Consider the following 57671-nt stretch of genomic DNA (forward strand, 5'->3'; position numbering starts at 1 on the left):
AGAACCAGCAGAGCTAAGGTTTTGGTTTGTGTTATTGATGAGTTGTTGAATTTTGTTTCTGCTCTTCCATTTTTTGATTTGCTTTTCCCTGGCCAGGGCCTCTTTTTTGGAGGGGAAAGTTTCATGATAAACGATAATCCAGTCATTGGAATTTCCGGTAAATCCTTTATGATTGGCATTGTGTTTTTTTAGTCTTTCAAGGAGATTAGATGTTACGCCGATATAGAATTTATCGGCTATTTCGGAGTATAATATGTAACAGAAAAACGGCATTGATAGAAACAAAACAGCCTCCTGAAAGAGAGGCTGTTTTAGTTGTGGGCCCTACTGGGTTCGAACCAGTGACCCCCTGCTTGTAAGGCAGGTGCTCTGAACCAGCTGAGCTAAGAGCCCGGAAAATAATAGATCAAATTTAAAATGTGGGCCCTACTGGGTTCGAACCAGTGACCCCCTGCTTGTAAGGCAGGTGCTCTGAACCAGCTGAGCTAAGAGCCCTCACATATTACGATCTGTCAATAAAGTGAACTTCTGAAGAAGCAGTACCATAAGTGACTGCCCTTGTTGTAAATCGCGGATGCAAAAATACGATTGTTTTTTACACGTGCAAAATATTTATTATATTTTTCTATAATATTTCAGCGACTACAAAGGTGCTTCCGCCGACGTATATGAAATCGTTTTTTTCCGCCCGGGAAAGGGCATTTTCATATGCTTGTATTACAGAAGGATACGCTTCTCCTTCCAATCCGTACTCCCGGGCCTGTTCCCGTAACTCTTCTGCCGGAAGCCCCCTGGAAATACCCGGTGCGGCAAAATAGTATATTGCGTTTTGCGGGAAAAGCGGTAAAATACGTTTGAGGTCTTTGTCGCGTACCACGCCCAGGACAATATGTAACCTTTCGAATTGCTCGCTTTTCACCTGGCGCAGGACGAGTTCCAGTCCTTCGGCATTGTGCGCGGTATCGCATATGACTTTGGGATTGGTTTGCAATTGTTGCCATCTTCCTTTGAGGCCGGTGTTCTGCACCACCCGGGACAGCCCGGAAATGACATTGTCGCGGCTGATATTATATTTTTTCAGTTGTTGCACTGTTGCTATGACGGCACGGATATTTTTTTCCTGGTATATGCCTGTGAGGTCACTTCTCATATTTTCCAGGGAAAGATTTTCCGCAAGAGATAGTTCGGAGTGATTTTCTTCAGCCACTTTTTGAAATACGGAAAATGTCTCCGGATGGTATTCGCTGATAACCACAGGGACTCCAGGTTTTATGATCCCCGCCTTTTCCCCGGCTATTTTTTCGAGAGTATCCCCGAGAATATCCGTATGGTCGTAACCGATATTGGTTATTACCGATACCTCCGGGGTAATGATATTGGTAGAGTCCAGCCGTCCGCCCAGCCCGACTTCTATTACCGCTATATCTGTTTTTTCACGGGCAAAGAAATCGAGCGCCATACCAACGGTCATTTCAAAAAAAGAAAGGTCATGGGCCTCGAGAAACGGCTTATTATCTGTTATGAATGTCACAACGAAATCTTCGGGAACATCCATGCCGTTTATTTTTATCCGTTCCCGGAAATCCTTAAGATGAGGGGAGGTGTATAGCCCGGTCTTATAACCCGCTTCCTGTAGTATGGATGCCAGCATATGACTTACGGAACCTTTTCCGTTGGTTCCGGCGACGTGAATGGTTTTTATTTTTTTCTCCGGATTTCCGAGATGGTCACAAAAATCCCGGATATTGTCCAGTTTGTGTTTCAGGGCTGTCTTTCCTTGCTGCTGATACATGGGAAGTCTGTTGAACATCCATTGCAGCACTTGCTGGTACATCATGAAAATGGGAATGATTTAGAATTAAAGACAAACTTGTTACTCTCCGAGTTTAAAGTTAACCACCACAAATCCGATCTGCCGGGAAGGAGCATCCGAGTCCTGGTTCCATTTGAACATCAATGCGGTTTTTTTTGCGGGTTCTAACAGGCAGGGGTGGTTGTTGGTAGTTCCTTTTACACCGGGGACCGCATCGATAACATTACCGTTTTTGTCTACTTCGATCTTTACGACAACGCGTCCTTCTTCGTTACAGTCCTGCTGTACTTTTCCCCGGGACAGTAAAGACCGTCCGCTCAGTCCGTAGCCTACTCCCCCGGATCCGGAGCCGGGTGTGCCGTAATAGCTGCTGGCATAAGGATCTCCATCCGGGTTTCCCTTATCTCCTGCTTTGTTGTCATCTCCCTCTCCCTTGCTTTCCGTTCCGTCCGATTTGGGCCCGTTCAGTATGTTGGACACAGCATCCGAGGTAGATTTGGAAGGTTTTTTAGGCTCTTCTTTAGGTTTTTCTTCGGCAGGTTTCGGTGTTTCCTTTACTACAGGTTTCTTCTCTTCCTTTTTAGGAGGAATAACGGGAGCGTCCTCGGTTTTGTCGTCAGTAAGTACCTCTTCCTGTGGTTTTTCCACTTCCGTGGGAATTTCGTCCGCTGTAGTTTCTTCCGGCTGTTCTTCCTCGACTTTCTCTTCGGGAGCAGATTTTATTTTTTCGAGCGGTTGTACGTTGCCCGATCCGTATTCTGTCATTCCGAAATTCACCGTAATGCCGGTTTCGAGGGGTGGTTCCATGTATTGCAGTCCCAGGAAAAAGAGGAGTGCCACGAGGATTGCCAGCAACACCGTGGTTAGCGTAAACGATTTCTTTTTATGTTTTGTGTCTAAGAATGACATAGTTTTATTTTGGTCTTACCGCCAGGATCACTTTATAATTGTTCCTGTTGGCAATATCCATAACGTCAACTGCTTTTTCAATGGGAACACCTTCTTCAGCCCGGAGTATGATAGTAGGGTTTTCCTGACCTTTCAGTTTTCTTTTGAGCTCGGTTTCCAGGAATTCCGGGTTGACTTTCTGGTCATCCATGTAATACTCCAGTTTTTTGTTAATGCTCACGGATATGTTCTGCACATTGGTCGATTTTCCTTTGGCCTTAGGAAGCAGCAGATCGAGGGCATTCGGAACACTGGAAGTAAGCATAAAGAATACCAGCAACAGGAATACGATATCCGTCATGGAGGACATGCTGAATTCCGGCGATACCTTATTTCTTCCTTTTAATTTCATGTGCTTATTTTATTGTTTTTCAGCGGTTACATGCAACCTTTGATGTTTAAAATGATCATCCTCTGTATGTTGAATGACTTTTTTTAACACGCCGGTTTCATTGTAATGATGTTATTAGTACATGACAAAAATCGGTTTTGCACAATTTGATCGGAAAATCAGTTTAACCCCTCCCGATAATTATCGGGACTAAAGGGAGCCTGATTTTCCTCGTCCCGATATTTATCGGGATGCTCCCTTTAGGGTCGGGGTAACAATCCCGATCCCGATAATTATCGGGACTTTCGGGAGAGGGATTATCGAAATTCGATTTTTGTCATATCCCCTAAAATAATCTTTTAAAATCAATTAACTCAGCCGATTTTGTATTTCTGCCTTCGTTTATATCTAAGCCGGTTCGTCCAGTAAGTCCAGGAATTCTACAGCGTTGGCTTCCATTTGATGCACAACCTTGTCGGTCCGTACTACCAGGTGATTATAGCCGATATAAGCGATAATACCAACTATGAGGCCCGCTACCGTTGTGGTCATGGCAGTGTATATACCCGATGCCAGGGCTCCGATCTCCGCTTGTCCGCCACTGGTAGCCATTTCGTGAAAGGCAATAATCATCCCTATTACCGTGCCCAGGAAGCCGATCATGGGCGCCGCACCGGATACGGTGGCAAGAATACTGACGTTTTTTTCGAGCTTGTAGACCTCCAGAGTACCGGCATTTTCTATAGCCTTATTGATGTCTTCCAGGGGTTTGCCTATTCGCGAGATGCCTTTTTCTATAAGCCGGGCCACCGGGGCATCCGTTTGGGCACAGAGATTCTTTCCTGCCTCAAGTTTACCGTTGCTTACGTGGTCTCTTATCTGGTTCATGAAATTTTTATCGATCTGGGAAGCTGCTTTAATGGCAAATATCCGCTCGAAGTAAATATAAAGAGCCACAAAAAGCAGTATAAAAAGAATCAACACGATTATAATACTCCCCGGGCCGCCACTGACAATAAGATCTGCAATAGAGAGGGTTTTTTCCTCAGAGAGAGCTTCTTCGGCCACATTCTGAGCAACGTCTTGAAATAGCATCATATGATAAAATGTTTTTGATATTAAAACGATTAAGCGAACATAAAATTATATTTCCCGTAATATCGAAGTTGTCCGGAAGGTTATTTGTTCCTTTAGATTGTTCCCGTGATGTCCGGAGAATGCCCGTTCCGGCTCTTGTATTTATCCCGGTTCCCTTTGAAAACAACAGCTTTATTTTTTTGATCCCGACTACTTCTCTGCACCAAAGATAATTAAAAAGAAGAACCCCCTGATAGGTACGGGGGCAATTCTTTCTACAGTTTCTAAGTTGTCTTTTGAAAATGGTTACACCAACTGGCGCAATGCTATTTCAAATGCGGTACTGCTTATATTGGTTTTTGCACCACTTTGTTTGAAAGTTTGTAATAATGCCCTTTTTACGGTATTTGAAGTGTCTTCAAAAATGGCCTTGTCGCTCATGGACACCCTTCGTTCCATAAAATATGCAAAAACCCTTGCCATACCGCAGTTGGATATGAAATCCGGTATAAGGCTTACCTGCTTGTCGGTATATTCCATAATGGGACCGAAGAAGATTTCTTTGTCGGCAAAAGGAACATTGGCGCCACAGGAAATAACTTCCAGTCCGGCGTCTATGAGTTGTGTGATCTGATCTTTGGTGATAAGCCTGGATGCTGCGCACGGAGCAAATATTTCGGCATGTAATCCCCATATTCTTTCATTCATTTCCTCGAACGAAATAGCATTTTTGTATACCAGGTTGTTGCTGCTTTTTTCGAGGAACATTGCTTTTATTTCTTCAAAAGAAAAGCCTTCTTCATGGATAACCCCACCGGAAACATCCATGATACCTACGATTTTAGCACCCATTTGCGCAAGATAAAAGGCAGCGGCAGCTCCTACATTACCAAATCCCTGTACGATGGCTTTTTTACCTTTGACAGTGCCGCCGTATATGTTGTAATAGTGCCGTACGGCTTCGGCTACCCCATAACCGGTGATCATGTCTGCTACGGTATACTTTCTGCGTATATCCGGAGAATACGTATCGCTCTCGATCACTTTAATGACTCCCTGGCGTAACTGTCCTATCCGGTTTATTTTATCGGCTTCGGAAGGTTTGAAATGACCGTTAAATACGCCTTCCTGCGGATGCCATACGCCACAGTCTTCGGTGATGGGTATAACTTCGTGGATTTCATCTACATTGAGATCGCCACCGGTTCCGTAGTAATTTTTCAGTAACGGAGAGACGGCTTTATACCATCGTTCGAGAACTCCTTTTTTTCGCGGATCTTTCGGGTCGAAATTGATACCGGATTTGGCTCCGCCAATCGCCGGTCCGGATACGGTGAATTTCACTTCCATGGTCTTTGCAAGGGAAAGTACCTCGTTTACATCCAATCCTTTTCGCATACGGGTTCCACCGCCGGCGGCACCTCCCCTGAGCGAGTTGATGACTGTCCAGCCTTCTGCCTCTGTTTCCTGGTCCTGCCAGTGGAATACGATTTCCGGTGCTTTGTCTTCGTATTGTTTAAGTAATTCTTTCATCTGTTTTTTGTGTAGTTTAATGTTTGAATATAGTGTGAAGCATGAAGCACGAAGCATGAAGTGCGAAGTATTTTAACTTCATGCTTCGTGCTTCGTGCTTCCGGCTTTATACTCTTTCCAGAAATCCGCATTGCGGATTCCCAGTTTTTCCGGATCGAATACCGGGTCCTTTTTGTTTTTTCTTTGTTCCTTGTAGTCTTTCAGGGCTTTCAGGGCCGGTCTCTGGAGTATGAGGATAAAGATAATGTTTATCCAGGCCATCAGGCCAACGCCGATATCTCCCATATCCCAGGCGAGCTGTGCGCTTTTTATAGTGCCGTAAAATACGGCAAACAGTAATACCAGGCGTAAGAGCAACAGTTTGATCGGCGAGCCTTTCTTGTCGAGATAGCTGAGATTGGTTTCGGCGATATAGTAGTACGCCATTATGGTGGTAAATGCAAAAAACATCAGGGATATCGCTACAAAAGCAGCGCCGGCAGCGGGGAAATGATGAGCGATAGCTGCCTGGGTAAAGGCAGGTCCGGCTTCTGTGTTTTTGTCGAGGTTCTGTACAATGAATTCGTTTTCCATATCCGGATGTTTTACATTATACGAATTCGTGAACAATATCATTAAGGCAGTGGCGGTACAGACAAAGAGCGTGTCTATATATACGGAAAAAGCCTGTACCAACCCTTGTTTGGCTGGGTGGCTTACCTCTGCGGCTGCGGCTGCATGAGGGGCTGTTCCCTGTCCTGCTTCGTTGGAGTAGATCCCCCGTTTAACACCCCAGGCAACGGCAGAACCGAAAAGACCGGCAAACATTTCTTCCGCACCGAAAGCGGAACGAAAGATAAGAGAGAACATCTCCGGTACTTTTTCTATATTCATGCCAATGATTATAAGGGCCATCAGAATATAGCTCAGGGCCATAAAAGGGACTACGATCTCGGCCACTTTACTGATTCTTTTTATCCCCCCGAAAATAATGAGGGCAAGCAAAATGGAAATACCTATGCCGGTTGCCCATACCGGGACGTCAAATGCTTCTTTTACGCTCAGAGCAATACTGTTACTTTGTACACCAGGCAGGAAAAAAGCGGTGGATGCTATGGTTACGACAGCGAAGAGCACGGCAAAGACCTTGGTCTGGAGCCCTTTTTCTATATAAAAAGCCGGCCCCCCGCGATACTGTCCGTCTTTCACTTCTTTATATATCTGTCCCAGGGTAGCTTCTACAAAGGCCGAAGCAGCTCCCAGCAAGGCAATGACCCACATCCAGAAAATGGCGCCCGGACCCCCTGAGGCTATTGCTGTTGCCACCCCGGCTATATTACCGGTTCCGACACGCCCCGAAATGGCTATGGCAAAAGCCTGAAATGAGGTGACCCCTTTACTGGAAGATTCTTTGGCAAAAAGCAGTTTCACCATCTCGCGGACATACCGTACCTGTAAAAATCTGGTTGCGACGGAAAAGTAAATTCCTGCACCAAGACATAGGATAACCAGGGCATTGCTCCATACAATGCCATTAATACTTTTGATAATTTCTTCCATTTTAATTTTAAGTTAGTATAGCTAGTTTTTTTACCCGGACTTATACAATACAGGGCTTAATAAAATATTTATGTGTTATTTTTATATGGTATATGCGGAGTTTTGTTTTTTCTCCGGCATAAAATAAAGAAAATTATGGGAGATTACGGAATAAGTTTAAATGAGTTCTGTGTAAAAATTAAAATGATTTTTTGTGAAAAATTAAATTTACACCCCGTAAAAACGATTTTTTATACATATTTTTCATTAATTTGTGTGGTTTGAAACAAAAAAGTACTAGAAGAAAATGGATTTTACATTTACCGAAGAACAACTTATGATCCGCGATGCAGCGAGGGATTTTGCTCGGAATGAGCTGCTGCCTGGTGTCATAGAAAGAGATGAAAAACAAAAGTTCCCGACGGAGCAGGTCCGTAAAATGGGAGAACTGGGATTTTTGGGAATGATGGTCTCTCCCGATTACGGGGGTAGCGGACTGGATACCATATCCTATGTTCTTGCCATGGAAGAAATATCCAAGATAGATGCTTCCGCTTCCGTGGTGATGAGTGTGAACAATTCCCTGGTATGCTGGGGACTGGAGCGCTACGGTACGGAGGAGCAGAAACAAAAATACCTGCCCCGCCTGGCGGGAGGGGAGATCATAGGAGCCTTTTGCCTGTCCGAACCGGAAGCCGGAAGTGATGCCACATCTCAAAAAACCACTGCCATAGACAAGGGAGATCACTATGTTCTGAACGGAACCAAAAACTGGATTACCAACGGAGGGACTGCCAGTGTTTATCTGGTAATAGCGCAAACAGATGCCGGTAAAAAACACCATGGAATTAATGTTCTGATTGTGGAGAAAGGAATGGAGGGTTTTGAGATAGGGCCCAAAGAGCAGAAGCTCGGTATTCGTGGCAGTGATACGCATTCCCTGATATTCAACGATGTAAAGGTGCCCAAAGAAAACCGTATAGGCGAAGACGGTTTCGGGTTTAAATTTGCCATGAGAACTTTGGCCGGCGGACGTATTGGTATTGCCAGCCAGGCACTGGGTATAGCTTCGGGCGCTTATGAACTGGCCAGAGAGTATTCCAAAGTGAGAAAGGCTTTCGGTACCGAAATATGCAATCACCAGGCTATTGCCTTTAAACTGGCGGATATGCATACACAAATAGAAGCGGCACGATACCTTGTGCTGAAAGCTGCCTGGGATAAGGATAACGGAAATGATTATGACCTGTCCGGGGCAATGGCCAAATTATATGCATCGCAGGTAGCTATGGATACCGCAGTAGAAGCAGTACAGGTACACGGGGGTAACGGTTATGTGAAGGAATATCATGTAGAACGGCTGATGCGCGATGCGAAGATCACCCAGATCTATGAAGGGACTTCGGAAATACAGAAAATTGTGATTTCCAGGAGCCTTTTAAGGGATTAAAGACTGCCTGTATCCTTTGTACGGAAATACAAATCAGTGAATAAGATATTGAATTTGGCTGTTATCAGGTTCCGTTTCCATGAAAAGATATCTTTTTATACGTTCCGGAGTGCAATGAATATGTCCGGAACGTATTTTTTTATGCCATACAATGTGAAATTTCAAATTCGGAATCTGAGCGGATAGATCTGGTAGCCTATAAAATGCGCTGGTTACCTGAAAATCTATGTTCCGGAAGTAAAAAGAACACCTGAATTACTGTTGCGGATTACCGGAATAAAAAAAAGAGGCTGCTTTGACAACCTCTTTTTGTTTACTCTAATGAAATACGAATTATTTCTGTATCCATTCTCCGTTTTCATTCGCATAAAGTACACCGGTTTGCTCACCCATGGTAATTTCCAGTTTATACTCTTTTGCTTCGTTCACAGAAGCCTTGTCTATAGTAGCTCCGGCATAATCTTTCTCCAAAGCTTCTGTAATGGCAGAAGGAACTTCATCGGTAGAAATTTCCGTGAATTCTTCCTGGTTAACTGCAATTACTACATTCTCGTTAGCATCTATGGTAGTTGCTGCCTGAGTGGCAAATCCTCCAAAAACTAATGCTGCGGCTAAAAATAACTTTTTCATGACTATTAAGATTTTAAGATTAAACTTTGTTTGTGTCTGATACATTGAAAATTTGATGCCAGCTTTCGGAAGAGCCTTATGTTGTTATGTATTTATTTGTGCGTCAATGATTTAATTTTTTTTGGTGTAAGAGGGGAAAATGAAACATGTGTAGTGGTTCGTGTGTACCGGGTGTGAAAGTGTGTAAAGACTATACATTATTTATTTGATATTAAATAGTATAGGTGTGCCTGATCTGGTATTTGTACTTGAGGTGGTCATGTGTGGTGGGGTCCATTGTGTATTGTGATTTAAAAAGGAAAGATGTCATGTCACCGAACGTCCGTAAATGCTATTGTGATCAAAAAGGACTTTGGCTAATCTTGATCAGGAGTAATCATAAGGTGTATCATAATATAGTGATATGCCGTATCATTTCAATGAATATTGTGTAAACAGATATCGGGCGCTTAATTTTTATGTAACCCGAAACGTCCCGCATAAAGAAATGAATAAATATCCGGGACAGGGCAGAGTATAAAGTGAGTAAAATTTACACAATGCACACTGCTTCTACCCCGCAAATTATACACCTCATTCGCATTGTTAAAAGATATGATGTTGTGTAAATGTTTGTTTTTCAGTAACTTTAAATAAGTTGTGGAATTCTGTAAAGCTTGGCACCTCTATTGATATTTACAACAACTTTAAAATTGCAATCATAAACAAATGAAAAAGAATACTAACACAACGTACAGCACCGGTTTTCTTCTGTTATTGCCTATTCTCCTGCTTGTGGTCTTGTTTACAGGCTGCAAGGAAAAAGAGCAAGAAGATGAAGGTCTGCCTCTTCCTGTTATTGAGTTAAAAGAGGAATCGGCAGCCAAGGTCTTTCGGTATCTGGGCTCCGTAGAAGGAGCGGAAGATGTTGATATCCGGCCGCAGGTAGATGGAATATTGGAAAAGATCTATGTGGATGAGGGAGATTATGTAGAAAAAGGGCAGCCCTTGTTTAAAATAAACCAGCAGCCTTATATGGAGGATCTTAAAAATGCCCAGGCCAATGTAGCACTCGAAAAGGCCAAACTGCGAAAAGCCAAAACTGAACTCGACAGACTTCAACCGCTTATAGACAACGAGGTGATCTCCGAAGTACAGCAAAAGACTGCCCAGGCCGATTATGAAGTGGCTCAGTCCTCTCTCGACAGGGCTCAGGCGCAAGCAGCCAACACAAGGATAAAACTAAACTTTACTATTATTGAAGCTCCGGTAAACGGATTTATTGGCCGTATTCCTAAATCTGTGGGAAATGTGGTGAAACAAACCGACTCCGAACCTATTACCGTGCTTTCTAACGTAAAAGAGATATTCGTATACTTTTCCATGAGTGAATCGGATTACCTGTATTACGAACGTATGAAAAAGGACTCTACTTCGCGCCGGATGAGTAACAGGGTGAAATTGATCCTGGCTGATGGCTCTACCTACGATCTGGAAGGGAACGTAGATGCTGCTTCGGGACAAATTGACCGTTCTACAGGGGCTATCAGTCTTCGTGCCAAGTTCCAGAACCCCGATACGCTTCTTCGTTCAGGGAATACCGGAAAAATAGTTATGGAACAAATTTTCCCCAAAGCGATTCTTATTCCGCAAAGTGCCACGATGTCGGTTCAGGACAAAAGATTTGCTTATACGCTGAAAGATGACAATACTGCCGAACGCCACGAAGTAGAAATAGAAGGCCGGTCAGGACACAATTATATTGTGAAGAAGGGCACCCTGAAAGCTGGTGACCGCATTGTGGTATCGGGAATTAACAAAATAACCGATGGCACTAAAGTAAAACCTGTGCAGCAAGGAAGGTTGTTGTCCGATAATTAATCACCGTTTTTCTGAAAGAACCATACGGCCTGTATTAATGACAAGGCAGAAAGCCGCCATGAACAGAAGGCCCGGTTTGATTTTAAAATAAAGCTATAGATATCCAATGATCAAAAAAATCATAGAACGTCCGGTACTTACCTTTGTTATCTCTATTTTATTGGTACTAGCCGGAGCATTCAGTATTTCGCAACTTCCCGTAGAACGTTTCCCTGAAATTGCTCCGCCCAGTGTGTCTGTTGCGGTATATTACCCGGGAGCCAACTCCGAGACCCTGGCTAAAGCGGTGCTGCTTCCTCTTGAGGAAGCCATTAACGGCGCCGAGAATATGGAATATATCAACTCTACTGCGACTAACTCGGGAAAAGGAAGGGTAACGGTATATTTTAAACCTGGTTCCGATCCCAATTTGGCGGCAGTTGAAGTTCAAAACCGTATATCGGAAGTAACATCCGACCTTCCATTAGAGGTGATAGAAAACGGAATTCAGGTCATGAAGCGTATGAAGGGAACGCTGATGACTATCAATGTTTTTAGTGACGGGACCTATGACGAAACCTTTCTGAGTGCTTATACCCGAAAAAACATCAGGCGGGAGCTCAAACGTATTGAGGGCCTGGCAAGAGCCCAGATCTTGCGTAGGCGTGATTATGCCATGCGTATTTGGCTCAACCCTGAAAAATTGGCCCTGTATAACCTGACACCAAGGGATATCTATAACCAGGTGAACGATCAGAGCTTTGAGGCTGGGCCGGGTAAGTTCGGGGAAAACTCTGAAGAGGTTTTTGAAATTATACTCAAGCACGAAGGCCGTTTTAGCGAGACCGAACAGTATGAGAACATTGTGATAAAAACGGAGAAAGACGGGCTGCAACTTAAGTTGAAAGATATAGCCCGTATTGAGCTTGGTGCCTCCAACTATACCAGTAAAAACCGTCTGAACGGCAAGCCCGCCGTAACCATGGATATAGTACAGCAAAGTGGGGCTAATGCCATGGAAATAGACAAGGCTGTGCGGGAAGTTATGGAAAGCCAGGCTAAAATTTTCCCCGAAGGTATGGACTATCAGATTACGTTCAGTGTGCGTGATGCCATTGATGAGTCTATGCACCACGTACAGCAAACCCTTTTAGAGGCTTTTATCCTGGTGTTCCTCGTGGTGTTTATCTTCCTTCAGGATGTTAAAATTACATTGATTACGGCCCTTACCATCCCCATCTCGTTGGTGGGTACTTTCTTTTTCCTGCAAGCGATAGGTGTGAGTATGAACGTACTCAGTATGTTCTCTATGGTACTCGCCATTGGTATAGTGGTGGACGACGCCATTGTGGTGGTCGAGGCCATTTACGAAAAAATGCAGCATCATAAGATGACGGCGAAGCAGGCGGTTAATTCCGCCTTAAGCGAAATCACGGGAGCGGTTATTTCCATTACCGTCGTTATTGCCGCCGTATTCCTTCCGGTGGGCTTCCTGCAAGGTCCCGTGGGGGTGTTTTATCAGGAATTTGCCTATACCATTGTTATTTCCGTATTGCTTTCTGCAGTGGTAGCACTTACGATGGGGCCTACATTATTCATATTGTTTTATAAAAAGAAGGACAAAAAGAAAAAGAAAAAGCAGTTATCGGCTTTTTACAGTCATTCTCAAAAACTAAAAAAAGTTAATTCGTTAAAAGATAAAGGGCTTAAGAAATTTGATGTACTTTTTGACAAGTTTACGGCCAAATACCTTGCTTTAGTGAAAAAAGCCATTCAATTTAAATGGATAAGTTTGGTGGGGTTAGGGGTTATTGTATTGTTGCTGATTTTTTTGGCTCGCATTACACCCAAGGCCTTTATCCCTACGGAAGACGATAACTTTTTGCTCTGTGCAATATCCATGCCCGAAGGGGCTTCACTGAACCGTACTAACCAGGCTCTGGACCAGATAGCCGAAATTTTGGAAAAGGAAAAGGCCGTGGATGGCGTAAATACAGTTTCGGGGTTCAATATCGTAGATAATTCCGAAACACCTTCTTCCGGATTAACGTATATCAAGCTGAAAGAAAAAAGCAAAAGAGGGAAGATCAAAGACATTCAGGAGCTGGTAATACACCTGAGCGAAAAATTACAGGTCATCACGGATATACGTAGCTTGAATATATATCCACGCCCTACGGTACAGGGGTTTGGTAACTTTGATGGGGTGCAAATAATGCTACAGGACCTCGCCGACAGTGATTTGAGCGAATTTAGCCAGTTGGCTAATGAGTTTATCATCGAATTGAGCCGTCAAAAGGAAATAGAAAGCGCCTTTACTTCCTTTAATCCCAACTTCCCGCAATTAAAACTCGATATCGATTATGAAAAAGCAAAGGCGTTGGGAGTGAGTGTAAAGGATATGATGTTTACCCTGCAATCTAACTTCGGGCGCCAACGCGTCAGCGATTTTAACCGTTTTACCCGCCAGTATACGGTGTATATGCAGGCCGATACCGAATTTAGCGAAAGCCCGGAAGCCTTTAATTCCATTTTTGTGAGAAGTGAAAATGGCGAAAACGTTCCCATAAACACTTTCGTTAGACTGGAACCTTCCTTAGGACCTGAAACCGTTAACCGGTATAATTTGTACAATGCGGCTAAAATCAATATTACCCCGGCTGCGGGATACAGTACAGGGGATGTCATGGCAAAAATTGAAGAATTAGGAGAAAGCAAATTACCGGCCAGTTTAAGTTATGAATGGACCAGTATGAGTCTGGAAGAAAAGAAATCCGGCTCCGATGCTATGATAGTGTTTATCATCAGTATTATACTGGTGTATTTTATCCTGGCGGCGCAGTACGAGAGTTTTTGGTTGCCTCTGGCAGTAATGCTTTCGTTGCCCACGGGTATTCTCGGGGTATTTGTATTTATCAACCTGGCGGGGATAGACAATAACATTTATGTGCAGGTGGGTATTTTAATGCTACTTGGTCTGTTGGCCAAAAATGCTATTTTGATTGTGGAATTTGCTGCTCAAAAACGCAAGGCGGGCTTGAAAATATTAGATGCTGTATTAGAGGCGGGGGCCCTGCGCCTTCGTGCTATCGTAATGACCTCCCTGGCTTTTACCGTCGGATTGATTCCGTTGATGTTTTCCAGTGGTTCTGCAGCTATCGGAAATAAATCGGTGAGTATAGGTACAGCCGGGGGAATGCTGTTTAATGTTACTCTCGGGATTGTTATTATCCCTGTATTGACCTATGTGTTCCTGAAATTACACGACCGATATAATATGGAAACTACCGGGGAAGAGTAGTCCCCTGTTGGGTATTTGACAAAAAAGTTATTGACGATTGAAAATATATGAACCCATGTTGGCAAAAAATATAAAAAGACTCGGTGTAGTGGTGTTTCTCCTGGTAGCCGTAACGGGCTGTAAGGTAGGGGACCCGTATAAAAGACCCGATTTTGATGTACTTCCGGAAGAATATCACGGAAGTATAGGCAGGTTGGATAGTGTTGCTGCGGATAGCCTGGACAGTATTCCTTTGGCGAAGATGAAGTGGATAGAGTTTTTTGGGGATTACGACCTGGTTTCTCTGATCGATACTGCGCTGGTCAATAATATAGATATGCAGCGAACGGTTCAGGTCTTGGAAATGAGTCGGCAAGACCTGTTGCAGGCCAGGGCCAGTTTTTACCCTTCGCTTGGGTTTACTCCTTTCGGGTATAAAAGGGATTACCGTTCTTTGTATCACGATAAGTATGGAAACAGGGCCTCCAGGAGGCATGCTAACGAAAGCGAAACGCCTCCCACAAGTTTATATACACAACAGTTGTCGTACAACCTGGGCGTGAGCTCCAGTTGGGAAATAGGGCTTTGGGGAAAGCTTCGCTGGAAAAAAGATGCCGCCCGGGCGGCTTATATGCAAAGTGAGGAGTTTAAGAAGGCGGTGCAGACAGCATTGGTCGCAGAAGTGGCTTCTACGTATTACGAATTGTTAAAGCTCAAAGCGGAACTGGCAGTGGCAGAGCGAAACCTCAACCTCAATGAAAATACACTGCGAATTGTTGAGTTGCAGTACGAGGCCGGAGAGGCTACCTCGCTGGCTGTACGTCAGACCAAATCACAAAAACTGAGATTTGAAGCGCTTATACCGCAAATAGAACGGGAGTACGCACTTCAGGAAAACAGGCTGAATGCCCTGCTTGGAAGAGAACCACAACCCATAGAGATTCATGGGCATTTAGACAATGCCGGGTTCAAAGGGAACTACAATACAGGGGTGCCTATGGAGCTCTTACAAAACCGTCCTGATGTGGCCGCTTCGGAATACGAATTGATTGCGAGCAATGCACAAGTGGGGATCGCCCAGGCATTGAAATATCCTTCCCTTACTATCGATGCCAGTATGGGGCTTGATTCTTATCAGCCGAATAAGCTGTTCTCAACCCCGGCAGAATCTTTGTTTGCCGTGATTAACGGTGCCATTTTTCAGCCAATATTTCAACAACGAAAACTAAAGACGAATTACAAAAAGGCATTGGCGAGGCGGCAACTAGCCCAGCTGGACTTTAAAGAGACGATCATTGATGCAGTGAGAGAAGTGTCTGATGCCATGATAACCTTAGATAAATTAGAAGAAGAACACGTTCTTACACAAGAACGGTTAAATACTACCCAGAGAGGAGTTACAGATGCTGCCCTCCTCTTTAGAAGTGGTTTTGCTAATTATCTGGAAGTAATCACAGCGCAAAGTGATGCCCTCGATAGCGAACTGGGGCTCATTGATATAAAAATGCAAATACTACTCGCCAATATAGAATTATACCGAAGCCTTGGAGGGGGCTGGCAGTAAAGCCTACGTAAATCAGATGATTTTTCATGTCTTTGTGAGGTTATTCTGCCTTATGCTTTTAGGTTAATAAATGAATTTTTTCAAAGGGATAGTAATCCGGATGGAGAAAAGCATGCTGTAAATTCAGCGCTTTTCTCCCTTTTGTTTTTTTTATACCCTTTTTTTAAAGGGGGTGTTCTTTTGTTTTTTGTATTAATACTACTTAAATATTGTTTCGCGTAGGGGGCGTGTTGTGTTTTTTGTTATTTATAGTGGTATTCAGTTGTGTTTTGAGGGGGTTCCTTTGAAAAAAGCTTTCAAAATAAGATATCTGTAATTTCCTCTGTTCTGAGTAATGTTTTTAGATTATCATCAATGATATTTTAAGAAACACGAATTAATTTGTGTCAATTCTAAAATCGTATGCGTAATTTTATGCATATGTGTTAATTTCGTTGAGGATTTTTTAACACCAATCACTTAGAGATATGAAACTTAAGCAGCAAGGACTTTATTCCCCGGAGTTTGAACATGACAATTGCGGAGCAGGTTTTATTTGTAACCTGAAAGGAAAAAGGACCAATGATATTATTCATAAGGCCCTGGATATCCTGATCCGTTTGGAACATAGAGGAGCTGTTAGTTCGGACGGCAAAACGGGAGATGGTGCAGGTATATTGATCGAGATACCCCATGATTTTTTTAAAAAAGCATGTAGCTTTGAACTCCCGGAGTACAAGGAGTATGCCGTAGGAATGCTTTTTTTGCCCAAATCCGCGAACCAGGTTAAAGTATGTACCAGGATATTTGAAGAGAATATAACCAAACAGGGACTGCATATCATAGGCTGGAGAAAAGTTCCGGTAGATCACGATTGTATCGGGGCAATAGCGGCAGAGTCCGAGCCAACCATCATGCAGGTATTTGTCGGTAAAAACGGAAAAGACCTTTCCGAAAGTGAATTTAATGCCAAACTGTACGCTGCCCGTAAGATTGCGGAACACCAGGTGCTTCAGTCCGGTTTTTCAGAAGCGGACTATTTTTATTTTACCAGCCTGTCTACTACAACTATAATTTACAAAGGTCTGTTGATGCCCCAGGATATCAACAGATACTACAAAGATCTTAACGAACCCGATGTGGTAACCAAACTCGCTTTGGTTCACCAACGGTTCTCTACCAATACGTTCCCCACCTGGGATCTCGCACAACCTTTCCGGTATATGTGCCATAACGGGGAAATCAATACCCTCAAAGGGAACCTGAGCAGGATGAAGGCCCGTGAAGAACTGTTCAAAAGCGAGATCTTCGGAGAAGACCTGAAAGATATCCCCCCGATAGTGTTGGAAGGTAAGTCCGACTCGGCTTCTATGGACATGGTATTGGAATTATTGCTGCAAACCGGGAGGTCCTTACCCGAAGCCATGATGATGATGGTGCCGGAAGCCTGGGAAAAGCACCAGTCTATGGACGATACCAAAAAAGCATTTTACGAATACAACGCCTGTATCATGGAGCCCTGGGACGGCCCGGCCTCTATTCCGTTTACCGACGGGAATTATATCGGGGCCCTGCTGGACAGGAACGGGTTGCGCCCTTCCAGGTATACGGTGACCAAGGACGGATATGTAATAATGTCATCCGAAACCGGGGTTATTGATATAAAACCGGAGAATGTGGAATACCACGGTCGTCTGGAACCTGGCCGGATGTTCCTTGTTGATATGAACGAAGGCCGTATTATAGGGGATGAAGAAGTAAAAAAAGACATCACTTCCCAAAGGCCTTACCGCAAATGGCTGGATGAAAATCTTCTTCCATTGGCCAGTATTCCTTATACGGGAAATAAAACACCTGTGGAAAAAGAGGGCATCCACACCAGGCAAAAACTTTTCGGCTATACCCTGGAAGATATAAAGACCATTATCACCCCGATGGCCACCGAAGCTAAGGAAGCTATCGGCTCCATGGGATTTGATACGCCTCTTGCCGTACTTTCGGAAAAACCACAGTTGCTGTACAACTACTTTAAACAACTTTTTGCCCAGGTAACCAATCCGCCATTGGATGGTATACGGGAGGAGATTGTAACAGATATAAGCCTTTCCATAGGAGGAGACCGAAATATATTTGATGTTATTCCGGAACAGGCGAAAAAACTCCGTATTCAGAATCCCGTAATTTCCAACGAGGACCTGGATAAGATCAAATATATGGAACATCCGGATTTCAAGGCCAGGTCCATCTCCGTACTTTATGAAGTAGAAAAGGGATTGAACGGACTCGAATCCAGGTTGGACACAATGATTTCCGAGATATCCGCAGCAATAGACGAAGGGTCGAATGTTATTATACTATCCGACCGGAATGTGGAAAAAGGATATGCTCCCATCCCCGCGATACTGGCGTGTTCTTTTGTACACCATTCCCTGAAAAAACTCAGGAAACGGTCTTCCGTTGGTATCATCGTAGAATCCGCGGAACCGAGAGAACCGCATCATTTTGCCATGCTGTTCGGTTACGGGGCAAGTGCTATCAATCCGTATCTGGTAAACGAAATTATCGCGGAACTAGTAGCCAACGAAGATATTGTTGCGGAGAGTGCGGAAAAAGCGATTAAGAATTTTAATAAGGCCATCGGAAAAGGGATCGTAAAGATCATGAACAAAATAGGAATATCTACATTGCATTCCTACAGGGGGTCCCAGATATTCGAAGCTTTGGGCCTCAATAAAAAACTTGTGGACAAATACTTCTGCAATACCGCCACGCGGGTAGAAGGTATAGGACTTTACGAAATAGAGAAAGAAATCCGCAAGCGCTATGATACGGCTTTTGAAAAAGAGAAGATATCTGCCGATCTCAACCTGGATATAGGAGGGGATTACCGTTGGCGAAGAAACGGGGAGCGGCATATGTTCAACCCTGCTTCCGTAGCCAAACTGCAGCAAGCAGTGCGCAGCAACAAATACGAGAGTTTCAAAGAGTATTCCGATATTATCAATGAGCAGAGCGAGCGGTTGATGACACTTCGCGGTATGTTTAAGTTCCGGAATCTCAATCCCGTTCCGCTGGAAGAAGTGGAACCCTGGACCGAAATCGTAAAACGTTTTAAGACCGGGGCCATGTCTTTTGGTTCTATCAGCCAGGAAGCCCATGAAAACCTCGCTATCGCGATGAACCGTATCGGGGGGAAAAGTAACTCGGGAGAAGGAGGAGAAGATCCCCTTAGGTTCCATAAGGATATGGACGGAACGTGGAAGAACAGCGCTATCAAACAGGTGGCATCCGGAAGATTTGGTGTATCTATCAATTACCTGACCAATGCTAAGGAAATACAGATAAAAATGGCCCAGGGGGCAAAACCCGGGGAAGGAGGACAGCTTCCCGGCCCTAAAGTATACCCGTGGGTAGCCAAAGTAAGGAATTCTACCCCGTATGTAGGGTTGATCTCTCCGCCCCCGCACCACGATATCTATTCTATCGAAGACCTGGCCCAGCTTATTTACGATCTCAAAAATGCCAATCGCGAAGCCAGGGTCAATGTAAAACTGGTATCTGAAGTGGGGGTAGGTACTATAGCTGCCGGTGTAGCCAAGGCCAAAGCGGATGTTATCCTGGTTTCCGGGTATGACGGAGGTACCGGGGCATCACCTTTGACCTCCCTCCGGCATGCGGGACTTCCCTGGGAACTCGGAATTGCCGAAGCACAGCAAACACTGGTTCTCAATGATCTCAGGAACAGGATAGTGCTGGAGTGTGACGGACAGTTGAAAACCGGTCGCGATGTCGCTATTGCCTGTTTGCTCGGGGCCGAAGAATTCGGTTTTGCCACCGCGCCCCTGGTAGCTTCCGGATGTATTATGATGCGTGCATGCCACCTGAACACCTGTCCGGTAGGTATAGCCACCCAGGATCCGGAACTGCGTAAAAACTTTAAGGGAACCCCGGAGCACGTTATCAATTTCATGTATTTCGTAGCCCAGGAATTGCGTCAGATCATGGCGGATCTCGGTTTCCGTACCATTAACGAAATGGTAGGGAAAAGTGAGAAGCTGGACATGAACCGGGCAGTAGATCATTACAAGGCACAGGGAATAGATTTTTCTAAAATACTCTACAAACCCCAGGTGGGAGATCATGTAGACCTGTATAATACGAAGAAACAAGACCACGAACTGGAAAATGTCCTGGATTTCGATATACTGAGCAAGGCTCACCCGGCAGTGTACAGGAAAGAAAAAATGGAGCAGTGTTTCATTATCAACAATACCAATCGTACTACCGGGGCGATTCTCAGTAATGAGATTTCCAAAATTCACGGGGCCCACGGCCTTCCCGAAGATACGCTTACCCTGAAATTTACCGGGTCTGCCGGGCAGAGTTTCGGAGCGTTCGCCACACACGGACTTACTATGGTGGTGAATGGTAATACCAACGATTATTTTGGGAAAGGCCTTTCCGGGGGTAAACTGGTAGTAAGAGTACCCGAAAAAGCCACCTTTAAACCAGAAGAAAATATCATTATAGGTAACGTGGCATTGTACGGAGCGATTACCGGAGAGGCGTATATCAACGGAATAGCAGGTGAGCGTTTTTGTGTTCGGAATTCCGGGGCAAAAGCCGTAGTGGAAGGTATCGGTGATCACGGTTGTGAATATATGACCGGGGGTATAGCCGTCATACTCGGAAAGACCGGAAGGAACTTTGCTGCCGGAATGAGTGGTGGTACGGCTTATATCTACAACGGTTCCAACGAAATAGACGAACACAATTTCAACCTGGAAATGGTGGAACTGGAAGAACCTTCGTCCGAAGATATGAATGAGGTAAGACAACTGGTGGAAAACCATTATCTCTATACCGAAAGTCCGTTGGCAAAACGACTCCTGGATAACTGGAAGGCGCAGAAAAACAAATTCATCAAGGTAATGCCTGTAGAATACAAAAAAGCGCTGGAAAGACTGGCCAGGGAAAAAGCACTGGACAGTGAGGAATTAATGGCAAATGTAAATAGCTGATAACAGCTGTCTACCGGAATAAATAAGTAAGGGCAATAAAAAGACAACGACCATGGGAAAACTAAGAGGCTTTTTGGAATATGACAGAAAAGTTGAAGACTATATAGAAGTTAAAAAGCGGGTTCAGAATTACGAAGAGTTTACCGTAGATCTTACCGAAAGTGAACTGAACGAGCAAGGGGGGAGATGCATGGACTGCGGAATACCCTTTTGCCACAGCGGTTGCCCGCTCGGAAACCTGATCCCCGATTTTAACGATGCGGTATATCAGAATAACTGGGTCAAGGCGTTGAACATACTTCACGCAACAAATAACTTCCCCGAATTTACGGGCAGGTTATGCCCGGCGCCATGCGAATCCGCTTGTGTTCTCGGGATCATTAATCCTCCTGTTGCTATAGAACTCATTGAAAAATATATTGTAGAACGTGGATTCAAGGAAGGCTGGATAAAAGCCGAGCCGCCAAAAGAACGTACCGGTAAAAAGGTAGCGGTGATTGGTTCCGGACCGGCAGGACTTGCCGCCGCGCAGCAACTGAACCGGGCAGGACATACCGTTACTGTTTTTGAAAGAGATAAAAAAGCCGGGGGACTGCTTCGCTACGGTATCCCGGATTTTAAACTGGAAAAACACATCATAGACCGCAGGCTGACTATACTCGAAGAAGAAGGTATCGAATTTAAGACCGGGGTTCATGTGGGGGTTAATTACGATGTGGAAGAACTGAAGGGATATGATGCCATAGTACTATGTGGTGGTGCTACCGACAGGAGAGGACTACCTATTCCCGGGGCGGATGCCGAAGGAGTGGTACAGGCTATGGAATTCCTCAAGAGAAATAACGAAGTGGTAGACGGAGAGGAAGAACCGGTCAAAGACCTTCACGCTAAAGGAAAACATGTTATTGTGATCGGTGGTGGAGACACCGGGTCGGACTGTGTAGGTACTTCAAATCGTCACGGAGCAGAATCGGTGACCAATTTTGAGATCCTGCCTATGCCATCTGAGGAAAGATCTGCTGAAAACCCGTGGCCTTTCTGGCCGTTTACCCTGAAAAACACTTCATCCCATGAAGAAGGTTGCGACAGGAATTGGAGTATTGCGACAAAGGAATTCATAAAAGATGATAAGGGTAATTTAAAAGCCCTGAAAACCGTAGAGGTGGAATGGGTTAAAGTTCCCGGCGGACGTCCGCAGCTCAAAGAAGTGGAAGGCACCGAAAAAGAATGGCCCTGCGACCTGGCCTTGCTGGCACTCGGGTTTACCGGACCGGAAAAAACGCTCGGACAACAACTGGGACTCAAACTGGATGCCCGGACCAATATTAAAGGTGAAAATTACCAGACCAATGTGCCGAACGTCTTTGTTGCCGGCGATATGCGAAGAGGACAGTCGTTGATTGTATGGGCCATATCCGAAGGCAGGGAAGCAGCACATCATGTAGATAAATTCCTCATGGGAACATCCTCCCTTCCGGTTAAGGAAAAAGGGGATCTCCCTGCCGCATAATCAAGGAGAAGATTTAGATAGAGAACTATTTTTCCTCTATTTTATTTGTGTTAGTGTAAGTGGAAAGAGCCGGATTTTGTGTCCGGCTCTTTTGTGTTTAATGATAAGTGATTTATTGCTGTAAGGAGACTTTTACAACAACAGGCATGTGGTCCGAATAGTCTGTTTTGCGAACGTCGACAGACGAGATTTTCCAGTTGCTGTTTTTGCTCAGCCATATGTAATCTATCCGCGACCGGGGAGCGTCCGCCGGTATAGTAAACTCAGGCGATCCGAACGCTTTGGCCGAATCGGTCCAGTTTGGTTTCAGAACCTCATAAGCAGCGGAATTTTCCCTGAAATTAAGGTCTCCGGCAAGGACCACGGGATGGTCCAGTTTCAAAAGGAAATTGTTGATGGCCTGAGCCTGTGCTACCCTGTTTTCTTCATATTCATGGCAGAGATGGGTAGCGGCAAAAGTGATTTTCTTTCCTTCGTTATAGGTATACGTAGCATATATAAGGGCTCTTCCTTCCCCTCCTTTGGGTGTTGGTAAATGGATAACCCCCGTTTCTGCCGGTTTTGCCGTGAGCAACCCTTCGCCATAACCACCTTCGCTGTAATCAATGGCTTTGCCAAAGGTTCCGTGCATTCCGGTAAGGGTTTCCAGTTCTTTGACAAGGTCTTTTTTCTCCCCGTCATTGAACCCGGCAGTACGTATGGTCATGCTGTCTACTTCCTGTAACGCGACAAAATCAGGGCGGGTTTCCCGGATCACGGAGGCAATACCTGTGATGTTGCTTTCTCCCCGTTTGTAATAGTTCTCTCCGTGGTAAATATTATAGGTCATTAAGGTAAATTCCACCGCTTTGTGGTCGTCTTTACAGGAGAATATGGCTACAAGGGCCATACATAAAAAAATGTTTCTGATATATTTCATGGGCATTCGGATTACGGTATCGTGCGTTAATAACTGTGCGGAATATAAGTATTGGTAAATGTTCCGTCGGCATAGAGCTCCAGAATAGCGTATCCCGGGGGAGTTTCCTGGCAATAACCTTGTGCCGCGGAGCTTTTATCTCCTTTTTCCCACCAGAACCCGCTCATGGCACCGTTGCAGAAATAGGAAACTCCGTTATAGGTAACACTGTCCAGCAGGTGCTGGTGTCCGCTGAGACATATTTTCACCTTGTCCCTGTGTTTGTAAAACAGGGCTTTGAGTTCGGCATAATCAGCATGCATGCCGCCTTCCCAATAAGGGGTTACGCCCAGGATAGGGTAGTGCGACATAAGGAGGACAGGCGTGTTTTCCTTCAGTTGCTCCAGTTCTTTTTCCAGCCATTGGAATTGTTCTTCATCCAGGGATACAGGAGCGTTATTTCCGTCCAGTATAATAAAATGCCATCCTTTTTCTGAAAAACTGTAGAACCGGCCTGGAATGTTCAGGCATTTTACTACGTAATCCTTGCCGTACATAACATCCTTCTTATCCGGGGCAGCCCACCATATATCGTGATTGCCAATACAACTGTATATACGCTCTCCTTCGATTTCCGCTATACAAGCTTTCCAGATATCCCATTGTTCGTTTACCCTTTTGCGGGAAATATGATCGTAATCGGCGGCATAAATGGAATCCCCGCCATTGAGAAAAAAATCTACACCAAGCTTACGGACTTCCTGTAAGCACTGCCTGAAGCGTTGCGGAGCGTCTTCTTCCGGTCGGATATGGACATCGGTAATATGGGCTATCTTCAGCACCGGCTTTTCCTTTCTCGTAGTGATTTTCGCTTCGGGGGCTGCAAGCAATGGTGTGGCGAAAAGGGAAGAGATACCGGCAGTACCTGCGGATACAATTTCTATAAAGTTTCTTCGTTTCATATTTTAAAGTGTCCGGTAACAGGTGAAAATTTAAAAGATCAGGGCGGGAATGTACAAAATATTCCCACGCCTGATCTCAACTCAACACACATATCTTTATCCGAAAAGGGAGTTTATTCCCTGCCAATTTTCATAACACAATTATGTGTTCGTGCACATAAATTATAGCGAATATAGTAAATTTTAGGATATAACAAAATTATATTTTAGAACGGAATACAACCATCCGGTTTAAATAGGTTTGGAACCGGTATGTTATGGATATTTTAAAGAAAATAACATCAGGAAGGGTTGTGAAGGTTTGGGTTTCCCCTTCCCGATGTTATTATCAGGTTTATTTCTCCAGGTTGTATATTTCCATAATATCTTTCAGAAGATTGTCAAAATCGATCTTAAGGTCTATGAGTTTTCCGCTTTGGATATCAAAGACCCAACCGTGCACTTTAAGCCCTCTTTCTTTATACGCTTTCTGGACTGCTGCGGTTTTGATAAGGTTGATACACTGCTCCTGTACGTTTAACTCTACAAGACGGTTATACCTTTCGGTCTCGTCGGCAATGGCGTTAAGCTCTGTCTTATGTAAGCGGAAGACATCTCTTATGTTGCGCAGCCATGGATTGAGTATACCGAGGTCTTCGGATTGCATGGCAGCCTTTACACCTCCGCAGAAGTAATGTCCGCATACAACCACATGATTCACTTTTAAATGGTTTACCGCATAATTGATCACAGACATTACATTGAGGTCAGTACTGATGACCATGTTGGCAATATTGCGGTGCACAAATACCTCGCCCGGTTGGGCCCCCATAAGATCTTCTGCCGTAACCCTGCTGTCGGAACACCCGATATAAAGGATTTCCGGGCTTTGTCCTTTGGAAAGATTTTCGAAATAATCGCTGTCTGTTTCCAGTTTTTTTGCGATCCACTTTTTGTTGTTTTCAAAAACTTTAGCTAATTCCATTAGTGTTATGTATTACATTAGTATGTTGTTGACCGCTTCTGCGGCGGGTGGCAATTCCGTTTCATCCAGCATATCCCTGAGGTCGATCTCAATAGTGCGGCTCAGTGCAGCCATGGGGATATCGTTAGCGCTGCCTTCAAAAGGATTTTCCGTACTTTCCCCAACCTGTTCGAGTGAGGTGAAAACCCAGCCCACTACAATACTGAAGGGAATGGTAAGCCATACCCAATGTTCACCCAGTTTATCAAATTCATTAAGCATACCAAAAGGCAGCATCCACACCAGCAAACGTATGAAAAATAAATTGATGCTGGCAAATTGCCGGGGATAGGGGAAATTCTTAATGCGCTCACCCTGTCCCTGGAACACATAAAAGTCGTTAAGTACGTTTTCCATTTCCACAAGGCACAATGTATCCAGTTGCCCGTTCCGGTTGAGTTCCTTGAGATGACGGGATTGCAGGGCGATGAGTTGCGTGGCCCGGTTCTTTTTGCCCAGGATATATTGCCGGTCGTTTTCGGAGAGGTAAGGTTTTAGCTCTTCTGCAAGGTCCGTTTCCCATTCGGGGACCGCATATCTCCTGCGGTATTCCCGGTTATACTTTTTGGTGTGGACATTTTCCCAGTTCTTGGGGACACGAAGCTGAAAACGCAAAGCGGTTAACCAGGCTATATGTCTGTAAATAAGGGTCCGGTGTATCTCTTTTTCCGTTTCGGGATCATTGACTCTGCTGTAATCTTTTACCATAATTCCCCAGGTGCGGCTGCTGTTTACAATGGCGCCCCATATTTTCCGGGCCTCCCACATGCGGTCGTAGGTGGCATTGTTCCTGAAACCGGCAATAAAGGCTGCTGCCGTACCTATAAGAGCTATGGGGACCCAGGGGATTCCGAGCCATTTCCACCCCACAACTTCGTAGAGGAAGGTAGGGATAAAGGCAATGACAAATAACAGCAGGATAGAGTGACGTGTCCAGAGTAAAAATTCTTTGAGTCGGTAATGGCTTCCGGTATGCATAGTATTCGGATTTGGTTATTTACTGTTTTGTATGGAGGTGTATTTGCTTATCATAATACCGATGAGAACTACGGTGTAAAACTGTCCGGCCAACCCCAGCATAGCGGTAGCCAGTTTGGAAAAGTGATTGGTCGGGCTAATGTCACCGTATCCTATGGTGGTCAGGGTGATATTGCAGAAATAGACCAGGTCCAGGTAAATGGTAATGAAGTTATCCGTATCTATCCCGGTAAATGAATCCGGGACGGAATAGTAGACCAGCTGCATGGTAAAGATGCCGATCTCAATAAGCAGCAGGTAGCCACATGCCGAAGCGGAAACAATATCCAGGTTTATGTTTCCGGGTTTAACCAGGTAGCGTAATATTTCTAGAAAAATAATGATGTAAAATGCAATATGAGTTACACTCACGACCTGCATGAACCAGGCATCGGGTTCGAGGAAGGACGAGGCTGCCGGGATAGCGACGACAAGGACAAAAAGAATGTTCCGGATGGCCAGCCGGGTGCGGCTCTTACAGGAAAAAACACCGATGCTGAAAATTCCGAGCAATACCATGTTCAACGGCCATACCACATGTGCGTAAAATTCGAGATTGGTAAAGAAAACACCGATATACAGATGAAGCAACAAGGCTGCGAGTAAAAACTCGTACTTTTTCTTTATGAGGATATTCCAATAGTTTTTTTTCATAAACTTCAAGGTGCTATTAGGGCGGCATAGAGCATATCGTTCCCGTAAAGAGAGGCCTTTTCCCCGATCTTTTCTACGGAAGTGTAGCTAAGGGAACGGAATAGTTGCCCCAGCCGGGCAAAACTTACCGGGTAGGGAACCCACGCGGGTACCGGAACGGTTTTATCATATTCTATGATAATGAACCTGGCGCCCGGTTTCAGATACGTGCGTAAACTTCTTAGAAAAACGGACTTGTCTTCGACATAATGCAGGGAATTGGCCATCAGTATGCCGTCCAGTTCCTCCAGGGGAAGAGTGTCTTTAAGAAAGTCGGCCTGTATAAACCTTACCTTCCCGGTATCCGGACGAAAAGACTTGGTTTTATCCACGGCAAAAACGGTACTGCCGTTTGGCAGGTAATAGGACAGGGCTTTGGAAAACAGCCCGGTTCCGCAACCCAGGTCCGCCCAGTTTCCGGACTGCTCCAGTTTTGATGCAGCCGGTTTTATCAGTGTAATAGCCTCTTCAATTTTCACGGTATCGTAAAAATACGTCAAATTTTAATAATCGGCCTGCCCGATATCCAGGCGATGGATTTTCCCTCCGTTATCCATGTGGAATTTGAAATAGACCTTGAAATCACCCCATTGGTCGGAATGGAACTGTCCGTATATATCCCTGCCTTCGTTTTCTACCTTGTCAATGGAGGTAAAGCGTTCGTGGCCTATGGCATTGCGGTTAAAAACGCTTAGGTCCCTCGGGTTGCCGTCGTCATAGAATTCGGCATCGGTAGTAAACAGGGATGCCCAGGTTTCTTTATCTCCTTTCTGTAGTGCCTCAAGAGCATTCTTAACGATTTCATTGGTAAGTTTACTGGTGTCCATAGTTCATATACGTTAATGATTTGTGTTAATTCGGGTCGATGGTCTGGTCTGCCCGGATAAGAACGATCTGTATTCTTAAGGCATATTTTTAAAAGGCAGAGGATATTTGAGGTATATAATAACAAGGTTCAAAAGAAAAAACGGAAGCTCAATTACGACCCCTTTAAAATCCCCGTCCCTGAGGTGAAAACCAATAATCAGAAGTATGGTGGATGCCATCAGGACATTGCCGTATACAAAGGTTTTGGAGAATAAAATCATCAGGGCGCTGCATATGGTTATTATCCCAAGCATTTTCAGTCCTGTCGGGGAAAAGTTCCACTTACCGAACATTTCGGTCATTTTCGGGGATACAGACAACATGGCCCATCCCTGTTTAAGTCCCATGAATACCGCTATGGCAATCAGAACGGAATTAATGATTTTTGCTGTGGTAACCATAGATTTGATTTTTAGACGGTAATTTTGTTGTATTCTTATAAGTACGGACCTACCCGAAGACCCGGGTAAAGAAACAAGGTGAAGCGAATGTCCACCTTGTTTTTAGGAGTAGGATTATCGTGTGGTATATCCCCCGTTGGCAAAAATGGTTTGCCCGGTAATCCACCAGCCATCCGTGGCCAGGAATTTTACTATGGGAACAATGTCTTCGATGACCGTAAGAAAGCTGTTCATGGCCTGAGATTTATGAAACTCCACCCGTTCCGGTGTTTCCTGTCCGTAAAAGAAGGGCGTATCCATAGGGCCGGGGCCTATGGCAGTAACGGAAATACCTTTTGTGCCGAATTCTTTAGCGGCAGCCCGGGTAAAGTGCTCTACAGGAGCTTTACCGCCTGCATAGGTGGAATATCCGTCTGTAAAAGCAGCGAGCAAAGAAGTAACTATGGTGATAATTTTCCCGTCTTTTTCCAGGTTTTTCCCGGCTTCCTTGATAAAAAAGTAAGCGGCTTTGGAGTTGATGCCGAACATAGAGTCGTATTCTTCTTCCGTCGTCTCCGCAATGGGTTTCCGCAATACCATGCCTACGGTATTTACTGCAACGTCCACACGCCCGAATTCATTTTTGGCAACGCGAAAGAGTTCTGCTACATTATCCGGTTTGGTCAGGTCTGCCTGGAAAAGTACAGCTTTGCGTCCCAATGCTTCCACTTCCTTTTTTGTCTCTTCCGCAGCCTGTCGGCTGGAGTCACTGTTGTAGTGGATGAGTATGTCCGATCCCTCTTTGGCAAACGAGGTACTTATGAGTCCACCGAGGTTTTTGGCACCACCGGCAACTACGGTTACTTTATCCTTTAGCGAAATTTTAGCCATTGTTATCGTATTTTAAATTAGACATATGACCAAAATTATAAGGATCAGACTGAATATTCGTTCAGTATTTGTTAAAAAAAAGTTAACGAGGGTTTCCCCTACCTCTTAATGGAGTCCCAGGCCATTTGTAAAAACTGCTCTTTCAGCTTGTTATCCACAGGGATTTGTAATTCGGAAGCGCATTTCAGCCAATAGCAAACCGAACCGAAGACAAAATAAGTAAGATGCACCGCCTGAAGATCTTTAAAAAATCCCTGCTCCAGGCCCCGGGCATACATTTCGTCAAAGGGATAAAACCGGGACATGGCCTTTTTCTGTGTCTCTTTTTCAATGACGGGCGAAAAAGCATACTGGCTGATAAAATTAAACTTTAAAGGATTTTGAAGAAAATAGTCGATCATACGGCCGTATATATCCCGGAAGGTTTTCTCAACCTCATTGTTTTCATCGTAATTAACGAAGATCATCGCCGCTTCTTCCGTTTTGATTTTTACATAGATACTATTGACAATATCTTCCTTGTTTCTAAAACGCTTATAAACGCTTCCCATGCCAACTTCTGCCTTGTCCGCTATTTGAGACATGGGGGTGTGCTGTAGGCCCTGGTTAATGATAAGGCCGAGAGCGGCGTCGAGTATTTTTTCTCTTTTTTCCATTGTGAAGGGGTTTGGGAGTAGATTCCGGGGGAAGACAAAAGTATTCATTTTTGACTAACCGAAAAAAGCCATAACGAGTTCGATATGTAATCCATTAGGGGGCACTATAAATGGCGCTAACGGACGTCTGAGAGATTTTGATATTTCAGATAAAAAGAGGAAAACTTGTTGTATTGATGACTTCATTCATCACAAAATGGCTTTCCATATGCCGTACATTTTTAATAGAAGCAAGTTTTTTAAAATTGAATTCGTGAAAATGATCGATATCCTTGGCATATACTTTTAATAAAAAATCGTATGCTCCCGTAATATGAAGACATTCCACGACCTCGGGAAATTTTTTTACTCCGTTCATAAACGTGAGCGCCCCTTCTTCGGAATGCTTTTCTATATTCACAAATACCAGGGCCATAACATTAAGTCCTAATTTCTTTCTATCGAGTATAAAGACTTTTTTTTTGAGTAACGACAGGAAATTCAGCTTTTTGATCCTTTCGTATACCGGGGTTACCGTAAGTCCCGTTGCTGCCGCAAGTTCTTTATTACTTATGTTGGCATCTTCCTGTAAAAGAGATAGAATCTTTAAGTCTTTATCGTCCAGTTTCATGTTCTAGTAATTTTATTCTGAATATGAAGTGTTAAGCTGAAATATTTAGTGTTTTATTATGGATGTTATTAAAGAGAATAGATTTATATTCCAAAAATAATAAAATTTACAATATTTATTATTGTATAATTGTGTTTTTTGGTAGATTTACACGGAATCAATAGATTTTTAATAATTTTTATCCGGAAAACAAAATGTATTCCTCCGGCAATTTGTTACCTTAACGGGTATCTTATGAAATATAGGAGAGGTCTTTCTTCGGCAGATATAATAGCGAATCGGGAACAATGCACAGAAGAGCCTAAAAGTCCGGCCTCCGTAAGTTTTACACGACAACCAACCGGAAACGGTAAACAATAATCAACCATGAGTGAAGTTCAGCTAAATAAGGCTCTGACCCCCCTTATGTTGTGGGGGCTCGGAGTAGGGTATGTGATTTCGGGGATGTATTTCGGATGGAACCTGGGATTGGAAAAAGGAGGTACTTATGGTCTGGCCATAGCCACTTTTTTTATCATTATCATGTATTTTACCTTTACTTTTAGCTATACCGAAATGGCCTGTGCCATTCCCAAGGCCGGGGGGGCTTTCGAATATGCCAACCGGGGTTTGGGAAAACATCTGGGTTTTGTGGCCGGGATTGCCCAGAATATCGAGTTTGTATTTGCACCTCCTGCCATTGCAGCGGCCATAGGCGCTTACCTGAACCTGTTATATCCTTCTGTCAATCTTCTGGTATTTGCCATAGGCGCCTATATTATATTTACAGGGATCAATATCCTCGGAGTGAAGTTTGCCGCTTCTTTTGAACTGGTGATTACTATATTGGCCATCGCGGAGTTGCTGATCTTTGCCGGGGTTGCACTTCCCGAATTTGATTCCGCGAATTTACGCATTAACCCCATGCCGAATGGTTTTGCCGGAATATTTGCAGCCATTCCTTTTGCTATCTGGTTTTTTCTCGCTATCGAAGGGGTGGCCAATGTGGCCGAGGAAACCATTAATCCCCAACGCAACGTGCTTCTGGGCTTTGGTTCCGCCATTATCACCCTTGTATTGCTGTGTATATTAACGTTCGTCTCGGCCGTAGGTGTGGCGGGTTGGGAGGCCATCGTATATCCGCAGGGAAGTACCGTGGCGTCAGATTCGCCCCTGCCGCTGGCATTATCCAGAATTATAGCAGAAGGACATATTTTATACAAGTTACTCATAGGTATAGGCCTTTTAGGGCTTGTCGCTTCCTTTCACGGTATTATCCTGGCCGGGGGCAGAGCTACTTTTGAATTCGGACGGGTAGGTTATGCACCCCGGGTATTGGGTAAAGTACATCCTAAATTCCGGACTCCGGCAAATGCATTGATAGCAAATACATTGGTAGGTATTGTGGCCTTGATTACCGGAAAAACCGGCGATATCATAACAATAGCCTGTTTCGGGGCCCTTGGTCTCTATATCGTGTCCATGATCTCCTTTTTCGCGCTGCGGCGCAAAGAGCCCGGTATGGAGCGACCGTTCCGGGTGCCGTTATATCCCTTGTTTCCGGCGACCGCATTGGTTATAGCAGTTATTGCCATGATAGCCATGTCCTATAATTACCCGGGACTGGCTTTGATCTTCTTCGGTATCGTAGGGTTGTCCTATGTGTACTTTTTAGTATTCCTGAACAAAAAAATGAGTTATTCCGCATTATGAACAAACAAGAGATAATTGCCAGATTAAAAGAAAATAAACACAGCAGGATAAAGGTTGCCGTTACCGACATAGATGGTGTTCTGCGGGGAAAGTTTATGCATAGAGATAAATTTCTCTCTGCCCTGGAGAATGGATTCGGATTTTGTTCGGTGGTTTTCGGATGGGATGTTAATGACAGCGCTTACGACAATACCAAAGCGGTAGGCTGGCATATGGGATATGGGGATTTTGACGCAAGTATAGATATAAACACCTATAGGGAAGTGCCGTGGGAAGGAAATATTCCTTTTTTCCTGGGAGATTTTAGCCGGGAAGGCCCTGGAGGTATTCTTTGTCCCAGGAATCTCCTCAAAAAAGTAATGGCGGAGGCCGAAAGTCTGGGATACAAACCGATGTATTCCCAGGAGTTCGAATGGTTCAATTACAGGGAAACTACAGACGCCCTGCATGAAAAGGATTTTAAGTATCCGCAGGCCATGATGCCCGGGATGTTCGGTTATTCTGTTTTGAAGATGTCGGAGAACAGCGGCTTTTTTCATGATCTCTTCGATCTGCTCGAAGATTTCGGAGTACCCCTCGAAGGGCTCCATACCGAAACGGGCCCCGGCGTTACCGAAGCTGCCATTTTATATAGTGATATCCTGGAAGCGGCAGACAGGGCTACACTGTTTAAAGCGGCAACTAAAGAAATAGCCTGCCGGCACGGTATTACGGCAAGTTTTATGGCTAAACAATCCAGGGAACTACCGGGATGTGGCGGACATGTACACCAGAGCTTATGGGATGCGGATAAGAAAAAAAACCTGTTTTTCGATGCTTCTGATGCCGGAAATATGAGTGATCTTATGAAGAGTTTCCTCGCAGGTCAGTTGCATTGCCTTCCGGATATATTGCCCCTTTTCGCGCCTACGATAAATAGTTACAAGCGGCTTGTAGAAGGAGCCTGGGCGCCTACTACCATTACCTGGGGCCGGGATAACCGGACCGTAGCGTTGCGCGCCCTGACCGCTTCCGAAAAGTCGGCCCGGATAGAGCACAGGGTGGTGGGGTCCGATGTTAATCCTTATCTCGCTATGGCCGGATGCCTGGCCAGCGGATTATACGGAATAAAAAAAGGGTTGAAGCTTGAAATTCCCGACACCAAAGACAATGGTTATGAAAACAAGGATAACGGGATCCTCCCGGCAAACCTGTATGAGGCGACACTGCGCATGAAAAACTCCGGCCTGGCCAATGAATTGTTCGGACAGGAATTTATAGCTCATTTTGCCAGTACGCGCGAATGGGAATGGCGGCAATTTTCGGCCGAGGTTACCGACTGGGAAACGAAGCGGTATTTTGAAATTATTTGATATAAGATGATAGATATAAATAAAGTATACGGATTTAATTTTCCTGCCCCCATCCGGTTCGGAGCCGGGGTAGTAAGTGAATTGGGCACATATTTAAAAGAAAATGGTCTCGAAAAACCGCTATTGGTTACGGACCCCGTAGTGTCCGAACTGGATTTTTTCAGGAAGATCGTAAAGGACCTTGAACAAGCCGGTCTGAGTGTTGCGGTGTTTAATGAGATGCATAAGAACCCGGTGAAATCGGATGTGCTCAGGGGAGGTGATATATATGAGCAGACCGGCAGGGACAGTGTTGTGGGTATAGGCGGAGGAGTAGCCCTCGATGTTGCCCGTGCCATTGTATTGCGGGTAAATCACCGCCGTGACCTTTTCGACTATGACGATCTGATCGGCGGGGATAAATATGTCACCGGTGAAGTGCCTCATTTCGTAACCGTACCTACTACTGCCGGAACCGGGAGTGAAGTGGGCAGGAGCGCCATTATATCCGAAGACGAAACCAAAAAGAAACGGATATTGTTCAGTCCGAAACTGATGGCAAAGATTGTATTTGCCGATCCGCTGCTGACCATGGAATTACCACCATTTGTGACGGCAGCAACGGGGATGGATGCCCTGACACATAACCTGGAAGCCTATCTCGCCAAAGGATTTCACCCGATGTGCGACGGTATAGCCCTGGAAGGCATGGGACTTATAGCCCGATCGCTGGAAAAGGCCACGAAAAATCCGGATGTGGAATCCCGTGCCAAAATGCTGCTGGCATCCCTGATGGGGGCGGTAGCCTTTCAGAAGGGACTGGGAGTTGTACACAGTCTTGCTCATCCCCTTTCCGGTTTACTGGATACACATCATGGTCTGGCCAATGCCGTAAACCTGCCCTATGGCATGCGGTTTAATTATGAAGGGTCCGAGGATAGGTTCGATACTATGGCTTATGCTTTGAGCCTTGGAGCAGGGCAGGGCAGTAAAGTGGTGGCATATCTTTTTGAATTGAATGATAAACTCGACTTGCCTTCCAGGCTTTCCGGTATCGGAGTGGAAGAAAAACATATCGAAGAATTGTCCGACCTGGCCATTGCCGACTTTTGCCATCCGAACAACCCGAAACCGGTGACCCGGAAAGATTTTGATAATCTGTATAAAGAAGCATTGTAAAAGATGAAAAAGATAGGGATCACTTCCTGTTTTATGTATCCGGACAAGCAGCGGAATGTCTTCGGGCCGAAGTCCTTGAGCTATCTGGAAAGCGATATGGCCCGCTTTGTTACCCGTAAGGGAATATTACCTGTTTTGCTTCCGGATGTAGATATCGTTCTTCTGGACGATATTCTGGCCGAAATGGATGGCTTTGTCTTGCAGGGCGGCACAGACCTTGCCCCGGAGACTTACGGAGAAACTCCCATAGGACGATGGAAAGGAGATGTCTATCGGGACAGGTATGAACTGTATATTCTGGATTTTGCCGTGAAGAACAATAAACCCGTCCTGGCCATTTGCAGGGGGATGCAACTGATGAATGTGTATTTCGGGGGTACCTTATACCAGGATATCGCTACCCAGACTACAGGGAAAGACGAACATCGCTCGGCAGAACTGTACGATACCATAAAGCACCCGGTGAATTTTGTGCCCGGCAGTTACCTGGACAGGCTGTATAAAGACGAATCCCGGACTTATGTAAATACGGTACATCACCAGGCTGTTAAAAAACTGGGGAAAAACCTGGAAGTCTATGCGACATCCCCCGATGGAGTAATAGAGGCTTTCGGCTATACCGAAGCCCCGGAAGGCAAGGTCATGGGAGTGCAGTGGCATCCCGAATTCACACATACACTCCGGGAAGAATTAATAGATGAAGATATCCTGTATAACGCATTTCTAGAACACGTAAAACCTTAGCTATGAAGATACTTAACCCTGCTACGGGAGAACTGATCGCCGATTGGAAAGAAGACACCCCGGAAACCCTTTCCGGTAAATTTGAAGCATTAAGAGAGGGACAAAAAATATGGTCTGCACGCCCGGTAGAAGAACGCCTGGAATGCATAAAAAAATTCGGGAGCCTGGTACAGGAAAATAAAGAAGAACTCGCGGTTGTGCTCACCGCGGAGACCGGTAAACCCATACAACAATCAAGGAATGAGATCGCGGGGGCTCATAACCGGATAGAGCACTTATCGGCGTATGCCCTCCGGGCCCTGGCAGATGAGGTTATGATAGACACGGGCAGTACACACGAAAAAATCCGTTATGAACCCCTGGGAGTGATAGCCAATATATCCGCATGGAATTTTCCGTATAATGTGGGTTACAATGTGTTTTTATACGCACTTACGGCGGGCAATGGGGTGATGTATAAACCGTCGGAATACGCCATGATGACCGGTAAACAATTTGAAAAATACCTGCATCTTGCCGGCGTTCCGGAAGATGTTTTTCAATGTGTCTCAGGAGGCGGGGCATTGGGGCAAGTGATGCTGGAAATGAATTTTGACGGCTACTTTTTTACCGGGTCTTACCGGACAGGCCGGCATATAGCCGAAACGGTCGCTCATAAGCTGGTGCCGGTGCAACTGGAATTGGGAGGAAAAGACCCTTTGTACGTTGCAGACGATGTGCCCGATATAAAGCAGGCGGCAATAAATGCTGCGGAAGGTGCTTTTTACAATAACGGACAGAGTTGTTGTGCCGTGGAACGCCTGTACGTATCCGAGAGTATTTATGACCAATTTGTAGAGGCCCTGGTAGAGGAAGTACGTTCCTACACTATCGGAGACCCGATGTCTCCCGATACTTTTGTGGGCCCTGTGACGCGAAAAGCCCAGCTGGAAGTGTTGCGAAAACAGGTAGAGGACGCGGTACATAAGGGGGCTATACTAAAAACCGGAGGATTACCCGTGGAACGAAAAGGATATTATTTTGAACCGACAGTGCTGGCCAACTGTGACCACCGGATGGATGTGATGAAAGAGGAGTCTTTCGGACCCATTATAGGAGTGCAGAAAGTGAGTTCGGATGAAGAAGCTATGGCGCTGATGCAGGATACGGCTTACGGACTTACCGCCGCAGTTTTTTCTTCCGACGAGCAACGGGCGGGGACTATTCTGAACGCAATGGATGCCGGTACGGTTTACTGGAATTGTTGTGACCGGGTAAGTCCGTATGTGCCGTGGTCGGGACGAAGAAATTCGGGAGTAGGAGCCACCTTGTCCGTACAGGGCATCCGGGCATTTACACAACCGAAGGCATACCATTGGAGGGCTCCTCTGTAAAAATAACATTAAGCGGGTGTTAAGATTGCAATTGACAATATACATAGGATGGTATATATATGTTAACTGATTTTTAGAGGATTTACATGGAAAAACGTTCGCGATAAAGACAGTGGGACAAACCGGGTGTAAATATAACCGTAACTTTTTTATTACTTTAAGAAAACCGGGAGAGCAACTATTATCAGCACCTTTGCGGGGATAATTTGAGATATATTTATAATGCTGATTTTTCATAAGTGTTATCGATAACACTTATGACAGGACCACTATTGCCTGATTCTTTGGTTTGTGTATGGCACGGTGTTATATGTTTTTTTCAGGTCAGACCGATAGCCTGAAGAACATTTTCCCGGTGTCTGCATAAAAAGAAGGAGCAGGAGAGAATAAATAAATGCTAATTAACTAAAACCAGATTAACAATGAAAAACAAAATTAAACGAGAGAATCCGCTTTGGGTAAAAGCAGGGTTTTTACTTGTCTCGTTACTGCATGTTGCAACGTTGTTTGCCGTGGAAGGTGACCACAGCAGCAGGCAAAAGCAGGCGAGCCAGGGTGTTCAGGTAAGCGGACAGGTAACATCTGCCGGTGACGGGTTTCCCCTGCCGGGTGTGTCTGTCTTTGTGAAAGACGGACCGCAGGGAACCATAACCGATATGGACGGAAATTACGAACTGGTAGTTCCGGATGCAGAAAGCGTATTGGTGTTCAGCTACATCGGATTTCAAAGAAAAGAGGAAACAGTGGGTACACGCACCACTATAAGCATAGCAATGGAAGAAGATGTGCAGGCGCTGGAGAATGTGGTAGTTACGGCACTCGGTATAAAAAGGGAGGAAAAGAAACTGGGATATGCTGTACAGCGTGTTGGCGGTGATGCGGTGCAGGAAGTAAAAGGGGTGGATGTAGCCACTTCACTGACCGGAAAGGTGGCAGGACTTCGTATACAAAACAGTACGGAGTTTAACCAGGCGCCGCAGATACGATTACGCGGAGCGAGTGAAAATCCTTTGCTTGTAGTGGACGGTGTTCCTTATAGCAATATGACCCTGCAGCAAATAGCCCCGGACGATATAGAAAGCATGGATGTCCTTAAAGGGGCTACGGCATCCGCTCTTTACGGGATACGCGGAGGTGGAGGAGCCATTATTATCACCACCAAAAGCGGAGGAAACGGTATTTCTGTAAACAGTAACAATATGATCTTTGCCGGTTACCTGGCTTTGCCCAAGGTACAACATTCCTATAGCGCCGGTATCGGGGGAGAATACAATGCAGTAGATTATGTCTGGGGAAATAAACTGGATGCCGGGATTATGGAAGAACAGTGGAATCCCGAAACCAAACAGATGGAAGTGATGGAATTGACTTCACGGGGAAAAGATAACTTTAAGAATTTTCTCGAACCCGGGTTTATAGCCAATAACAACGTAAGTTTTGCCCGTTCCGGAGATCTGGGATTTATACGGACATCCCTTACACACGTGTACAATAAAGGACAATACCCCAATCTGCGTCTTAACAGGTTAAATGCCAACGTTTCCGGGAAACTGAAACTCGGAGATGATTTTGAACTGCAAAGTAACCTGGGGTATAACCGCAGTACCACACCGCAAACTACAGGAGCAGGTTACGGAGACCAGGGGTATATCTATCAATTACTGATGTGGACGGGGCCGGAATACGATGTTACCAAATTCCGGGATTATTGGGTAGTGCCCGACCAGCAACAAAACTGGCATTACAAAGCCTGGTATGATAACCCTTATCTGATTGCCTATGAAAAGCTGAACGGACAGGAAAACAATATGATAAACGGTAATTTAACGTCTACGTATAAACCTTTTGAAGGCGCTAAAATTACAGCCCGGGTAGGATATGATTTCTATTCCAATACCAATAGGAGGAGAAACCCGCCAGGGATCAACTCTACCCGGGGATGGCATGCCAACGGGATGTACAGGGTAGATCAATATAAAGGATACAGCCTGAATACGGACTTACTGTTCAATTATGAGAAAAAGGATATCTGGACTGATTTTGATATAGATTTAACTGCGGGAGCCTCCATGTTTAAGTGGGAAAACGAACACCTGGGCAGTTCCACCCGGAACGGATTGGTAGTTCCCGGGATATACTCGCTGAACAACTCCAAGGAAAGACCGAATGTGTATTCCTCCAGGACCAGCAAACAGGTGAACAGCTTGTTGGCACTGGCCTCGTTTTCGTGGAAGGATGCCGTTTTTGTGGATGTTACCGGGCGTAATGACTGGAGTTCCTCGCTCCCGGCTTCTACCCGGTCATTTTTCTATCCGTCCGTAGCGGGAAGCGTACTGATCAATGAGTTGGCTACTTTACCTGATTGGATGGACTTCTGGAAAGTACGGGGGTCCTGGACACAGTCCAAAGCAGATCTCGATGTGTATGATACCAATATCAACTACAATTTGAATATAGGTACCTGGGGAGATTATAACAGCGCTTCTTATACCCGGAATATCCGGAAGGATGACGATATTTCTCCCGAAGTAAAGAGGACCTGGGAGATAGGAACGGCCGTTTATTTTTTAAAGAATCGCCTGAACCTGGATGTGGCGTATTACAATGTTTACAATTACGACCGGCAGATCTATGCGGACATTGCAGAATCTTCCGGTTTTTCCGGGATCCTTGTAAACACCAAAGAGACCCGTTTGCAGAAAGGCCTGGAAATTACCCTGAATGCCGGGATTATCAAAAAGGAGGATTTTACCTGGGATATGGCCATAAACTGGTCCAAAAACCATTTTTATTATAAAGACCTGGACCCGGATTACTCAGCAAACAATCTCTGGACAAAATCGGGAGGAAGAGTAGATGCCTATACCGGAAATGCCTGGTTGCGTGATCCGAATGGCAATGTCATTCACAACACGGGAGGACTTCCGGTGCGAAGTGATTACGGTTCGGTGTTCGGATACTCCGATCCGGATTTTATCTGGGGTTTTACAAACTCGCTGACCTGGAAGGATTTTGATTTTCACCTGAGCTTTGACGGACGTGTGGGAGGAACACTGTTTAATTATACTTCCTATAAAATGTGGGATACCGGGGCACACCCGGACAGCGATAATCCATGGAGGTATGACGAAGTAGTTAACGGCAATACCTCGTACGTGGGTAATGGTGTAAAAGTAGTATCCGGCGCAGTGACCTACGACCAGTACGGCCGAATTGCAGAAGATACGCGTACTTATGCCCCGAACGATACGGAGGTGTCTTACGAAACCTATGCCAGGCGTTACGGAGACGGAACCCTGGGGGCTACCGATGCCACCTTCTTTAAACTGCGCGAAATAGCCATAGGGTACACACTCCCGAAATCTGTTAGTGAACGCTGGGGAATGAGCAGAGCAAGGGTTTCCCTGACGGCGCAGAACGTATTTTTGTGGACCAAAGATTTCCGATTTGCCGATCCGGACTTTAATGATGACAGCCAACTTTCTTCCCCTTCACAACGTTTTGTAGGGTTGAACATTAACCTGCATATAGCAAATCCAGATAAATCCAAAAAATAAACAGATGAAAAGTATATATAGAAAAGCAGTTATAGGAAGTGCTTTATTGCTTCTTCTTCATACAGCATGTACGGGTGATTTTGATGAAATAAACACCGACCCGGACGGAATTACTGCCGGAAGTCCGGAAACCCTGGCTTCACAGGTTATTCTGAATATTACCAGAGAAGATATTGCCGATAATTTTATGGGGCAGCATATGTACAGCAAGTACATCCTGTGGAGCGAATTTCCCAGGAACGAACAATACAACAGGTTCAACCGTTCGGACTTTGGGAAGATGAACAGGCTGGTCGATGCAGATAAAATGGTAGCATATGCCGAATCCACCGAAGGTCTGGATGAGGGGATCGTAAATTCATACCGGGCATTGCGGCATTTTGTACGGGCCGTCAATTTTTTCAATATAACCATTGAGGTTGGCGATATTCCGTACAGCGATGCACTTAAAGGAGAGAGCGAAAATAACCTTAGGCCTGTATACGATACACAGAAGGCGGTTTTTGTGGGAATTCTGGATGAATTGGACAAAGCGGATGCACTTTTCGCAGAAGGAGCGAATTTTAACGGGGACATGATCTACGAAGGTAATGCCGGACAATGGCGGAAAGCAGTAAATGCCTTCGAACTGAAAGTGCTGTTGTATTTGTTTAGGAAAACCGGGGACAGCGACCTGAGCGTGAAGGAACGCTTTGCGGAAATAGTGAACAACCGCCCGATGATGCAGGGGAACGAGGATAATTTCGAATTGAAATACGAAAATGCCGCCAACCAGATGTATCCTTTTCACAAGTTGGGTAACCAGTCCGTCATATATCCTATGGTGTCCAGTGTTATTGTCGATAAATTAAAGGCATTCGAAGACTTCCGCCTGTTCTACTATGCCGCTCCTTCACCTGTAGCGATAGAAGGAGGCGCCGATGTTTCGGATTATGATGCTTATAAAGGGACAGATCCTTCCATGCCGTATGCAGATATGCAATCTATTCACGCTACCAAAGACTATTCGGATATCAACGACAGGTACAAAGAGATACCGGAAGGAGAACCGGTATTTATGATGAGTTATGCACAAGTACAGTTTATGCTTGCCGAAGGGAATATTCGCGGATGGATTTCCGGGAATGCGGAAAGTTTTTACAGGGAAGGTATCCGGGCTGCAATGTCTTTTGTAGCGGAGAACACTCCCGACAAGGAAGAATTTAATCATGGCCGGTTGATGGACGCCGGTTATATCGATAACTATTACGATAATACCCCGGCAGTACAGTTTGCGGCAACCTTCGAAGAGCAGTTGGAGCAGATCATTACCCAGAAATATATTTGTACATTTATGCAGGCTCCGAGGGAAGGTTTTTATGAAAATCGCAGAACCGGGTACCCGGAATTTCCACTCAATCCGGCTACGAATGAAAATGTTCCTTCCGACAGGTTACCGGTGCGATGGCTGTATCCGCAGAATGAACTTGATTATAACAGTTCCAATCTTAACGAAGCAGTAGACCGCCAGTATAACGGCAATGATAATGTCAATGAGCTGATGTGGATATTGAAATAGCAAAAAAGAAAGTCCCGGGGTTTGGTGTGAGTCACTGTACGAGCATTCCTAACCCCGGGACTTTTCCAATCCAAAATAATAGTAATGGATACCAGAAGAGATTTTTTAAAAAAAGCCGCCTTGCTTACCGGCGGCGTGGGCGTAACCATGACATTTCCGCCTTCTATTCAAAAAGCGCTGGCCATAAATCCCGATGAAGGAACCTCATTTGAGGATGCGGAACATGTAGTGTTCCTGATGCAGGAAAACCGTTCCTTTGATCATTGTTTCGGCACTCTCAAAGGCGTCCGGGGGTATAACGATCCGAGGGTCATAACTCTTCCCGATAAAAACCCGGTATGGCTGCAGAGCAATGGAAAAGGGCAAACATATGCGCCTTTTCGCCTGAATATGCGGGAGACCAAAGCAACCTGGATGGGAGATCTTCCCCATTCCTGGGAAAACCAGGTGGATGCGCGTAACGACGGAAAATACGATAAATGGCTTACAGCAAAACAAACCGGGAGGAAAGCGTATAAGGACATCCCCTTTACGCTCGGATATTACAACCGGGAAGACCTTCCTTTCTATTATGCTTTTGCAGATGCATTTACTGTTTTCGACCAGCATTTTTGTTCTTCTTTGACAGGAACTACAACCAATCGCCTGTTCTTCTGGAGTGGTACCCATAAGGCATCGCCCTCGGCTTCACCCAATGTCCGGAATTCGGAAGTGTATTACAACCGGGAAGCGGATTGGAAAACTTTCCCGGAACGGTTAGAGGAAAACGGCATATCCTGGAGGGTCTATCAGAATGAGATAAGCCTGCAGACCGAACTGGAGGGAGAAGATGAATCCCTCCTGGCCAACTTTACGGATAACAACCTGGAATGGTTTTCCCGGTTTAATGTCCGTTACAGTGAAGGGCATCAAAAATTTTTGAAGAAAAGACTGGACGAATTACCGGGCGAAATATCGGAACTGGAGAAAACCGTAAAGAAACAGCCGAAATCGCAGGTACAGAAACTCCGGAATAAACTGGAGCAGAAAAAGAACCAGCTTGAAAAGATCCGGGAAGAACTTCGGGTGTGGAACCCCGATAATTTTGAAAAACTCTCGGAGTATGAAAAAAACCTGCACAAAAAAGCTTTTACCACCAACATAAAAGACCCGCATTATCACCGGACAGAAACCATTACCTGGTCAGATAACGGAGAGGAGCGCACCATTAAGGTGCCTAAAGGGGATATATTGCACCAGTTTCGCGAAGATGTAAATAAAGGAGAACTTCCGGCCGTTTCCTGGCTTGTGGCCCCGCAGAAATTTTCAGATCATCCCAGTGCCCCGTGGTACGGAGCCTGGTATGTATCGGAAGTGATGGACATTCTAACGAAGAACCCGGAGGTATGGAAAAAAACCGTGTTTATCCTCACCTATGATGAGAATGACGGTTATTTTGACCATGTGCCCCCTTTCGTAGCGCCAGACCCGAAACACAAAAAAGCGTACTCCGAAGGATTAGATACCTCGCAGGAATTTGTTACTATGGAAGAAGAGCTCCGGAAAGAAGGAATGGACCCGAAGAATGCCAGGGAAAGCCCGGTGGGGCTGGGGTACAGGGTGCCGATGGTTGTAGCCTCGCCCTGGACACGTGGCGGATGGGTCAATTCCGGAGTATGTGATATAACCTCTACCCTTATGTTTATGGAAACGTGGTTGTATAAAAAAACAGGGAAGAAGATCCGGGAAAGTAATATCAGTTCGTGGCGACGAACGGTGTGCAGTGATCTTACCTCCGCATTCCGTCCGTACGATCCCTCCGGATTCCGATATGACGATTTTGTAGACCGGAATCAGTTGATGGAGGAAGTATATAACGCTTCGTTTAAAGAAGTCCCTTCTAATTTTGCACCCCTGTCTGCCACACAGTTAAGACAGGCGCGAACAGGGAAAGGTGCTCCTTTTATGCCCGGACAAGAAAAAGGTACCAAAGATTCCTGTGCTTTACCCTATGAACTTTATGTGGATGGGACACTGACAAAGGATAAAAAGTCTTTTGAGGTATCCTTCCACGCGGCCGATACGGTTTTTGGAAATATGGCTGCCGGGGCCCCTTTTCACGTATATGCCCCGGGCAGGTATTTACAAGAGAAAAAGGATGGGAGTCATTCTCTCGAAGCCGTCAGAGCCTGGCCGTTTGCCGTAACTCCGGGAGATACGATAGGCGATAACTGGCCGCTGGACCATTTTGAAAATGACAGTTATCACCTGAGAGTCTACGGGCCAAACGGTTTTTACAGAGAGTTTTGCGGAGACCATGAAGATCCGGAAGTGGATATCCTTTGCGGCTATGAAAAAAACGGCAGGTTCCTGAAAAAATTTTCTGGTAATATAGCGCTGGAAGTGATAAACCGGACCGGTAAAAGTATCCGGATTACAATCGCGGACCAGGCGTATAAAAACCCGGAGATCAGGCAGCGTATAAAGAAAGACGGCACGGAAAAAATTATCGTACCCGCTGTCAAAAGTTACGGTTGGTATGACTTTACCGTAACCATAGAGGGGGAAACCGTATTTTTGCGCAGATACGCGGGAAGAGTAGAAACAGGTAAACACTCCCGGACAGACCCTTTTATGGGCAGAGAGATTTAGTTCCTTTGTCCTGGATAACAGGCCTTCCGGAAAGGCTGGGAGGGGTGGACCGCTTTGCGGGACGGGGAGTTTTGACAGGCCCGAACCTTGGCGTATATACACAGTGTTTACGGTTATGCCAATAATCCGGGATTTCAAACCTTCTCCTCCTTCGCTGCGCTCGGGTACCTCCCTTCATCCCGATAATCATCGGGATGAAGGGAGGAGCCTTTGTTTTGTCTTTTTTAAAATATAGACATATGTTTTTTTCAGGCTACTATAGCACTAACTAAATGACATTGCTAAAGGAAAATCCTGCGGAATTGAATTTTGTCATGTTCTAAGCCCTGTTTTATAGTAAATCCAGCATCCTTTCCAGGGCCATTCCTCTCGATCCTTTGATGAGTAAGGTTTTTCCGGGGAGTCCGTTTTCCAGGATATGGGATTTCAGCGCGTCGAAATCCCGGAATTTAAGATGTGCGGATCCTGTCCGGAAAAAGTTTTCACCTACCAGTATCACACTTCCCGAGGGTAATCCGGATACCTGGTCCGCTATATACTGATGTTCTGTCTCTGCTTCGTTGCCGAGTTCGAACATATCCCCGAGAATGAGAGCTTTATCCGGGTAGGGAAGGGCCGTAAAATTTTCGAGGGCCAGTTGCATGCTGCTGGGGTTGGCATTATAAGCGTCCAGTATGATTTTACGCCCGTTCTTTTCCACAATCTGTGAACGGTTATTGGAGGGAATATAAGCTTCTATCGCAGCTTTAATGTTGCCGGCAGATATTTCAAAATATGTTCCTATGGTAACTGCCGCTGCAATATTATTAAAATTATAATGCCCGATGAGTCCCGAGTGTATGTCCTGATCGCTAAGCTTAAGATTTACAAAAGGAGCGGCCCCGGTAAATTCTACCCGTACCTCCGAAACTCCTTTGGAATCGTACCCGAACGTATACGGGTAAGCCTTCAGCTTTTCCGATTGGATAGGGTCTTCGGCATTGTAGAAAATAAGTTTTTCTTTTTGTACCAGGTATTGGTATAGTTCGCTTTTGCCCTGTATTACACCTTTGATCCCTCCGAAACCCTCCAGGTGTGCTTTACCGAAATTGGTAATGTAACCATAATCGGGATCGGCAATGGAACAGAGGAGTGCTATTTCCCCGAGGTGATTGGCTCCCATTTCCACGATTCCTATCTGGGTGTCTTTGTTCATGGACAACAGAGTGAGGGGTACGCCTATGTGATTGTTGAGGTTGCCTTTGGTGGCTACGGTCCGGAATTTTTTGGAGAGTACCGAATGTATGAGTTCCTTGGTGGTGGTTTTCCCGTTACTCCCCGTAAGTGCAATGATGGGGAGAGCCAGTTGTTTCCTGTGGAAGCCGGCCAGTTGTTGAAGCGCTTTTAAAACATCATCAACAAGAATAGTCTCTGTGCCGGAATGGTAATTGCTTTCGTCTATAACAGCAAATGAAGCCCCTTTGTCCAGTGCCTGGGCGGCAAAGGCATTGCCGTTAAAATTATCTCCCTTCAGGGCGAAAAAAAGATCTCCTTTTTCAATTTTCCGGGTATCGGTGCAAACCTTGTTGCACGATAGGTATGCCTGGTAAAGTGCTTCCGTATTCATGTGGTAAAAATAGCAAAAAGCCCCGACCTGTTTACAGTGCCGGGGCTTTGATATTATTTTTTCTAAGGTATTATTAACCTCTTGGTCTTTTTCTCTTTTGTTTGGCTTTAGAGCCTACTCTGGACATGGCACACCGGAAACCTATGTAATCCGTAGCCATGTATTGCGGCAGGTATCTTCGTTGCGCAGGATCGAGCCAGTAGGCGCGGTCTCTCCAGGAGCCTCCTTTAAAAACCCTTACATCATCGCCGATAAGTGTGGTCCTGCGGTTGGATTTATCATACTCCATTACCATCTTCCCTTCTTCATCCACCTCGATCTTGTGGTCGGGAGAGTTGTACATTTTTCTCGTATCTCCACCGGCAGTAGATTCGTCTTCCTCGTAAAACCTGTCGAAATACCTGGAAGAACTGAAGTCACCATCCCTGTAGTTCCTGTTATCACTCCTGGAGAAGTTAGGTCTCAGGTAGGCGTCTTCTTCTGTGATAGGCACCTTGACCACTTCACCCGGAAGGTTTTTGGCAATGATTTTTCCGTTGGGCAGTGTGTCATACACAACCTGGTCCGGGTCGAGTACGGTTACGGTACCATCGTCATTTATGGAGGTTTTGGTATATACGTTACCTCTGTAGTAGTTAAAGTCGTTGGCTTCATCATCTACAACCGGGCGGTAAACATCCGCGACCCATTCCGCGACATTTCCGGCCATATCATAGAGGCCGAAGTCATTAGGAGGGTAGGTTTTAACCTGGGCAGTTATGTCGGCACCGTCATCGGACCATCCTGCAATACCACCGTAATCACCTCTTCCCTGTTTAAAATTGGCCAGTTGATCTCCTTTTGCAGATTTTTTTGAGGATCTGGTGTATTCACCGTCCCACGGATATTTTTTTCTTCCTCTTACATTGTTGTACTCGCGGTTGCCCACAATAGCTATGGCGGCATATTCCCATTCGGCTTCTGTAGGGAGCCTGTATCCGGGAAGTATAACACCCGAAGTGAGCTTTGCATATACATTGGTACTGTCCTGGGCTTTTTTCTTTTTACCCTGCAGGCTGTCTACCCTGCCGCCGTAAGCAGCCCGGGGATTCATCAGGTAAGTACCGGTACTGAATGTTCCGCTTACCTCACCGACCGTAACGGCATTTTTGGTGCCTTGTGCAATATAGCCTTCTTTTTCCAGGGCAAGTTCGTTTACCCTGTCGGTCCGCCATTCGCTGAACTGTACCGCCTGTACCCAGTTTACACCAACTACCGGGTAATTGGCATAGGCAGGGTGACGAAGGTAATTATCGGTCATTACTTCGTTGTACCCCAGTCGGTTTCTCCATACCATGGTGTCCGGAAGGGCTCCGGAATAAATGTTTTCATACATAGGAGTTCCGGGAGGAAACACTTTTTTCAACCAGTCCAGGTATTCCAGGTACATAAGGTTGGTCACTTCGGTTTCATCCATGTAAAAAGACTGCACGTGCTGCTGCGTCGGCGTGTTGTTCCAGTCGTGCATAATGTCATCCTGTACTTTTCCCATGGTAAAAGTACCTCCTTCTATAAATACCAGGCCCGGAGCGGTTTCCTGTTCTTTGAAATTAGTATTGTATTCAAAGCCTCCGTCACCGTCATTTATCTTCCATCCGGTGGCCCTTGATGTGTTCTTGTAATCCGATTTGGAGTTTTTACACCCCGTAAACCCGCCGGTGATAGCAATGAACAATACCAACAGTTTAAAATTAATCTTCATAGAAAAAAGATTTGAGTTGTCCGAGAAATATGCGTGCAATATAGCAATTAACGAAATATTTTTACTTTTTATACCGAAATTCTTTTTTTAAAACTAACGGTATTAAGACACTTGTAATAACGTTGAATGACTCTTATTATTATGTTGGGAGGAAAATACTTTGGTGGAGAATGCCATCATAGACAAAGTGTTGAAATGGCGTTATGCGCAGTATGGATGCTGTGTATGACGCTCCGTGCCTTTTTATGTTGTGAAAAGAAAGAAAATGTATACAAGATAATTACAAAAATAACGTTAAGAAAAATAGAATGGCTTGTTTCCCGAAACTTGTATAACTGTAATTATAGATTATATTTGTTACAAATCTACCAATCTGAACATGAAAAAAATATGTATTCTTATTGCTATTGCATTTTTTGCAATGCTAGGACCATTACACGCTCAGAATAATGATTACCGTCCCATAAATCCTGCGATGCCTTTCCTACGGGTTGCCGCAGATGCCAGATCGGCAGGTATGGCAGATATGGGGGTAGCTACATCGCCCGATGCTTTTTCCCAACAGTGGAACCCGGCGAAATATGTTTTTTCCGAAACGCAGTACGGTATTGGGGTGAGCTATACGCCTTATCTTACCGAGCTGGTGGACGATATGGGCCTGTTGAATCTCAATTTTTACAAACGCGTGAACGAACGGAGCGCTTTTGCCTTTAGTATCCGGTATTACGGTTTGGGCGGATTTGAATTCCGGCAGACCGCATTTGATCAGGCGCGAGAGGTAAAACCGAATGAAATAGCCTTGGATGGTTCGTATTCCCTGAAGCTGAGTGAACAATTTTCCATGGCAGTAGCCGGAAGGTACCTGCGTTCGGATCTGCGCCTTACCGAAGTGGATGGAGCTGTAGATGCCAGGGCTGCCAATTCCTTTGCCGTGGATATTTCCGGCTATTACCAGTCTCCGGAAATTGCGTATGCCAACTTTAACGGTAGGTGGCGTGGCGGATTTAATATTTCAAACGTAGGACCCAAGATAAGTTATAGCAGTGACAATACACAGGAAGAATTTCTCCCGACCAATCTGGGACTTGGCGCCGGGTTTGATTTTATTTTTGACGCGGATAACAGGCTGATGACCTCGGTGGAGTTTAATAAGTTACTGGTGCCTACACCAAGTGATTCCAACGGGGATGGTATCATCAATATGGAAGATGATTATTATAATAAAGGCTTTGTGGGAGGTATTTTCGATTCGTTTGGCGATGCTCCGGGCGGATTCAGCGAGGAGTTGCAAGAGATAACCTGGGCTTTGGGGCTGGAATATATGTACCAGGAGGCTTTTGCTTTGCGTACCGGGTACTTTAACGAGAGTAATGATAAAGGAGCCAGGAAGTTCTTTTCCCTGGGCGCCGGGTTTACATTTAATACGACTACTATAGATCTGTCTTACCTGTTTTCGACATCCAAAGTACAAAACCCTCTTGAAAATACCCTGCGTTTTTCGTTGCGGTTTAATTTCGGGGATAACTTTACGGAATTTTAATTATGAAAGAAGTAGAGATCACATCCAGGATTGTAGTGTATGATAACACCGATGAGCTTCCGGAAGTTATCCGGGGTCTGATGCAGAAAGCTATGGAGGCCCGGAAAAATGCGTATGCCCCGTATTCCAGGTTTAAGGTAGGGGCCGCTTTACTGCTGGATAACGGGGAAGTGGTTATAGGTAGTAACCAGGAGAATGCTTCATATCCTTCCGGGTTATGTGCCGAACGTGTTGCGGTATTCCAGGCAGGAGCCAGGTTTCCGGATGTGAAGATCCGCGCCATGGCTATCTCGGCAGCTTCCGACAACCGTACGGTGCTGACCCCCATACCGCCATGTGGAGCCTGCAGGCAGAGTCTGGCAGAATACGAGGTAAAACAGGAAGAGCCTATGGAACTGTATTTTATGGGAGAAACCGGGAAGGTAGTAAAGGCCGCTTCGGTTAAAGACCTGCTGCCCCTTCTGTTCGATAAATCCAATTTGTAGTTTTCTGATATTGTCGTCCGAAAAAGCGCCGCTTTTTCTGTTTGGTCTTCCGGTTTTTAACTTCCGGTGCCGGACTTTTTTTAATTTAACAAAAAACCAGAATAAAACTCTTCTTTTCGTTTTTTCACTTTTATTGAAAATGTTACTTTTGTAACTCGTAATTAAAAAGTCCCATTTTTCATTATTTGGGGTGCGGCATCAATTTAAAGACTAATTAAGATATTTGATGAAACGGACATGGATTTTTAGAGGTTGCAGGAATGTGGCCGGAATAGATTCATGTGCGGGAAAAGCGGTTCCAGGTACTCAAAACATCCCGATGTGTGTCGGGATGGTGTATTTTGACCGCTGAAAAAAATTAAACACATGAAAAAGATCACAAAAGAAGTGTACCTGAAGTGGTACGAAGACATGCTGTTCTGGAGAAAGTTCGAAGATAAACTGGCTGCAGTTTACATCCAACAAAAGGTAAGGGGATTTCTTCATTTGTACAATGGTCAGGAGGCTGTCCTTGCGGGATCACTCCACGCGATAGACCTGTCCAAAGATAAAATGATAACAGCATACAGGAACCACGTTCAGCCGATAGGTATGGGAGTTGATCCGAGAAGGGTGATGGCCGAGCTATACGGAAAAAGTACAGGTACTTCCCAGGGACTCGGAGGTTCCATGCATATCTTTTCCAAAGAAAAAGGCTTTTACGGAGGTCACGGTATCGTAGGAGGGCAGATTCCTCTGGGTGCCGGAATGGCCTTTGCCGATAAATATTTCAAAAGAGAAGCAGTAACCCTTTGTTATATGGGAGATGGTGCCGTGAGACAAGGGTCGCTTCACGAAACTTTCAACCTGGCAATGTTATGGCAACTACCGGTAGTGTTTATTTGTGAGAACAACGGGTATGCCATGGGTACTTCTGTGGCCAGGACCGCACATACTACAGACATATGGAAACTCGGTCTCGGGTATGAAATGCCTTGCGGACCTGTAGACGGAATGAACCCGGAAAAAGTAGCCGAAGCTGTTGATGAAGCTGTAGAGAGAGCAAGAAGCGGCGGCGGTCCTACTTTCCTGGAAATGAAAACATATCGGTACAGGGGGCACTCCATGAGTGATGCACAGCACTACAGAACCAAAGAGGAGGTAGAGGAGTATAAGAAAATAGACCCTATTACCCAGGTTCTGGATATAATAAAAGAAAAAAAGTACGCTACGGACAAAGAAATAGAAGCAATGGATAAACGGGTGAAAGACCTGGTGAAAGAATGTGAGAAGTTTGCCGAAGAATCCCCATATCCGGATAAAAATGTGATGTATGATGTGGTGTATGCCCAGGAAGATTATCCGTTTTTACCTCATAAATTATAGTTCTTATGGCTCAAGTAATTAATATGCCGAGATTAAGCGATACCATGGAAGAGGGTGTCGTGGCAAAGTGGTTGAAAAAAGTAGGAGACAAAATAGAAGAAGGCGACATCCTTGCTGAAATAGAAACGGATAAAGCTACTATGGAGTTTGAATCCTTCTACTCCGGCACACTGCTGCACATAGGAATAGAGGAAGGCGACGGAGCACCTGTCGATTCCCTCCTGGCTATTGTAGGAGAAGAAGGAGAAGATATCTCTTCATTACTGAATGGTGAAGGCGGAGGATCGGAAGCCAAAGAAGACAAAGCGGAGAAAAAAGATTCTTCCGAATCTGAAAAAGAAGAAGAAACCGAAGAAACTTCCGGAGAAATTCCCGAAGGCGTAGAAGTGGTTGCCATGCCGCGTTTGAGCGATACGATGGAAGAAGGTACCGTAGCCAGCTGGTTGAAAAAAGTTGGCGATAAGGTAGAAGAAGGCGACATTATGGCTGAAATAGAAACAGATAAGGCCACGATGGAGTTCGAGTCTTTCTATTCCGGTACATTACTGCATATTGGTATACAGGAAGGGGAATCTGCACCCGTTGATGCGGTTCTTGCAATTATAGGCCCGGAAGGTACGGATGTGGACGCTGTTCTTAAAGTTGTTAAAGGTGGAGGAGCCAAAAAGGAAAAAAGCGCCGGTAAAGAAACATCCGATGCTGCTTCAAAAGCCGAAGATTCCAAGGAAAGTCCGAAAGAAGGTACTTCGGTATCTCAGGACGGAGGTAGAATATTCGCTTCGCCGCTTGCCAAAAAGATGGCGGAAGATAAAGGTATTGACCTTTCCAAGGTAGAAGGAAGCGGAGAAAACGGAAGGATTGTAAAGAGAGATATAGAAAATTATACGCCTGCAGCGGCAGAAACCGCTCCGGCAGCATCTGCATCCAAAGAGCAGGCTGCCCCGGCGGCCCAGGCCATGCCTTTTGTTCCCGCAGGTGAAGAAAGTTCCGAGGAGGTTAAAAATTCGCAAATGCGGAAAACCATTGCCAAGCGCCTGGGAGAATCCAAGTTTACCGCGCCACATTACTATCTTACCATAGAAGTGGATATGGACAATGCCATCGCTTCCAGGGGACAGATCAATGCATTGCCGGATACCAAGGTTTCTTTCAACGACATGGTCGTAAAAGCATGTGCGATGGCCCTGAAGAAACACCCGCAGGTGAACACATCGTGGAAAGGGGATACTACACTTTATAACCACCATGTACATGTTGGAGTAGCAGTGGCCGTAGACGAAGGACTGGTAGTTCCCGTAGTACGCTTTACCGACCAGATGACCCTTACTCAGATCGGGGCGCAGGTTAAGGACCTTGCCGGAAAGGCCAGGAATAAGAAGCTGACTCCCCAGGAGATGGAAGGCAGTACTTTTACCGTGTCTAACCTGGGAATGTTCGGTATACAGGAATTCACTTCTATTATAAACCAACCCAATTCCGCTATCCTTTCCGTAGGATCGATAGTGCAGAAACCCGTTGTTAAAGACGGACAGATCGTGGTGGGTAATACGATGAAAGTGACTCTTGCGTGTGACCACCGTACGGTAGACGGGGCAACAGGCGCGCAATTCCTGCAGACGTTACAACATTACCTGGAAACCCCGGTGACCATGCTCGCATAGTCCCGCACAGGTAAAATAAATAAGAGAATCCCGTTCCTTCCATTATAAGGAACGGGATTTTTTATATATTTTAGCCAATACAACAATAAATCAGTTTCCGTATGAAAAGGTATTTTTATTCTGTTATATTCTTTTGCGGTGTAGTCTTCGGGCTGAATGCCCAGGTAGAACAGGTGCAGGCAGAGTATATTGTAAATGCAGAGGACGTTCGGGATGCTTTGGAATTTCTCGCTTCGGATGAACTGGAAGGAAGGGACTCCGGAAGCCCCGGCATCGAAAAAGCGGCACAGTATATAGAAAAAGTGTTCGCCGACCACCGGGTAAAACCTTATTTTTCTTCGTATCGCGATACGCTGGACAATTTTAAAGAACCCGCATATAATGTTGTAGGATATGTGGAAGGGAATGATCCGGAGCTCAAAAAGGAGTTTATCATTATCGGGGCGCACTACGATCACATAGGTATCCAGGAACAGGGCGAAGGCGATGATGTTATTGCCAACGGGGCCAATGACAATGCTTCGGGGACTACCGGGGTTCTGGAAATGGCCAAATATTTCGGAGATTTCCATACCAATAAAAGAAGTTTACTTTTTGTATTGTTCTCAGCCGAAGAAAAGGGCCTTCTAGGCTCGCGGCACCTGGCCCGTAAACTGCGAACGGAAAAACTGAATCTCTATGCCGTGGTAAACCTGGAAATGATAGGAGTACCCATGACAGCCGATTATACCGCTTATATTACAGGTTATGAAGATACCAATATGGCAGAAAAAATGAATGTATATGCCGGTAAAAACCTGATAGGCTTTCTGCCTAAAGCCAAAGATTTTCAATTGTTCAAGAGGTCGGATAACTATCCTTTTTTCCTGGAATTTCAGGTTCCTTCACAAACAATCTGTACGTTTGATTTTACCAACTTTGAGCACTATCACAAAGTTGGCGATGAGGTAGAATTGATGGATATTGATCACATGACCTCTTTTATTTCTGAAATGATCCCTGTTATGGAGAAAATGGCAAATACAGAGACCAAAGAAATAGAGTTTACAAACGAATAAATAATATATTGCCGGGACTCGGTTTTTGGTCTTATATCTAAGCTCTCAAATCTAATATCTATACGATTTTATGAAGAATGTCATAATCACGGGGACAAGCCGTGGGATAGGCCTGCAATTGGCCCGGATATTTGCAGAAGCCGGGCATAACGTACTTGCCCTTTCCAGGAATGAACGTCCCGTTATGGAGTGGAAACACCCGAATATAACCTCTTTTTCATTTGACCTGTCTGCTAAAGCCGACCTGGAAAAGCTGAGCGGTTTTATCTCTGACAAGTGGAACGGAAAAGCGGATATTCTGATCAATAATGCCGGAAAACTGGTTAATAAGCCTTTTGCGGAAATCACCCCGGAAGAATTTGAAGAGGTATACCGGGTAAATGTATTCGGGGTGGCAGATGTGACTCGGACAGTCCTTCCTTTTATGCCCAAAGAAGGACATGTAGTGAACATCAGTAGTATGGGTGGGGTACAGGGAAGTGTGAAGTTCCCGGGGCTTGCAGCGTACAGTTCTTCGAAAGGAGCGGTAATAACCCTTACCGAATTGCTGGCGGAGGAATATAAAGAAACCGGCCCTTCTTTTAATGTACTGGCTTTGGGGGCCGTGCAAACGGAAATGCTCGAAGAGGCATTCCCGGGGTATCAGGCGCCGCTTTCCGCTTCGGAAATGGCCTCGTATATTTTTGATTTTGCCCTGAACGGGAATGCTTATTATAACGGTAAGTTACTACAGGTATCCAATTCCACACCGTAATTTTTGTAGTTTCGATTTTTTGTAATACATACGGATTATGAACTCGTTTAAACTTTTTCCATCCCGATAATTATCGGGAGGCTGCAAAATGATCTTTTTAGCCCATATTTCGTCTTTTTCTCACCCCATAGCCACGGCTATGCGGCTCAAAAAAGCCTGCATCTGGACTAAAAACCTCTATTTTTCACTTCAATCAAAAAAGTTTAAATGAGTTCTATAACTGTTAACTATATTGTTGCAGGATAAACATGGAGAGCATATACCAGTGAAGGACATTTTACGAAAATACTTGCCGGAGAGGGCGGTAGACCTTTGTTTTGAGTTGGTCCGGAGTAACGGGGTTTACCTGAAGATCGTCAATGAAAGGGTAACCAGGCACGGTGATTATCGTCGTTTACCGGGTGGGATGCACCAGATTACGGTAAATGCCAGTCTTAACAAGTATAAATTCCTCATTACGCTGGTGCATGAAGTGGCGCACCTTGTGGCATTCCGGGAATACGGACGGAATATCAAACCGCATGGTATAGAATGGAAATCGACATTCCGGAGGTTAATGCTGCCTTTTTTAAATCCTGCAATTTTCCCGGATAACCTGTTGCCCCTGCTGGCTAAACATTTCAGAAACCCCCGGGCAAGTAGCGATACGGATGCTTCGTTAGCACTGGCTTTAAAGCAATTTGATCCGGAAAACGATAAAAATTATATCTTTGAACTCCCCTATGGATGTTTTTTTCGTATATATAACGGACGGATATTTCGGAAAGGGCATAAAAAGATAAAGCGGTACGAATGTGTGGAAGTGTCTTCCGGAAAAGTCTATCTCTTTAATCCCAATGCGGAGGTAGAATTGTTGCCGGACCCATAAATAGTTTTTATACCGGCAGGTGTGTCCGCATCTCTGAAACTTGATAATCGAACGATAACTACCCGATAAACTGTTTTGAAATTGAACAAAAATTACTATGCAATATTGATGGCCGGAGGAATCGGCTCTCGTTTCTGGCCCGTAAGTACTACGGAATTGCCGAAGCAATTCCACGATATGCTCGGAACGGGGGAGACCCTCATCCAGAAGACCTTCAGCCGGTTGAGCCGTATCATTCCCGAAGAAAACATCTGTATTCTCACCCATGAGCGTTACAAAGACCTTGTGCTGGAACAATTACCTAAAGCGAATCCCGGGCAAATATTGCTGGAACCCGCCATGCGAAATACGGCGCCCTGCATCCTGTATGCTTCCATGAAGATACAAAAGGAAAACCCGGATGCCGTAATACTCGTAGCTCCCAGCGATCACTGGATAGAGGAGGAAGAAGTATTTGCCGGGGATGTAAAACGTTGTTTTGCGGCCTGTGAGAAAAAGGATATTCTGATGACCCTGGGGATTACCCCAACCTTTCCCAATACCGGGTATGGTTACATCGAATACGATACGATATCCGGAACGGAAAATGACGGTATCTGCCAGGTGGTGAAGTTTAAGGAAAAACCGGATTATGAAACGGCAAAACAGTTCCTGAAACAAGGGAACTATTTATGGAATGCCGGTATATTTATCTGGAGTGCTAAAAGTATTTTACAGGCATTTCAAACCCTTCAGCCGGATATGTACCAATTGTTTTTAAAGGGGAAATCCAAATACAATACCCTTGCGGAAAGGACCTTTATCCGTAAAAACTATTCCAAAGCAGAGAATATTTCCATAGATTACGCTATTTTAGAACGTTCGGACAACATACATGTGTTGCCGGCAGATTTCGACTGGAATGATCTGGGTACCTGGGGCTCCCTCTATGAAAAACTTCCGAAGGACGATGCGGGCAATGCTGTGGTAAATGCCAGGACGCTCATTGAAGATGCCGGTAACAATATGATCCGTACCAGTGGAAAAAAACTGGTGGTGATTGACGGTCTGAATGATTATATTATTATCGAAAAAAAGAAAGTACTATTAATCTATCCCAAGCAAAAAGAACAGGACATTAAAGAAGTGTTGAAAAAAGTAAAACAAAAGTTCGGAGAGGAATTAATATAACAGTTTATGCAAGAGAATAAGAATTCTGCTGCGCAGCCTGACGAAAAAGATGGCGGCCAGAACAATAGTACGGAAAATGTAAAAAAAGATTTTTCGGGCTTGCTGGACAGCCTCAAAACCTTTTTCGGGGAGCTACTGGATATCCGTTCCAACACAGACCAGGAGACAACCATAGAGCATATTAAGAACGACATTCCGTTTAAAGGCCATAATTCCTGGATTTTGATATGTTCCATATTCATCGCATCGGTCGGATTAAATGCCAATTCTACGGCGGTAGTTATCGGAGCGATGTTAATATCCCCGCTTATGGGGCCTATATTGGGTATGGGTATGTCTATTGCCATTAATGATGTGGATACCCTGCGAAGGTCGGTAAAGAACTTTATGGTTATGGTGGGGCTCAGTATCCTTACGGCTTTTCTCTTCTTCCGGTTTTTCCCTTTGCGGGACGAGTCATCGGAATTACTGGCGCGAACCGCGCCGGATATACGTGACGTTCTCATTGCTTTCTTCGGTGGTCTGGCACTGGTTATAGCCCGCGCCAAGAAGGGTACTATTGCCAGTGTAATCTTCGGGGTGGCTATAGCCACGGCTTTGATGCCGCCACTTTGTACGGTAGGTTTCGGGCTGGCCATTGCAAACTGGGAATACGCTACGGGAGCCATGTACCTTTTCCTTATCAATACCATATTCATAGGTCTGGCGACATTCCTGGTGCTCAAAATATTGCGTTTTCCTATGGTGCGCTATGTAAATTCGGCACGGAGAAGACTTATTTCCAGGGTAGCCTCCCTCATAGCTATTATAGTTATGATACCCGCCGGATACACCTTTTTTAACGTATGGAAAGAATCGAGGTTTCGCAACGATGCCAGGAAATTTATT

General features: G+C 45.1%; 44 protein-coding genes and 2 tRNA genes (1 of these 46 running past the window's edge). 23 read left to right on the forward strand and 23 right to left on the reverse strand.

Annotation, left to right across the window (positions count from 1 at the left end; all coding sequences use genetic code 11):
• From ACVBDU_RS20080 to ACVBDU_RS20120, 9 genes are all read right to left on the reverse strand, one after another.
• On the reverse strand, positions 1–273 hold a 273-nt coding region (locus ACVBDU_RS20080), incomplete at its 3' end, for a GIY-YIG nuclease family protein (RefSeq protein ID WP_447181480.1).
• A 45-nt stretch (positions 274–318) separates the two neighbouring features.
• A tRNA-Val gene (locus ACVBDU_RS20085) sits at positions 319–393 on the reverse strand.
• Between the two features lie 27 nt (positions 394–420).
• Positions 421–495, reverse strand: a tRNA-Val gene (locus ACVBDU_RS20090).
• A gap of 130 nt (positions 496–625) precedes the next feature.
• Positions 626–1837, reverse strand: coding sequence for a bifunctional folylpolyglutamate synthase/dihydrofolate synthase (locus ACVBDU_RS20095; RefSeq protein WP_447181481.1), 1212 nt, complete (start codon positions 1835–1837; stop codon positions 626–628).
• Between the two features lie 36 nt (positions 1838–1873).
• On the reverse strand, positions 1874–2722 hold the full coding sequence (locus tag ACVBDU_RS20100; RefSeq protein ID WP_447181482.1) for an energy transducer TonB: 849 nt from the start codon (positions 2720–2722) through the stop codon (positions 1874–1876).
• 4 nt (positions 2723–2726) lie between these two features.
• Complete coding sequence (locus ACVBDU_RS20105) at positions 2727–3113, reverse strand: ExbD/TolR family protein (RefSeq protein ID WP_447181483.1); 387 nt, start codon at positions 3111–3113, stop codon at positions 2727–2729.
• 387 nt (positions 3114–3500) lie between these two features.
• Positions 3501–4190: a MotA/TolQ/ExbB proton channel family protein gene (locus ACVBDU_RS20110; RefSeq protein ID WP_447181484.1), complete on the reverse strand. Its 690-nt coding sequence runs from the start codon at positions 4188–4190 to the stop codon at positions 3501–3503.
• Between the two features lie 285 nt (positions 4191–4475).
• Positions 4476–5702, reverse strand: a complete 1227-nt coding sequence (locus tag ACVBDU_RS20115) for a Glu/Leu/Phe/Val dehydrogenase dimerization domain-containing protein (RefSeq protein ID WP_447181485.1) — start codon at positions 5700–5702, stop codon at positions 4476–4478.
• 78 nt (positions 5703–5780) lie between these two features.
• Complete coding sequence (locus tag ACVBDU_RS20120; RefSeq protein ID WP_447181486.1) at positions 5781–7241, reverse strand: alanine/glycine:cation symporter family protein; 1461 nt, start codon at positions 7239–7241, stop codon at positions 5781–5783.
• Positions 7242–7527: 286 nt separating this feature from the next.
• Here ACVBDU_RS20120 and ACVBDU_RS20125 point away from each other — a divergent pair, with 286 nt between their 5' ends.
• On the forward strand, positions 7528–8670 hold the full coding sequence (locus tag ACVBDU_RS20125; RefSeq protein ID WP_447181487.1) for an acyl-CoA dehydrogenase: 1143 nt from the start codon (positions 7528–7530) through the stop codon (positions 8668–8670).
• Between the two features lie 333 nt (positions 8671–9003).
• Here ACVBDU_RS20125 and ACVBDU_RS20130 read toward each other — a convergent pair whose 3' ends face one another.
• Positions 9004–9300, reverse strand: coding sequence for a hypothetical protein (locus ACVBDU_RS20130; protein WP_447181488.1), 297 nt, complete (start codon positions 9298–9300; stop codon positions 9004–9006).
• 708 nt (positions 9301–10008) lie between these two features.
• On the opposite strand from ACVBDU_RS20130, the gene ACVBDU_RS20135 reads away from it, so the two are divergent.
• From ACVBDU_RS20135 to ACVBDU_RS20155, 5 genes are all read left to right on the forward strand, one after another.
• Complete coding sequence (locus ACVBDU_RS20135; protein WP_447181489.1) at positions 10009–11160, forward strand: efflux RND transporter periplasmic adaptor subunit; 1152 nt, start codon at positions 10009–10011, stop codon at positions 11158–11160.
• A 106-nt stretch (positions 11161–11266) separates the two neighbouring features.
• Positions 11267–14440 (forward strand): efflux RND transporter permease subunit, encoded by a 3174-nt coding sequence (locus tag ACVBDU_RS20140; protein WP_447181490.1) that lies wholly within the window; start codon positions 11267–11269, stop codon positions 14438–14440.
• Between the two features lie 55 nt (positions 14441–14495).
• Positions 14496–15983 (forward strand): efflux transporter outer membrane subunit, encoded by a 1488-nt coding sequence (locus ACVBDU_RS20145; protein ID WP_447181491.1) that lies wholly within the window; start codon positions 14496–14498, stop codon positions 15981–15983.
• Between the two features lie 467 nt (positions 15984–16450).
• Positions 16451–20983: a glutamate synthase large subunit gene (gene gltB / locus ACVBDU_RS20150; protein WP_447181492.1), complete on the forward strand. Its 4533-nt coding sequence runs from the start codon at positions 16451–16453 to the stop codon at positions 20981–20983.
• A gap of 52 nt (positions 20984–21035) precedes the next feature.
• The gene (locus ACVBDU_RS20155) at positions 21036–22493 is read left to right on the forward strand and encodes a glutamate synthase subunit beta (RefSeq protein WP_447181493.1); all 1458 of its coding nucleotides are present in this window, start codon (positions 21036–21038) and stop codon (positions 22491–22493) included.
• 112 nt (positions 22494–22605) lie between these two features.
• On the opposite strand, the gene ACVBDU_RS20160 is transcribed toward ACVBDU_RS20155, so the two are convergent.
• The 11 genes from ACVBDU_RS20160 to ACVBDU_RS20210 all read right to left on the reverse strand — a co-directional run bounded on the left by ACVBDU_RS20160 (position 22606) and on the right by ACVBDU_RS20210 (position 30470).
• Positions 22606–23412, reverse strand: coding sequence for an endonuclease/exonuclease/phosphatase family protein (locus tag ACVBDU_RS20160; protein ID WP_447181494.1), 807 nt, complete (start codon positions 23410–23412; stop codon positions 22606–22608).
• A 26-nt stretch (positions 23413–23438) separates the two neighbouring features.
• On the reverse strand, positions 23439–24353 hold the full coding sequence (locus ACVBDU_RS20165) for a metallophosphoesterase family protein (protein WP_447181495.1): 915 nt from the start codon (positions 24351–24353) through the stop codon (positions 23439–23441).
• Positions 24354–24687: 334 nt separating this feature from the next.
• Complete coding sequence (locus ACVBDU_RS20170) at positions 24688–25317, reverse strand: carbonic anhydrase (protein WP_447181496.1); 630 nt, start codon at positions 25315–25317, stop codon at positions 24688–24690.
• A gap of 12 nt (positions 25318–25329) precedes the next feature.
• The gene (locus ACVBDU_RS20175) at positions 25330–26334 is read right to left on the reverse strand and encodes a bestrophin family protein (protein ID WP_447181497.1); all 1005 of its coding nucleotides are present in this window, start codon (positions 26332–26334) and stop codon (positions 25330–25332) included.
• 15 nt (positions 26335–26349) lie between these two features.
• Complete coding sequence (locus ACVBDU_RS20180) at positions 26350–27027, reverse strand: potassium channel family protein (protein ID WP_447181498.1); 678 nt, start codon at positions 27025–27027, stop codon at positions 26350–26352.
• A 5-nt stretch (positions 27028–27032) separates the two neighbouring features.
• Positions 27033–27566 carry a class I SAM-dependent methyltransferase gene (locus ACVBDU_RS20185; protein WP_447181499.1) on the reverse strand — a complete coding sequence of 178 codons (534 nt, stop codon included), beginning with the start codon at positions 27564–27566 and terminating at the stop codon, positions 27033–27035.
• A 3-nt stretch (positions 27567–27569) separates the two neighbouring features.
• A complete protein-coding gene (locus tag ACVBDU_RS20190; RefSeq protein ID WP_447181500.1) occupies positions 27570–27893 on the reverse strand; it encodes a nuclear transport factor 2-like protein in 324 nt (107 codons plus the stop codon).
• 75 nt (positions 27894–27968) lie between these two features.
• Positions 27969–28334: a DoxX family protein gene (locus ACVBDU_RS20195; protein ID WP_447181501.1), complete on the reverse strand. Its 366-nt coding sequence runs from the start codon at positions 28332–28334 to the stop codon at positions 27969–27971.
• Between the two features lie 114 nt (positions 28335–28448).
• The gene (locus ACVBDU_RS20200; protein ID WP_447181502.1) at positions 28449–29204 is read right to left on the reverse strand and encodes an SDR family oxidoreductase; all 756 of its coding nucleotides are present in this window, start codon (positions 29202–29204) and stop codon (positions 28449–28451) included.
• Positions 29205–29302: 98 nt separating this feature from the next.
• Positions 29303–29860 carry a TetR/AcrR family transcriptional regulator gene (locus tag ACVBDU_RS20205; RefSeq protein WP_447181503.1) on the reverse strand — a complete coding sequence of 186 codons (558 nt, stop codon included), beginning with the start codon at positions 29858–29860 and terminating at the stop codon, positions 29303–29305.
• Positions 29861–30005: 145 nt separating this feature from the next.
• The gene (locus ACVBDU_RS20210; RefSeq protein ID WP_447181504.1) at positions 30006–30470 is read right to left on the reverse strand and encodes an Lrp/AsnC family transcriptional regulator; all 465 of its coding nucleotides are present in this window, start codon (positions 30468–30470) and stop codon (positions 30006–30008) included.
• 366 nt (positions 30471–30836) lie between these two features.
• On the opposite strand from ACVBDU_RS20210, the gene eat reads away from it, so the two are divergent.
• The 8 genes from eat (at position 30837) to ACVBDU_RS20250 (ending at position 44535) form a co-directional block, all read left to right on the forward strand.
• The gene (eat, locus tag ACVBDU_RS20215) at positions 30837–32162 is read left to right on the forward strand and encodes an ethanolamine permease (RefSeq protein WP_447181505.1); all 1326 of its coding nucleotides are present in this window, start codon (positions 30837–30839) and stop codon (positions 32160–32162) included.
• Entirely contained in the window at positions 32159–33514 is a 1356-nt protein-coding gene (locus tag ACVBDU_RS20220; RefSeq protein WP_447181506.1) for a glutamine synthetase family protein, read from the forward strand. Before eat ends, ACVBDU_RS20220 begins: the two co-directional genes overlap by 4 nt.
• A gap of 6 nt (positions 33515–33520) precedes the next feature.
• Complete coding sequence (locus tag ACVBDU_RS20225) at positions 33521–34672, forward strand: iron-containing alcohol dehydrogenase (protein WP_447181507.1); 1152 nt, start codon at positions 33521–33523, stop codon at positions 34670–34672.
• 3 nt (positions 34673–34675) lie between these two features.
• Positions 34676–35416: a gamma-glutamyl-gamma-aminobutyrate hydrolase family protein gene (locus ACVBDU_RS20230; protein ID WP_447181508.1), complete on the forward strand. Its 741-nt coding sequence runs from the start codon at positions 34676–34678 to the stop codon at positions 35414–35416.
• Between the two features lie 2 nt (positions 35417–35418).
• The gene (locus tag ACVBDU_RS20235; RefSeq protein ID WP_447181509.1) at positions 35419–36789 is read left to right on the forward strand and encodes an aldehyde dehydrogenase family protein; all 1371 of its coding nucleotides are present in this window, start codon (positions 35419–35421) and stop codon (positions 36787–36789) included.
• A gap of 422 nt (positions 36790–37211) precedes the next feature.
• A complete protein-coding gene (locus tag ACVBDU_RS20240; protein ID WP_447181510.1) occupies positions 37212–40346 on the forward strand; it encodes a SusC/RagA family TonB-linked outer membrane protein in 3135 nt (1044 codons plus the stop codon).
• A gap of 4 nt (positions 40347–40350) precedes the next feature.
• A complete protein-coding gene (locus tag ACVBDU_RS20245) occupies positions 40351–41904 on the forward strand; it encodes a SusD/RagB family nutrient-binding outer membrane lipoprotein (protein WP_447181511.1) in 1554 nt (517 codons plus the stop codon).
• 84 nt (positions 41905–41988) lie between these two features.
• A complete protein-coding gene (locus ACVBDU_RS20250; protein WP_447181512.1) occupies positions 41989–44535 on the forward strand; it encodes a phosphocholine-specific phospholipase C in 2547 nt (848 codons plus the stop codon).
• A 331-nt stretch (positions 44536–44866) separates the two neighbouring features.
• On the opposite strand, the gene ACVBDU_RS20255 is transcribed toward ACVBDU_RS20250, so the two are convergent.
• Both ACVBDU_RS20255 and gldJ read right to left on the reverse strand, forming a co-directional pair.
• Positions 44867–46141, reverse strand: a complete 1275-nt coding sequence (locus ACVBDU_RS20255) for a UDP-N-acetylmuramoyl-tripeptide--D-alanyl-D-alanine ligase (RefSeq protein ID WP_447181513.1) — start codon at positions 46139–46141, stop codon at positions 44867–44869.
• A gap of 73 nt (positions 46142–46214) precedes the next feature.
• A complete protein-coding gene (gene gldJ / locus ACVBDU_RS20260) occupies positions 46215–47882 on the reverse strand; it encodes a gliding motility lipoprotein GldJ (protein ID WP_447181514.1) in 1668 nt (555 codons plus the stop codon).
• Between the two features lie 379 nt (positions 47883–48261).
• On the opposite strand from gldJ, the gene porV reads away from it, so the two are divergent.
• The 9 genes from porV to ACVBDU_RS20305 form a co-directional block, all read left to right on the forward strand.
• Positions 48262–49422: a type IX secretion system outer membrane channel protein PorV gene (gene porV / locus ACVBDU_RS20265; RefSeq protein ID WP_447181515.1), complete on the forward strand. Its 1161-nt coding sequence runs from the start codon at positions 48262–48264 to the stop codon at positions 49420–49422.
• A 2-nt stretch (positions 49423–49424) separates the two neighbouring features.
• Positions 49425–49907 (forward strand): cytidine deaminase, encoded by a 483-nt coding sequence (gene cdd, locus ACVBDU_RS20270; protein ID WP_447181516.1) that lies wholly within the window; start codon positions 49425–49427, stop codon positions 49905–49907.
• A gap of 366 nt (positions 49908–50273) precedes the next feature.
• Entirely contained in the window at positions 50274–51272 is a 999-nt protein-coding gene (gene pdhA / locus ACVBDU_RS20275) for a pyruvate dehydrogenase (acetyl-transferring) E1 component subunit alpha (RefSeq protein ID WP_447181517.1), read from the forward strand.
• A gap of 5 nt (positions 51273–51277) precedes the next feature.
• Positions 51278–52933 carry a pyruvate dehydrogenase complex dihydrolipoamide acetyltransferase gene (locus ACVBDU_RS20280; RefSeq protein WP_447181518.1) on the forward strand — a complete coding sequence of 552 codons (1656 nt, stop codon included), beginning with the start codon at positions 51278–51280 and terminating at the stop codon, positions 52931–52933.
• A gap of 101 nt (positions 52934–53034) precedes the next feature.
• Complete coding sequence (locus ACVBDU_RS20285; RefSeq protein WP_447181519.1) at positions 53035–53991, forward strand: M20/M25/M40 family metallo-hydrolase; 957 nt, start codon at positions 53035–53037, stop codon at positions 53989–53991.
• 70 nt (positions 53992–54061) lie between these two features.
• Positions 54062–54745 carry an SDR family NAD(P)-dependent oxidoreductase gene (locus ACVBDU_RS20290; protein ID WP_447181520.1) on the forward strand — a complete coding sequence of 228 codons (684 nt, stop codon included), beginning with the start codon at positions 54062–54064 and terminating at the stop codon, positions 54743–54745.
• 265 nt (positions 54746–55010) lie between these two features.
• On the forward strand, positions 55011–55613 hold the full coding sequence (locus tag ACVBDU_RS20295) for a SprT-like domain-containing protein (protein WP_447181521.1): 603 nt from the start codon (positions 55011–55013) through the stop codon (positions 55611–55613).
• An 81-nt stretch (positions 55614–55694) separates the two neighbouring features.
• Positions 55695–56783: a mannose-1-phosphate guanylyltransferase gene (locus ACVBDU_RS20300; RefSeq protein WP_447181522.1), complete on the forward strand. Its 1089-nt coding sequence runs from the start codon at positions 55695–55697 to the stop codon at positions 56781–56783.
• A 6-nt stretch (positions 56784–56789) separates the two neighbouring features.
• Positions 56790–57671, forward strand: the 5' portion of a protein-coding gene (locus tag ACVBDU_RS20305; protein WP_447181523.1) for a TIGR00341 family protein. It continues 588 nt past the right edge of the window; 882 of the gene's 1470 nt are visible here — the first part of the coding sequence; it begins with the start codon at positions 56790–56792; the stop codon falls past the right edge of the window.

Source organism: Sinomicrobium endophyticum, from assembly GCF_052983315.1.

Coding starts and splice junctions, on each gene's coding strand:
- ACVBDU_RS20255 (WP_447181513.1), bottom strand. CDS start 46,141: ATGAATACGGAAGCACTTTACCAGGCATACCTATCGTGCAACAAGGTT.
- ACVBDU_RS20130 (WP_447181488.1), bottom strand. CDS start 9,300: ATGAAAAAGTTATTTTTAGCCGCAGCATTAGTTTTTGGAGGATTTGCC.
- ACVBDU_RS20115 (WP_447181485.1), bottom strand. CDS start 5,702: ATGAAAGAATTACTTAAACAATACGAAGACAAAGCACCGGAAATCGTA.
- ACVBDU_RS20230 (WP_447181508.1), top strand. CDS start 34,676: ATGAAAAAGATAGGGATCACTTCCTGTTTTATGTATCCGGACAAGCAG.
- ACVBDU_RS20285 (WP_447181519.1), top strand. CDS start 53,035: ATGAAAAGGTATTTTTATTCTGTTATATTCTTTTGCGGTGTAGTCTTC.
- ACVBDU_RS20145 (WP_447181491.1), top strand. CDS start 14,496: ATGTTGGCAAAAAATATAAAAAGACTCGGTGTAGTGGTGTTTCTCCTG.
- pdhA (WP_447181517.1), top strand. CDS start 50,274: ATGAAAAAGATCACAAAAGAAGTGTACCTGAAGTGGTACGAAGACATG.
- ACVBDU_RS20170 (WP_447181496.1), bottom strand. CDS start 25,317: ATGGAATTAGCTAAAGTTTTTGAAAACAACAAAAAGTGGATCGCAAAA.
- ACVBDU_RS20290 (WP_447181520.1), top strand. CDS start 54,062: ATGAAGAATGTCATAATCACGGGGACAAGCCGTGGGATAGGCCTGCAA.
- ACVBDU_RS20100 (WP_447181482.1), bottom strand. CDS start 2,722: ATGTCATTCTTAGACACAAAACATAAAAAGAAATCGTTTACGCTAACC.
- gltB (WP_447181492.1), top strand. CDS start 16,451: ATGAAACTTAAGCAGCAAGGACTTTATTCCCCGGAGTTTGAACATGAC.
- ACVBDU_RS20220 (WP_447181506.1), top strand. CDS start 32,159: ATGAACAAACAAGAGATAATTGCCAGATTAAAAGAAAATAAACACAGC.
- ACVBDU_RS20095 (WP_447181481.1), bottom strand. CDS start 1,837: ATGATGTACCAGCAAGTGCTGCAATGGATGTTCAACAGACTTCCCATG.
- ACVBDU_RS20210 (WP_447181504.1), bottom strand. CDS start 30,470: ATGAAACTGGACGATAAAGACTTAAAGATTCTATCTCTTTTACAGGAA.
- ACVBDU_RS20240 (WP_447181510.1), top strand. CDS start 37,212: ATGAAAAACAAAATTAAACGAGAGAATCCGCTTTGGGTAAAAGCAGGG.
- ACVBDU_RS20125 (WP_447181487.1), top strand. CDS start 7,528: ATGGATTTTACATTTACCGAAGAACAACTTATGATCCGCGATGCAGCG.
- ACVBDU_RS20280 (WP_447181518.1), top strand. CDS start 51,278: ATGGCTCAAGTAATTAATATGCCGAGATTAAGCGATACCATGGAAGAG.
- cdd (WP_447181516.1), top strand. CDS start 49,425: ATGAAAGAAGTAGAGATCACATCCAGGATTGTAGTGTATGATAACACC.
- ACVBDU_RS20165 (WP_447181495.1), bottom strand. CDS start 24,353: ATGAAACGAAGAAACTTTATAGAAATTGTATCCGCAGGTACTGCCGGT.
- ACVBDU_RS20105 (WP_447181483.1), bottom strand. CDS start 3,113: ATGAAATTAAAAGGAAGAAATAAGGTATCGCCGGAATTCAGCATGTCC.
- ACVBDU_RS20235 (WP_447181509.1), top strand. CDS start 35,419: ATGAAGATACTTAACCCTGCTACGGGAGAACTGATCGCCGATTGGAAA.
- ACVBDU_RS20195 (WP_447181501.1), bottom strand. CDS start 28,334: ATGGTTACCACAGCAAAAATCATTAATTCCGTTCTGATTGCCATAGCG.
- porV (WP_447181515.1), top strand. CDS start 48,262: ATGAAAAAAATATGTATTCTTATTGCTATTGCATTTTTTGCAATGCTA.
- ACVBDU_RS20175 (WP_447181497.1), bottom strand. CDS start 26,334: ATGCATACCGGAAGCCATTACCGACTCAAAGAATTTTTACTCTGGACA.
- ACVBDU_RS20135 (WP_447181489.1), top strand. CDS start 10,009: ATGAAAAAGAATACTAACACAACGTACAGCACCGGTTTTCTTCTGTTA.
- ACVBDU_RS20180 (WP_447181498.1), bottom strand. CDS start 27,027: ATGAAAAAAAACTATTGGAATATCCTCATAAAGAAAAAGTACGAGTTT.
- ACVBDU_RS20160 (WP_447181494.1), bottom strand. CDS start 23,412: ATGAAATATATCAGAAACATTTTTTTATGTATGGCCCTTGTAGCCATA.
- ACVBDU_RS20120 (WP_447181486.1), bottom strand. CDS start 7,241: ATGGAAGAAATTATCAAAAGTATTAATGGCATTGTATGGAGCAATGCC.
- ACVBDU_RS20190 (WP_447181500.1), bottom strand. CDS start 27,893: ATGGACACCAGTAAACTTACCAATGAAATCGTTAAGAATGCTCTTGAG.
- ACVBDU_RS20245 (WP_447181511.1), top strand. CDS start 40,351: ATGAAAAGTATATATAGAAAAGCAGTTATAGGAAGTGCTTTATTGCTT.
- eat (WP_447181505.1), top strand. CDS start 30,837: ATGAGTGAAGTTCAGCTAAATAAGGCTCTGACCCCCCTTATGTTGTGG.
- ACVBDU_RS20155 (WP_447181493.1), top strand. CDS start 21,036: ATGGGAAAACTAAGAGGCTTTTTGGAATATGACAGAAAAGTTGAAGAC.
- ACVBDU_RS20110 (WP_447181484.1), bottom strand. CDS start 4,190: ATGATGCTATTTCAAGACGTTGCTCAGAATGTGGCCGAAGAAGCTCTC.
- ACVBDU_RS20200 (WP_447181502.1), bottom strand. CDS start 29,204: ATGGCTAAAATTTCGCTAAAGGATAAAGTAACCGTAGTTGCCGGTGGT.
- ACVBDU_RS20250 (WP_447181512.1), top strand. CDS start 41,989: ATGGATACCAGAAGAGATTTTTTAAAAAAAGCCGCCTTGCTTACCGGC.
- gldJ (WP_447181514.1), bottom strand. CDS start 47,882: ATGAAGATTAATTTTAAACTGTTGGTATTGTTCATTGCTATCACCGGC.
- ACVBDU_RS20205 (WP_447181503.1), bottom strand. CDS start 29,860: ATGGAAAAAAGAGAAAAAATACTCGACGCCGCTCTCGGCCTTATCATT.
- ACVBDU_RS20140 (WP_447181490.1), top strand. CDS start 11,267: ATGATCAAAAAAATCATAGAACGTCCGGTACTTACCTTTGTTATCTCT.
- ACVBDU_RS20225 (WP_447181507.1), top strand. CDS start 33,521: ATGATAGATATAAATAAAGTATACGGATTTAATTTTCCTGCCCCCATC.